Source organism: Candidatus Protochlamydia sp. W-9, assembly GCF_001950615.1.
GTDB lineage: Bacteria > Chlamydiota > Chlamydiia > Chlamydiales > Parachlamydiaceae > Protochlamydia > Protochlamydia amoebophila.
Genome location: NZ_BCPZ01000159.1, coordinates 1 through 57,671 on the forward strand (window position 1 = coordinate 1; position 57,671 = coordinate 57,671).

The 57,671-nt window shown below is 34.3% G+C and carries 47 protein-coding genes and 3 tRNA genes (1 of these 50 running past the window's edge); 28 read left to right on the plus strand and 22 right to left on the minus strand.

Annotated elements, in window-relative coordinates:
• Positions 1-498 precede the first annotated feature (498 nt).
• From BU804_RS05200 to BU804_RS05210, 3 genes are all read right to left on the minus strand, one after another.
• On the minus strand, positions 499-867 hold the full coding sequence (locus BU804_RS05200; RefSeq protein ID WP_075883260.1) for a VOC family protein: 369 nt from the start codon (positions 865-867) through the stop codon (positions 499-501).
• Positions 868-937: 70 nt separating this feature from the next.
• Positions 938-1,020, minus strand: a tRNA-Leu gene (locus BU804_RS05205).
• A gap of 49 nt (positions 1,021-1,069) precedes the next feature.
• Positions 1,070-1,930: a hypothetical protein gene (locus BU804_RS05210; protein WP_075883261.1), complete on the minus strand. Its 861-nt coding sequence runs from the start codon at positions 1,928-1,930 to the stop codon at positions 1,070-1,072.
• Positions 1,931-2,018: 88 nt separating this feature from the next.
• Between BU804_RS05210 and BU804_RS05215 the strand changes: the two genes are divergently transcribed.
• A complete protein-coding gene (locus BU804_RS05215; RefSeq protein ID WP_075883262.1) occupies positions 2,019-2,702 on the plus strand; it encodes an HAD family hydrolase in 684 nt (227 codons plus the stop codon).
• Positions 2,703-2,713: 11 nt separating this feature from the next.
• On the opposite strand, the gene truA is transcribed toward BU804_RS05215, so the two are convergent.
• The 4 genes from truA to BU804_RS05235 form a co-directional block, all read right to left on the minus strand.
• Entirely contained in the window at positions 2,714-3,484 is a 771-nt protein-coding gene (gene truA / locus BU804_RS05220) for a tRNA pseudouridine(38-40) synthase TruA (protein WP_011174878.1), read from the minus strand.
• Positions 3,471-4,163 carry a 2-C-methyl-D-erythritol 4-phosphate cytidylyltransferase gene (gene ispD, locus BU804_RS05225; RefSeq protein ID WP_075883263.1) on the minus strand — a complete coding sequence of 231 codons (693 nt, stop codon included), beginning with the start codon at positions 4,161-4,163 and terminating at the stop codon, positions 3,471-3,473. Before ispD ends, truA begins: the two co-directional genes overlap by 14 nt.
• 1 nt (position 4,164) lies before the next feature.
• The gene (lpxG, locus tag BU804_RS05230) at positions 4,165-5,136 is read right to left on the minus strand and encodes a UDP-2,3-diacylglucosamine diphosphatase LpxG (RefSeq protein WP_079988618.1); all 972 of its coding nucleotides are present in this window, start codon (positions 5,134-5,136) and stop codon (positions 4,165-4,167) included.
• Positions 5,137-5,322: 186 nt separating this feature from the next.
• Positions 5,323-5,619, minus strand: a complete 297-nt coding sequence (locus BU804_RS05235) for an SWIB/MDM2 domain-containing protein (protein ID WP_011174875.1) — start codon at positions 5,617-5,619, stop codon at positions 5,323-5,325.
• A 357-nt stretch (positions 5,620-5,976) separates the two neighbouring features.
• On the opposite strand from BU804_RS05235, the gene BU804_RS05240 reads away from it, so the two are divergent.
• Positions 5,977-8,172, plus strand: coding sequence for a UTP--glucose-1-phosphate uridylyltransferase (locus BU804_RS05240; RefSeq protein WP_079988619.1), 2,196 nt, complete (start codon positions 5,977-5,979; stop codon positions 8,170-8,172).
• Between the two features lie 4 nt (positions 8,173-8,176).
• On the opposite strand, the gene BU804_RS05245 is transcribed toward BU804_RS05240, so the two are convergent.
• Positions 8,177-9,232 carry a RhoGEF domain-containing protein gene (locus BU804_RS05245; protein WP_075883265.1) on the minus strand — a complete coding sequence of 352 codons (1,056 nt, stop codon included), beginning with the start codon at positions 9,230-9,232 and terminating at the stop codon, positions 8,177-8,179.
• Between the two features lie 167 nt (positions 9,233-9,399).
• Between BU804_RS05245 and BU804_RS05250 the strand changes: the two genes are divergently transcribed.
• The 6 genes from BU804_RS05250 to BU804_RS05275 all read left to right on the plus strand — a co-directional run bounded on the left by BU804_RS05250 (position 9,400) and on the right by BU804_RS05275 (position 14,495).
• A tRNA-Leu gene (locus BU804_RS05250) sits at positions 9,400-9,483 on the plus strand.
• A gap of 115 nt (positions 9,484-9,598) precedes the next feature.
• The gene (gene lepA, locus BU804_RS05255; RefSeq protein WP_075883266.1) at positions 9,599-11,407 is read left to right on the plus strand and encodes a translation elongation factor 4; all 1,809 of its coding nucleotides are present in this window, start codon (positions 9,599-9,601) and stop codon (positions 11,405-11,407) included.
• Positions 11,408-11,485: 78 nt separating this feature from the next.
• Positions 11,486-12,265, plus strand: a complete 780-nt coding sequence (gene uppS, locus BU804_RS05260; RefSeq protein WP_075883267.1) for a polyprenyl diphosphate synthase — start codon at positions 11,486-11,488, stop codon at positions 12,263-12,265.
• A 1-nt stretch (position 12,266) separates the two neighbouring features.
• Entirely contained in the window at positions 12,267-13,109 is an 843-nt protein-coding gene (locus BU804_RS05265; protein WP_075883268.1) for a phosphatidate cytidylyltransferase, read from the plus strand.
• A gap of 52 nt (positions 13,110-13,161) precedes the next feature.
• Positions 13,162-13,848: a (d)CMP kinase gene (gene cmk / locus BU804_RS05270; protein WP_075883269.1), complete on the plus strand. Its 687-nt coding sequence runs from the start codon at positions 13,162-13,164 to the stop codon at positions 13,846-13,848.
• Positions 13,849-13,862: 14 nt separating this feature from the next.
• Positions 13,863-14,495 carry a lysophospholipid acyltransferase family protein gene (locus BU804_RS05275; protein ID WP_075883270.1) on the plus strand — a complete coding sequence of 211 codons (633 nt, stop codon included), beginning with the start codon at positions 13,863-13,865 and terminating at the stop codon, positions 14,493-14,495.
• Positions 14,496-14,506: 11 nt separating this feature from the next.
• Here BU804_RS05275 and gnd read toward each other — a convergent pair whose 3' ends face one another.
• The gene (gene gnd / locus BU804_RS05280; protein WP_075883271.1) at positions 14,507-15,955 is read right to left on the minus strand and encodes a decarboxylating NADP(+)-dependent phosphogluconate dehydrogenase; all 1,449 of its coding nucleotides are present in this window, start codon (positions 15,953-15,955) and stop codon (positions 14,507-14,509) included.
• 468 nt (positions 15,956-16,423) lie between these two features.
• Between gnd and BU804_RS05285 the strand changes: the two genes are divergently transcribed.
• Positions 16,424-16,497 (plus strand) — tRNA-Arg (locus tag BU804_RS05285).
• Between the two features lie 15 nt (positions 16,498-16,512).
• Here the strand turns inward: BU804_RS05285 and BU804_RS05290 are convergent.
• The 6 genes from BU804_RS05290 to rsmH all read right to left on the minus strand — a co-directional run bounded on the left by BU804_RS05290 (position 16,513) and on the right by rsmH (position 23,181).
• The gene (locus BU804_RS05290; RefSeq protein ID WP_079988621.1) at positions 16,513-17,403 is read right to left on the minus strand and encodes a tetratricopeptide repeat protein; all 891 of its coding nucleotides are present in this window, start codon (positions 17,401-17,403) and stop codon (positions 16,513-16,515) included.
• Positions 17,404-17,528: 125 nt separating this feature from the next.
• Positions 17,529-18,371: an N-acetylmuramoyl-L-alanine amidase family protein gene (locus tag BU804_RS05295; RefSeq protein ID WP_075883273.1), complete on the minus strand. Its 843-nt coding sequence runs from the start codon at positions 18,369-18,371 to the stop codon at positions 17,529-17,531.
• 28 nt (positions 18,372-18,399) lie between these two features.
• Positions 18,400-19,878, minus strand: a complete 1,479-nt coding sequence (locus BU804_RS05300; protein ID WP_075883274.1) for a UDP-N-acetylmuramoyl-L-alanyl-D-glutamate--2,6-diaminopimelate ligase — start codon at positions 19,876-19,878, stop codon at positions 18,400-18,402.
• A gap of 15 nt (positions 19,879-19,893) precedes the next feature.
• The gene (locus BU804_RS05305; RefSeq protein WP_075883275.1) at positions 19,894-21,924 is read right to left on the minus strand and encodes a peptidoglycan D,D-transpeptidase FtsI family protein; all 2,031 of its coding nucleotides are present in this window, start codon (positions 21,922-21,924) and stop codon (positions 19,894-19,896) included.
• A 4-nt stretch (positions 21,925-21,928) separates the two neighbouring features.
• On the minus strand, positions 21,929-22,222 hold the full coding sequence (locus BU804_RS05310; RefSeq protein WP_039356515.1) for a hypothetical protein: 294 nt from the start codon (positions 22,220-22,222) through the stop codon (positions 21,929-21,931).
• An 8-nt stretch (positions 22,223-22,230) separates the two neighbouring features.
• A complete protein-coding gene (gene rsmH / locus BU804_RS05315) occupies positions 22,231-23,181 on the minus strand; it encodes a 16S rRNA (cytosine(1402)-N(4))-methyltransferase RsmH (protein WP_075883276.1) in 951 nt (316 codons plus the stop codon).
• Between the two features lie 214 nt (positions 23,182-23,395).
• Between rsmH and BU804_RS05320 the strand changes: the two genes are divergently transcribed.
• Both BU804_RS05320 and BU804_RS05325 read left to right on the plus strand, forming a co-directional pair.
• The gene (locus tag BU804_RS05320; RefSeq protein ID WP_011174860.1) at positions 23,396-23,845 is read left to right on the plus strand and encodes a DUF5399 domain-containing protein; all 450 of its coding nucleotides are present in this window, start codon (positions 23,396-23,398) and stop codon (positions 23,843-23,845) included.
• A 2-nt stretch (positions 23,846-23,847) separates the two neighbouring features.
• Entirely contained in the window at positions 23,848-24,243 is a 396-nt protein-coding gene (locus tag BU804_RS05325) for a CDC27 family protein (protein WP_075883277.1), read from the plus strand.
• A gap of 136 nt (positions 24,244-24,379) precedes the next feature.
• Here BU804_RS05325 and BU804_RS05330 read toward each other — a convergent pair whose 3' ends face one another.
• Positions 24,380-25,573 carry a DegT/DnrJ/EryC1/StrS family aminotransferase gene (locus tag BU804_RS05330; RefSeq protein ID WP_075883278.1) on the minus strand — a complete coding sequence of 398 codons (1,194 nt, stop codon included), beginning with the start codon at positions 25,571-25,573 and terminating at the stop codon, positions 24,380-24,382.
• A gap of 443 nt (positions 25,574-26,016) precedes the next feature.
• On the opposite strand from BU804_RS05330, the gene dnaA reads away from it, so the two are divergent.
• Positions 26,017-27,363, plus strand: a complete 1,347-nt coding sequence (dnaA, locus tag BU804_RS05335; protein WP_075883279.1) for a chromosomal replication initiator protein DnaA — start codon at positions 26,017-26,019, stop codon at positions 27,361-27,363.
• Positions 27,364-27,598: 235 nt separating this feature from the next.
• A complete protein-coding gene (gene corA / locus BU804_RS05340; RefSeq protein WP_075883280.1) occupies positions 27,599-28,663 on the plus strand; it encodes a magnesium/cobalt transporter CorA in 1,065 nt (354 codons plus the stop codon).
• Here the strand turns inward: corA and BU804_RS05345 are convergent.
• The 3 genes from BU804_RS05345 to BU804_RS05355 form a co-directional block, all read right to left on the minus strand.
• Positions 28,660-29,385 carry a ComF family protein gene (locus BU804_RS05345; protein WP_075883281.1) on the minus strand — a complete coding sequence of 242 codons (726 nt, stop codon included), beginning with the start codon at positions 29,383-29,385 and terminating at the stop codon, positions 28,660-28,662. The two genes, corA and BU804_RS05345, sit on opposite strands and share 4 nt — an antisense overlap.
• A gap of 2 nt (positions 29,386-29,387) precedes the next feature.
• A complete protein-coding gene (locus BU804_RS05350; protein ID WP_075883282.1) occupies positions 29,388-30,365 on the minus strand; it encodes a hypothetical protein in 978 nt (325 codons plus the stop codon).
• 72 nt (positions 30,366-30,437) lie between these two features.
• A complete protein-coding gene (locus BU804_RS05355; RefSeq protein WP_075883283.1) occupies positions 30,438-35,552 on the minus strand; it encodes a hypothetical protein in 5,115 nt (1,704 codons plus the stop codon).
• A 215-nt stretch (positions 35,553-35,767) separates the two neighbouring features.
• Between BU804_RS05355 and BU804_RS05360 the strand changes: the two genes are divergently transcribed.
• The 9 genes from BU804_RS05360 (at position 35,768) to BU804_RS05400 (ending at position 44,170) form a co-directional block, all read left to right on the plus strand.
• Positions 35,768-36,244, plus strand: coding sequence for a hypothetical protein (locus BU804_RS05360; protein WP_075883284.1), 477 nt, complete (start codon positions 35,768-35,770; stop codon positions 36,242-36,244).
• 263 nt (positions 36,245-36,507) lie between these two features.
• Positions 36,508-38,037 (plus strand): Na(+)-transporting NADH-quinone reductase subunit B, encoded by a 1,530-nt coding sequence (locus BU804_RS05365; RefSeq protein WP_075883285.1) that lies wholly within the window; start codon positions 36,508-36,510, stop codon positions 38,035-38,037.
• Positions 38,024-38,956 carry a Na(+)-translocating NADH-quinone reductase subunit C gene (locus BU804_RS05370; RefSeq protein WP_079988622.1) on the plus strand — a complete coding sequence of 311 codons (933 nt, stop codon included), beginning with the start codon at positions 38,024-38,026 and terminating at the stop codon, positions 38,954-38,956. Before BU804_RS05365 ends, BU804_RS05370 begins: the two co-directional genes overlap by 14 nt.
• 9 nt (positions 38,957-38,965) lie before the next feature.
• The gene (locus tag BU804_RS05375) at positions 38,966-39,601 is read left to right on the plus strand and encodes an NADH:ubiquinone reductase (Na(+)-transporting) subunit D (RefSeq protein WP_011174849.1); all 636 of its coding nucleotides are present in this window, start codon (positions 38,966-38,968) and stop codon (positions 39,599-39,601) included.
• A 30-nt stretch (positions 39,602-39,631) separates the two neighbouring features.
• Positions 39,632-40,378, plus strand: a complete 747-nt coding sequence (gene nqrE / locus BU804_RS05380) for an NADH:ubiquinone reductase (Na(+)-transporting) subunit E (protein ID WP_075883287.1) — start codon at positions 39,632-39,634, stop codon at positions 40,376-40,378.
• A gap of 577 nt (positions 40,379-40,955) precedes the next feature.
• Positions 40,956-41,717: a hypothetical protein gene (locus BU804_RS05385; RefSeq protein WP_075883288.1), complete on the plus strand. Its 762-nt coding sequence runs from the start codon at positions 40,956-40,958 to the stop codon at positions 41,715-41,717.
• Positions 41,714-42,100, plus strand: a complete 387-nt coding sequence (locus BU804_RS05390; RefSeq protein WP_075883289.1) for a hypothetical protein — start codon at positions 41,714-41,716, stop codon at positions 42,098-42,100. Before BU804_RS05385 ends, BU804_RS05390 begins: the two co-directional genes overlap by 4 nt.
• Positions 42,101-42,954: 854 nt before the next feature.
• Entirely contained in the window at positions 42,955-43,758 is an 804-nt protein-coding gene (locus tag BU804_RS05395; RefSeq protein ID WP_075883290.1) for a hypothetical protein, read from the plus strand.
• Positions 43,736-44,170, plus strand: coding sequence for a hypothetical protein (locus BU804_RS05400; RefSeq protein ID WP_075883291.1), 435 nt, complete (start codon positions 43,736-43,738; stop codon positions 44,168-44,170). The genes BU804_RS05395 and BU804_RS05400 overlap by 23 nt, the downstream gene beginning before the upstream one ends.
• Before the next feature lie 331 nt (positions 44,171-44,501).
• Here the strand turns inward: BU804_RS05400 and BU804_RS05405 are convergent, their stop codons facing one another.
• Positions 44,502-45,020: an IS982 family transposase gene (locus BU804_RS05405; protein WP_075883292.1), complete on the minus strand. Its 519-nt coding sequence runs from the start codon at positions 45,018-45,020 to the stop codon at positions 44,502-44,504.
• Between the two features lie 420 nt (positions 45,021-45,440).
• Here BU804_RS05405 and BU804_RS05410 point away from each other — a divergent pair, with 420 nt between their 5' ends.
• A complete protein-coding gene (locus BU804_RS05410; protein ID WP_075883293.1) occupies positions 45,441-47,861 on the plus strand; it encodes an ankyrin repeat domain-containing protein in 2,421 nt (806 codons plus the stop codon).
• A gap of 349 nt (positions 47,862-48,210) precedes the next feature.
• Here the strand turns inward: BU804_RS05410 and BU804_RS05415 are convergent, their stop codons facing one another.
• Positions 48,211-48,444 carry a type IV secretion system DNA-binding domain-containing protein gene (locus tag BU804_RS05415; RefSeq protein WP_075883294.1) on the minus strand — a complete coding sequence of 78 codons (234 nt, stop codon included), beginning with the start codon at positions 48,442-48,444 and terminating at the stop codon, positions 48,211-48,213.
• A gap of 598 nt (positions 48,445-49,042) precedes the next feature.
• Between BU804_RS05415 and BU804_RS05420 the strand changes: the two genes are divergently transcribed.
• From BU804_RS05420 to BU804_RS05435, 4 genes are read left to right on the plus strand one after another with little or no spacing between them, the layout of a single operon-like run.
• Positions 49,043-50,338: a TolC family protein gene (locus BU804_RS05420; RefSeq protein WP_079988624.1), complete on the plus strand. Its 1,296-nt coding sequence runs from the start codon at positions 49,043-49,045 to the stop codon at positions 50,336-50,338.
• Positions 50,339-50,342: 4 nt separating this feature from the next.
• Positions 50,343-51,485 carry an efflux RND transporter periplasmic adaptor subunit gene (locus BU804_RS05425; protein WP_075883295.1) on the plus strand — a complete coding sequence of 381 codons (1,143 nt, stop codon included), beginning with the start codon at positions 50,343-50,345 and terminating at the stop codon, positions 51,483-51,485.
• A gap of 2 nt (positions 51,486-51,487) precedes the next feature.
• Entirely contained in the window at positions 51,488-54,703 is a 3,216-nt protein-coding gene (locus BU804_RS05430) for an efflux RND transporter permease subunit (protein ID WP_075883296.1), read from the plus strand.
• A complete protein-coding gene (locus tag BU804_RS05435) occupies positions 54,693-56,585 on the plus strand; it encodes a heavy metal translocating P-type ATPase (protein ID WP_075883297.1) in 1,893 nt (630 codons plus the stop codon). Before BU804_RS05430 ends, BU804_RS05435 begins: the two co-directional genes overlap by 11 nt.
• Positions 56,586-56,936: 351 nt before the next feature.
• On the opposite strand, the gene alkB is transcribed toward BU804_RS05435, so the two are convergent.
• Complete coding sequence (gene alkB / locus BU804_RS05440; protein ID WP_075883320.1) at positions 56,937-57,584, minus strand: DNA oxidative demethylase AlkB; 648 nt, start codon at positions 57,582-57,584, stop codon at positions 56,937-56,939.
• Positions 57,585-57,605: 21 nt separating this feature from the next.
• On the opposite strand from alkB, the gene BU804_RS05445 reads away from it, so the two are divergent.
• A protein-coding gene (locus BU804_RS05445; RefSeq protein ID WP_075883298.1) for a hypothetical protein crosses the window boundary here: on the plus strand, positions 57,606-57,671 show its beginning. 321 nt of this gene lie beyond the right edge of the window; only the first 66 of its 387 coding nucleotides appear in the window; it begins with the start codon at positions 57,606-57,608; its stop codon lies off the right edge, out of view.

Consider the following 57,671-nt stretch of genomic DNA (forward strand, 5'->3'; position numbering starts at 1 on the left):
GAAATGCCCTGCTCTATAGATATCTATAAAAATTCTCTGATGTGCTTTAATTATTAAAAAAAGGCTTGTATATAATAGGGTAAGGTTGGCTTTTATTAAGTATTCCCGAGATGGCGTTCCTTAGCAAAAATTTTTTATCATTCTGGCTTTCAAAAAATTCTCGGATTTGAAGAATACGGGTAACTAAGTTTATGAAGTACTAGTGTTTGTTATAAAGTGTCTTTCTTGTCTATCACTTAAATTTCTATATTCTGCACAGCTTCGTAATTTATTAACGCGACTAGCATGGATTAATCTCTATCAAAAAATGAAAAAAAGGCATCCATCAATGATGTGCATAGCTTTTAAAAACCGCCCTCATTTGTTAGAAGAACGTTTTAAATCGATTCAATCTAAAATGAATTCACACATTAAAGTTTGCCTTGTTAGAATGAAGAATTAACTGAAGGCTTAGACTATCTCTAACCTTGGTAAAAAACTTCTTGTTTTCAGGTATAGTTATTTTAATCGCTGGCATAGCTGAAAAATGTTACCGTCAACATCTGTAAATGTTTGCAACTTAACCTCACCTGGTATTTCAATAATTCCATCAATCAGGTTGATTTGTTTGCGTTCTAATTCTTCACACGCTTTTTCAATATTATCCACTGTAATTGTTACAATTGCATTAGTTCCAGGCTTATAGCCAAAATCAGCATTAGCCTGAGCTAGGCCTAAACGCGCCCCTTCCTTGCCTGAAAGCTCGGCCCATCCAAAATGTTCATTAAACTCACGAAGTTCGAAGCCCATAATCTCTGTGTAAAATTTAATAGCACTATTAATATTCGAGACAGTAATCCACACGAGCTGCATACCAATAGGGTTCATAATATTTCCTTTAAAATTTTTTGAGCTTAAAAAAACCGAATGTTTCTTAAGAAACATTCGGTTAGGAATTTGCCGATGACCGGACTCGAACCAGCACTCTATTGCTAGAAGTAGATTTTGAGTCTACCGCGTCTACCATTCCGCCACATCGGCAAATATTGATGTTAATATCATACATATCTGCTCAATTTTGTCAAAAGAATTACCATCGATGAAAATTACCGAATGCTTGACTCCATGAATAGTGCACTTTTTGTTTAGTTTCCCAGTCGTAGCGAACTTGTACAGAGAGATAAGGGTAAGAATGACGATTATCGAAGTCTCTTCCTTCACTTTTTTTTATCAACTTTAAAAAAATCTCTTGATTGTACCATGGTTTAGTAGAAACCTTACTGTCTCCTTTTTCATAACGTTTAAATTCTTGAAAATCTTTTAACCCCTTATATTTAGGCATCTCTTGATAATAATTCAAAATCAATTCAACAATCTTTTCAGGTTGGTACTCCAGCCCTTGAACGTAAAAATCGACTTCTGCACCAATGAGATGTTTATTAAGTTGATACGATGGGGAAGGATCCACATACACATTATGATCAGGGCAGCAATGGCCACAGGTAATTACGACTCGTTTATTTGTTTTAATCTGAATGTAATTTAATAAATCAATTAAGATAGAATAAATAAATTCTTTTTGATTTTTAAGAGGAAGACTATGTTTTTGTGGACCCCCACAATCATAATAACGGACTAGTTCTTTTTCTTTTTGAACTAGACGTACAGGATTTAAACTCGTTCCTTTACAACGAAAAAAATCTTTAGTAATTTTTGGATAAGCACCAGATTGTTTTTCTTCCCAAGGATAGGTTTTACGTTTAACAAAAATCATTGGTTCAACTTGAATCTGAGAATCTTCGTGGTGACGATAAATATATTCTCCAGTTAATGAAGAAGGAGTAGCTGTGGATTTAGAGGAAGAAGAACAACTAGTAAGAAAAATAAAAAAAATAACCAGAAATTTTAAGGGTAATAGATTTAACTCATTAGCTATGATAACTTGAAACATATGACAATTTGCCCATTTATTTTTGGAATTTGTTATTATATCATTTTTAAAATAAACATTTCTCAAGAAGGTAAATTTCAGTAGATTTATGAATTGGATTCAACATTATCAACTTTTTTTATTTGATTTCGATGGACTTCTGGTCAATACCGAAATTTTACACTTTCAAGCCTATCAAAAAATGTGTGAACAAAGGGGATTTAAAATTAATTGGAGTTTTGAGCAATATTCAGGATTCGCACACCACCATGCCAATGGCTTAAGGGATGCTATATACGCTCAATTTCCAGCCCTTTATCAGCAAGAATCTGAATGGAATATCTTATATGAAGAAAAGAAAAAAGCTTTTATGAAACTTTTACAAGAAGGCCATGTACAATTAATGCCAGGTGTTAGCGATCTTTTACTGGCATTAAAAGAAGCTAATATTAATCGGTGTGTCGTTACTCATTCTGCTTTTCAACTTATTAAAACTATTCGAGAACAAAACCCTATTTTAAACTCCATTCCTTATTGGATAACAAGAGAAGATTATACTCACCCCAAACCTGACCCACAGTGTTATTTAACCGCTATCGAAAGATATGCTGAAAAAGAAGATAAAGTAATCGGTTTTGAAGACAGCCCAAGAGGATTAAATGCTCTTTTACAAACTCAAGCAAAAGCTGTTTTAGTTTGCCCTCCTAATTCCCCTTACTTAAATGAAATATTAGCTCCTGAATTAAGCTATTACCCAAATTTCAATAAGATTACAGAAAATAATCATCCTTAAAAAAATTAAAATTAATCCAAACATCCATTTTCATTTTCGTAAAAAACTTGAATAAGAAAAAGTCCTTCAGGTGGAGCAGCAAGGCTTGCCTGACGACGATTTTTAGCAGCAAAAATCTGATTAATTTCTTCTATAGCTCTTTTATGCGAAGCAACATCCATTAAAGTTCCAACGATGTTTCTTACCATCTTATACAAAAATCCATCCCCTTCAAATTCTAATCGAAGACCTCCTTCGTTTGGTTTGATATCTAAACGATAAAGAGTTCTTACTGGATTTTTAGCTGCAGTTCCTCTGTGAGCTTCATTAGCAAATGAGGTGAAATCATGAGTGCCCGTAAATAAAATAGCCGCTTTTTTTAATATATTTACATCTATTTTTCTTTGGAAATGCCAGCTATATAAACGTTGAAAGGGGTCCATCACTTTATTTAAATGCAAATAATAATGATATTCTTTTCGAATGGCACTGTACTGCGAATGAAACCGAGGTGAAACAGGCTCCACTGCTTTAATACGAATATCGCGCGGCAATAATCCATTTAAGGAAACATGAAGGCGTGATAGATCGATATAGTCTTGAAAATGAAAATGAGCTACTTGCCCTTTGGCATGAACTCCAGCATCCGTGCGCCCTGAACCTACCAAAACAACTTTTTCTTTTTTTAAAAGAATGCAAAGAGCTTCTTGAATTTTTTGTTGGATGGAAGAAGCATTGGGTTGGATTTGCCATCCGCTATAGTTCGTTCCATCGTAAGCAATCGTTAATTTATAGCAATGCATGATTTTTTAAAATACTTTGAGCGATCAGAAGATCTTCTGGTGTTGTAATTTTAATATTAAGATAAGATCCCTCAACCACTTTGACTGGTTTATCTATTAATTCCACTAAGGAAACATCATCACTTACAGTTAATTCATTTTTTTGAGCAACAGAAAAACCGTCATAAAGAAGTTTTAGCCTCACAATTTGGGGTGTTTGCATTTCCCAAAGAAATGCGCGATTTGGAGTATTGACGATAAATTGCTTTTCTTCACAAATCTTAATCGTCGCTTTTACTCGTACACCCAATACAGCAGCCCCCCATTTTTCCGCTTCCACAACAGTTTGTCTAATCCGATCGATTTCAATAAAAGGACGGGCAGAATCATGGATACAAACCAAGGGATTGCCAGCTATTAATTTAATTCCATTCCATAAAGAATCTTGTCTACGCAATCCTGGCCTCGCAAAAATAAGAGGCTTATTCAACTTATAGACTGTAAAAAGTTGTTCGTATTGAGGTTCGCAAACAACAATCATTTGCTCAATTTCAGGCATTGAAGCCAATTTTTCAAAGCTATGTAAAGCAATAGGTTTTTCTTGAATAGTTAGATATTGTTTGGGAATAAGATTTTTCATTCTGGTTCCCATTCCACCAGCTAAAAGAACAACTGTAAAAGGAATTAGTTGATGTTCCATCTTATCCTTGTTTTAAAGTCATCAAGGTCAACTCAGGCGTAGCAAACCAACGAAAATGGATAACACTACCAATCCCACGATTAATGTAAGCCCATTTTTTATCCAAGATTTTAAGCCCTCGCTTATATTTTTTGTTCTCAAGCTGAGTAAATTTACTCCAAAAAAATGGAAGGTTAACCTGCCCTCCATGCGTATGACCTACTAATATAAGATCTCCGGGATATTTTTTAAGGATTTCAATTGTATCTGGATGATGAGAGAGAATAACACCTGGATACGCCTTATTGTATTCCCGAAAAGCTTTTTCAGGATCAAAGCGACCCAAAGAATACTCGCCGAGGCCACAAATATTCAATTGCTTATTCTTGTGAGAAATAGTTATTGTTTCATTATCAAGCGTTTGAAAAGGAGTTTCTTTCAGCAGCTCGCAAAGCTCTGCATGAATTAGGGCTGATTTTGCAGCGTCAGTCACCTTTCCTGTTAAGCGAATAGAACTCAATAAACGTCTAAACCCTTTTCCGATATTTGAAGAAGAAGAAGAAGAAGGATATTCCACATCATAATCCCCTTTTTCATTTATGGTCACAAAGCGGTCATAATCATGATTACCAAAAATGGTAAAGCAACCCAGGGGAGCCTGTAATTGATTTAAAAAAAATTTTAATTGTTCTTTCTTTTCGATTTTTGAACGGCATATCCAGTCTCCCGTAAAAACAATAATATCGGGTTTCAATCGTTTAATTTTATTAATTAACTTTTTTTCTAATCTTTTTGAAAATAAGTTGTTCCAGTGTAGATCACTAAATTGAAGAATAGTCAGCCCACTTAAAGACAAAGGAAGATTAGCAATAGGCAATGTTAACTTTGAAACACCTAATAATTGTGGTTCAATAAAACGAGGCCAAATTCCTATAATAGACACGATACACCAGAAATCCCAAAGCCATTCACTCCATGTCTTTTTAGTATTCATAACCATTCCATAAACATCGCTTAAAATTATTCTATGATTTTGCCTAATTGAAATTTCGATATTATAGCGGGGAAGGGAAAATAAATAAAAGGTAGACTAAGTAAAAAATGCGTCTGTAAATTTATGTTTACAGACGCATAATTAATTTAATTAAAGCTAAAAAGAATAACCGGAGCCAAACAAATTTTATTGTTTAGTACTAGACATCTCAGGTTCTTTTAAATGCTTGGCAATTTTGCTAGTCATTTTAAACATATCAATTGATTGATCTGATCCCAATACTTTACCAAGTTTGGCATCGGGATTGATATTACGTTTATTGGTTTGATCTTGTAATTTATTTTTTTTGATATAATCCCATACACGTTTGGTCACTTCAGTTCTTGGCATAGGGCCATTTCCAACGATTTCAGCAAGAACTTCGCTAACTTGCACGGGTCTCATAAACGCAGAATTTTTTTTGTCTTTAGTATCTTTTGTCATCCTAAATCTCCTTTGATATTGATGAACACTATTAAATGAGACACTGAGTCATCTTATTCGAATTCTTTTATTATCTCTGTTGGATTTTCTAGTCAAAACATTTTGTTTAGCAAGAATAAAAATCCAAAATGCAGATTAAAAAAGTACTTTAACAGAAAACAAAGATCCTTAGATACTCAAAACAAAAGAATTTTACTGTTAAATGGCAAGTCTCTCTTCTATTTTGATTTATAGGCCTCTTCTAATCAATAAATAATTTTTAACATGGTATAAAATTTATAATTAGGGCATCCTTTCACGTTTCATTGTTAAGATCTAATCGGAATAGGGTTTTAGAATGTCTATTGTTGGAGCAAAATGAGTGTAAATTTAGAGCAGCAAATTCGAGATTTGCGATATTTGGTAACCAAATTGCAAAAAACGCAATCGACATTTGAAAAAAATCTTATCCTCAATAACCTTTCAATTGTCATTGATTTTCTTCAAACAAACCCTGCCCTAAAAAAAATGATAAGTACCTTAAGTCCTGAGGGAGAATGCGCACTCAAATCTTTGATCGCGATTGGTCAAGGCTCTATTATTCTCCGCGATTTCATTGACCAAGATGAAAAATGTCTTAATCTATTGAAAAAATTGATGCACCAACTTGTTAGAATTGATGAATTTTATGCTTATATGGGAGGAATTGCTGGTTATCATTTAACAATCTTATCCATGATATCTTCTCAAAAAACAAAAAAAAATCCCATTCTCAACAACGTTAATTATATCAAGCCAGAAGGACTTTATTTAGGTAAAGAAACACCCCTAGTTAAACAAATGATTACAACAGGGATAGAAAATCTAGATAAAATTGCTGAAATTTACCCAGTGGGTGGAGCGGGAGATCGGCTTAATCTTATTGACGAAACTACTTCAACCCCACTTCCCGCAGCTGTTTTACCTTTTTTAGGGAAAACACTACTAGAAGGATTAATCAGAGATTTACAAGCAAGAGAATATCTTTACTTTAAACTTTACAATCGGCAAATCCAAACACCTATCGCCATGATGACCTCAATGGAAAAAAACAATCATGCGCATATTTTAGACATTTGCCAACATTCAAACTGGTTCGGTAGGTCTGCAGAACTCTTTCATTTTTTTATTCAACCCCTTGTTCCTGTTGTTACAGAAGAAGGAAATTGGTCTTTATCTGCTCTCTTAACTTTAAACTTGAAACCTGGAGGACACGGAGTCATCTGGAAGTTAGCTGAAGAACAAGGAGTGTTTGCTTGGCTACATGAAATCGGAATTCATCAAGCATTAGTCAGGCAAATCAATAATCCTCTAGCTAGTGTAGATAACTCAATCTTTGGTTTAATCGGCATTGGCTGTAAAAAGAAAAAAGCTTTTGGTTTTCTTTCTTGCGAGCGCTTACTTAATAGTGCCGAAGGCACAAACGTTGTTATTGAAACCTACTACCCAGACTATTTTGAATATCGCTTAACGAATATAGAATATACAGATTTTAATTTACGTGGCATCGGGGAAGAACCTGCTAAAAAAGGAAGTTCTTTTTCGATCTACCCCACAAATACCAATATTTTATTTGTCCATATTCCCGCTATACAAGATGCGTTAAGACTCTGCCCCATTCCCGGACAATTAATTAATATGAAAGCTAAGGTTCCTTATATAGATGCACAGGGAGCTATTTCTCAAATTTCTGGTGGAAGACTTGAATCGACCATGCAAAATATTGCCGATTACATGATGGATCGCTTTCCGAACCCATTATCAAAAGAAAGCTTAAAAAAAGAATTAAAGACTTTTATCGTATTTAACGATCGTTGTAAAACCATTTCTACAACAAAAAACTCTTATAAACCTGCAGAATCGCCTATTTCCACTCCTGAAAATGCCTACTATGATGTTTTATTAAATAATCAAAGATTATTAGCATCCTATTGTCAAATCACAGTCCCCCCTGAGCAATTTTTTGAAGATCAACTTCAAAATGGACCTTCATGCCTATTTCTCTTTCATCCTGCATTAGGTCCTCTTTATTCTATTATTCAACAAAAAATAAGCTTTGGGCGCCTCTCAAAAGGTTCAGAGCTCCAAGTCGAATTAGCAGAAGTAGATTTAAAACAAATTGATCTTGAAGGAAGTTTAATTCTTGAATCTTCTACACCACTTGGACAGTATAATGAACAAGGTATTCTCCATTACGGTAAAGAACCTCGCTGCTCCCTTCATCATGTGACAATTAGAAATCGAGGAATTGATTTTCAAAACACGCAACAATTTTGGAAAAACGATCTGGTTAGGCATGAATGTATGAAAGTGGTTTTGAAAGAAGGGGCAGAGTTTTATGCTGAGCATCTTACAATAGTTGGGAATCAATATTTTGAAGTTCCCGCTCATCATCGTTTAACTTTGAAAGCGACTTCTGGAAATAATTGGATCGAAGAATTGACTCCAATCCAACAACCAACTTGGGCATGGCTTTACCAAATCGATTCGAACAATACCATCCAACTCACTAAAAAATTTAACTCAAATTTTTAAATTTTCAGCTTGGACTTGGGCTTGGTAAAGCGATGGAGTAGGTCACGTTTTGGTTCATCTTGCTTACTGCTAATTGAACATTTTCTAAAGCTTTTTTTAAATCAGTATATTCTTTTTGATAAGTGTTTAAATCTTGTTCTGTTTTCTCGATTAAACTTTTAATAAATAATTCATATCTAGGAAGCCTTTGAACCATTGTAACGGCTATCGATTCGAAATGATTATTCAACTCTTCTTTTAGTTTATCGTTCAATTTTTCTTTCAATTTATTCGAGGGAAGCTTTCTTAAACAACTCAAATAGCGATTATAATAATGAGGAACGTTAATAAATGTTTGATAATTTAACCCCATCAAAATTCCTATAATCGTTTGGAAATTTGATTTGGTTTGAGATTTGTGTTGTAAAGCTTGAATGAAAAATTCAGAATAAAGCTTCAGTTTGTGAGCTTCCCCTAATAAATTCTCTAAAACTTGTTTGATTTGCGGTTCTGATTTATCAAGAAATTTAAAAAATTTTCCTTGGTGTATAATCATTTCTCTTAAATTTTCTAGTTTTTCTAAATTTCCAAAAAAGGTTTGTTCTGTCTCTATGATTTCTAAAAGAATTGAAGCGATTGCTTCATTCTTCTCTTCGATGGCAATGATGGGGCTAGTTTTTTCAACCTCAGATTTTTTTATTGGTATTATTTGTAAACAGTTAGAGGAGGGAGTGTTTTTTATATTTTTTTCTTTCTTTATACTTGATCCAAAAAAAATAGGCAGAGAATCAGATCTTGCCTTCCTTGTATGAATGGGCGAACTATCATTTTCCAATTCACTTTTGGAAATTTGCTCTATGACAGGCTCTTTATTTGAATCTTTCTTAATAAGACCCGGCATAATTTTGTCACCAATTTGTTCTTGCACAAGTTTGACTCGACTCTGTTGCAAACTCGGTGATGAGTGAGTAGGAGAAGAAGAAACTGATCTTCCTTGTAATTCGCCTATTGGGTTCGATGCTCTGTCAAAATTGACATTCTCAACGAGATTTAATCTTTTGACTTCTTGTGATGGATGCATTTTTAGCCTATTATTTTATTAAAAATAATTTAAATTAATTTTATATTTTAAATTAAAAAAAATAAATTTTTCAATATAAAACAATCAATAAAAATAATAGTTTATTCATTATAAATATTTTTGTTTTTAGAAAATTCAAAAAAAGATATGCTTATTATTTTTTAAATGCGGCCATGGCGGAATTGGTAGACGCGCTAGATTCAGGTTCTAGTCGGGGTAACTCGGTGGATGTTCGAGTCATCTTGGCCGCAATTTTTTATTCATTCAGATATCTATTGTTCTTTTACTCCATGCAATTCGCTTGAAATGTTTCCTTAAATCCATTAAATTTGATTCTCTCCCAACCATTTTGGAAATCAATCATCTATGCATCGTCACAATTTAAATAATATCCGCAATTTCTCAATCATTGCTCATATAGATCACGGAAAATCTACGCTTGCTGATCGTCTACTAGAGTTAACTAATACAGTTGCTGCCCGTGATATGCAAGAGCAATTGTTAGATGATATGGATCTGGAAAGAGAAAGAGGCATTACGATCAAAGCCCACCCTGTCACAATGTATTATAAAGGAAATGATGGGCAAACTTATCAAATTAACCTCATTGACACTCCAGGCCACGTTGACTTTACTTATGAAGTTTCGCGTTCTTTAGCGGCTTGTGAAGGAGCCATCCTTGTTGTTGATGCAGGTCAAGGCGTGCAAGCACAGAGCCTAGCCAACGTGCATTTAGCTTTGGAAAGAAATCTAGAAATTGTTCCGGTTATCAACAAAATTGATCTTCCAGCAGCCGATGTGGAAGGAGTGCGTAAACAAATCGAAGATCTGATTGGATTAGATGCCTCAGATGCAATCGGTTGTTCTGCAAAATCTGGTTTAGGTGTCAAAGATGTTCTTGAGAGAATTCTCACAGCAGTACCTCCTCCTCAAGAGCCAAAAGACGATTTATTAAGAGCTCTTGTTTTTGACTCTCACTATGATGTTTATCGAGGTGTCATGGTTTATATTCGTGTCATGAGTGGAGAAATCAAGCGGGGCTCACTCATTAAAATGATGGCCACCAACAAAAACTTTGAAGTATTAGAAGTGGGAATGTTTACCCCTAAAGAAAGACCTGTTGATCAACTCCGACCCGGAGAAGTCGGTTATATGATTGCCAATATCAAAACCCCTTCTGATGTCAAAATTGGCGATACCATTACTCTGCAAAAATATCCTGCTCCTGAAGCACTTCCAGGTTTTAAAATTATTTCCCCCGTAGTCTTTGCAGGAATCTATCCCATTGACGCAACGGATTTTGAAGGGCTCAGAGATGCATTAGGTAAGCTTCAATTGAATGATTCTGCTTTGCATATTGAGCAAGAAAGTAGTACAGCACTTGGTTTTGGTTTTCGATGTGGATTCCTTGGGTTGCTACACTTAGAGATAGTTTTTGAGCGAATTCAAAGAGAATTTAACATTGATATTATTTCTACAGCTCCTAGTGTTATTTATCGTTTTACACTTGATGATGGAGTAGTCAAAACTGTTGACAACCCCGCTCATTACCCAGATCCCACATTTATTCGAATGGTCGAAGAACCGTGGGTAAAATGTCACATCATGATTCCATCTGAATATTTGGGAGCTATCATGAACCTAGGAATGGATAAACGAGGAGTCTGTACGAAAACAGAAACCATGGATGCTCGTAGATTATTATTAACATATCGTCTTCCTCTCAATGAAATCATTACAGACTTTAATGACAAGTTAAAATCGATTACGAAAGGTTATGGATCGTTTGATTATGAATTTGATTGCTATGAACCAAGTGAAATAATCAAACTTGAAATTCGTGTTAATGAAGAACCTGTTGATGCCTTTTCTTGCTTAGTACACAGAACTAAAGCAGAGAGTAAAGGACGAGCTATCTGTGCTAAATTAGTTGAAGTTATTCCCATGCAGCTCTTTAAGGTTCCTATTCAAGCAGCTATTGGCGGAAAAGTTGTGGCACGAGAAACAATTCGAGCAATCACCAAAAATGTCACAGCAAAATGCTATGGGGGAGACATTTCTCGTAAACGTAAATTATGGGAAAAGCAAAAAAAGGGTAAAAAACGGATGAAGGAAATCGGAAAAGTAAACATTCCTCAAAGTGCCTTTATGGAAGTATTAAAAGCTGGAGATTAATTTTGGATAATTGGCAAAAGATAAATCTATTCGATCAAATCCATTTACGTTATTCTTTTGCAAATTTCTAGAGGGTTTATGTTGATTGATCACGCTGTTATACCATTGCAAGAAAGTTCTAGCCATTTCTTACCATCCCAACTAGAGAGTTTAAATTTTTCTCGCATTCCACAACACATTGCCATTATTCCTGACGGCAATCGACGTTGGGCAAGAAAACGATTATCCAGCTCAAATGAAGGACACCGAGAAGGAGCTGATATTTTAATGGAAACCGTTAAAGCAGCAAAGGAACTTGGAATTAAAGCAATTACATTCTATACATTTTCTACTGAAAACTGGTCTCGTTCATTTGATGAAATTTCTGCTCTCATGCTTTTATTTGCCTCTTATCTAAGCGAACAATGTGATTCGATGATTCAAAATGGAATTAAATTAGAAACCATCGGTGAGCTTGATCCTCTTCCTGAATTTTTAAAAGACACTTTGAAGGAAACAAAAAAAGCTACTTGTGCATGTGATCAAATTGATTTAATTCTTGCTATGAACTACGGTTCTCGCAATGAACTACAACGGGCTTTTACGAGGATATTGAATGAAGTCGAACAAGGAAATTTGAAAAAAGAAGAAGTGAATGAAACAACTATCGCTCAATATTTAGACACTCATCAATGGCCAGATCCCGAGCTATTAATTCGAACAAGTGGTGAAATGAGAATTAGTAATTTTCTTCTTTGGCAAATTTCTTATACAGAAATTTATATTGCACCTGTTCTTTGGCCAGATTTTACTCCTAACCATCTTCTGGAAGCCATTGTCGATTATCAGAAAAGAGAAAGAAGATGGGGAGGCGTATAAATTGGCAAATCAGTTTAAACAACGAGTTGTCACAAGCAGCGTGACTATTTTCTTAGTCATTATCTCGATTTATTTTTCTCATGTTCCTTACTTTAAACCTATTTTTGTATTACTTAATGCAGCAATTATTTCATTGGCTCTTCTCGAGTATTATCAATTGGCACATTATAAAGGATTTCAACCTTTAAATTTATTAGGGGTGGGAACAACAACAGCTTATGTCATCAGCAGTTTTTACGCTGGACAAGAATCTCATTTATCTGAACTTCCTCTTTTTGTTTTATTAGGCTGTCTTCTACTATTTTTTTTAGCCTATTTTAATAAACAGTTAGAACCTTTAGGTAATATTGCTGTCAACCTATTCGGAATTGGCTATGTCGTCATCCCTTTGACATGTGCTTTGCAAATCAATTATTTTTCATCTCCTCATATATCTGATGGACGTTTGTGGCTCGCCTATGCACTTGCTGTTACCAAAATGACAGATGTTGGTGGATATATAAGCGGAAAAATTTTCGGAAAAATCAAATTAGCTTCTCATATTAGCCCCAAAAAAACTATCGAAGGTTCCATTGGAGGTTTAATATTGTCTCTTTTGACTAGCCTAGCTTTTTATTATTTTGTATTCCCTTTTAAACATCCAATCCCTTTTTGGCAAAGTATATGGCTAGGATTAGCCATCAGTGTACTTTCTCAATTCGGAGACTTATCTGAATCCATCTTAAAGAGAGACGCTGGGGTCAAAGATAGCAGTCAACTACCTGGTTTAGGTGGTATCCTTGATATGACAGATTCTCTTGTTTTTACCTTGCCTTTAGTGTATCTTTGGCTAAAAGTTTCATGACATGAGTAAAATCTTTCCTCTATAATATGAGGATATTAAATATGAGAAATTTATGATCATTACTATTGATGGCCCTGTTGCAACAGGAAAAAGTACAATTGCAAAAAAACTTGCGGAATCTATTGGCTTTATTTTTTTTGATACAGGCGCTATGTACCGCGCTCTTACATTTGGAATTTTAAAAAATCAAATTGATCTTTTCGACCCCGACACTCTTCAAAATTATCTTGACCAATTTCAATTTGATATCAAAGTGTTTCATCATGACAGGCATTATTTTGTTGATAAAGAAGATGTCTCCAAGCTTATTCGCGGAAAAGATGTCACTTCATCTGTTTCTAAAGTCTCTGCCATTAAAGCTGTTCGAGAAAAACTCATGGCAATTCAACGCGAGCTTGCGGAGGGGGTAAATGCTGTGTTTGAAGGTCGCGATATGGGAACTGTTGTTTTTCCTAGTGCGAACATCAAAATTTTTCTGACTGGACGCAATGATGTGCGTGCGAAAAGACGGTATGATGAATTAACCTCAAAATTCCCCGAGGAAACAAAAGAACTTACTTTAGAAAAATGTTTGGAAGAAATCACTAAACGAGATAACTATGATTCTACTCGTGAATATTCTCCTTTATGCCAAGCAGAAGACGCTTTTGTTATCGATACTTCTGATTTAAGCATCGATGAGGTTGTTTATAAAATATTAGAATATAAAGACACCATTAAGACGAAACGGCCAAGTTAGACTTTTAACACAAAATGAACCCATTATATAGATTTTCCACTTTTATCCTTCGGTTAGGCTTTCGCTTTTTTTATCATTTTCGATTATTTGGAAAAGAAAATTTACCGACTGGCAAATCCATTTTAGCTCCTAATCACACCTCTCTTATGGATCCTCCTTTGATGATGCGAACAGCTTGGCCCGAAGAGGTTCATTTTTTAGCTCATACCCATTTATTTACATTTTTTTCGAAAACGTTTTTAAAAGCATTTAATGCTCACCCGACTAAAGACCTACATTCCTTTCGAGTCTTACAACAACTTCTTTGCCAAGACAAAAAAGTTGTTATTTTTCCCGAAGGGGGGATTTCTAGAACAGGAGAGTTGATCCCTTTTCATACAGGACTTGCTAGACTTGCTCTTCGTACGCGCTCTCCCATTATACCCACATACATTTCAGGAACATTCCAAGCTTGGCCAAGAACACATTCTTTTCCTAGGTTTGGACACCCCATTGTTTGTGTATTTGGAAAGCCGATTGCTATAGAGCCTTTTCTTAAATCGAATGCTAAAGAAGCTAGCCAAGAATTGACAACAATCGTCAGACACAAAATTGAAGCTCTCAAACAATGGTCTGACAATGGCTGTATAGGAAACATTCCTAGCTAAAATTCATAGGATTAAGCGTTGTACGAACCTGAACTCACCTTTCCACCGGTGCCTGACCAATCTGTATGGAAATATTGCCCTCGAGCCCGATCTCCTCGTTCATAGGTATGAGCCCCAAAGAAATCTCTTTGAGCTTGTAAGAGATTGGCAGGTAATTTTGCTGTGCGATAACCATCGTAAAACACCAAGGCAGTATTAAAACAAGGAGTGGCGATTCCAAGCTCAACTGATTTAGAAACGACTTTTCTCCACCCTTTTTGCCGCTTTTGAATTTCTTGAAGAAAGTATTTATCGAGAAGTAAACTCTTGAGGTTTGGATTTAGTTTAAATGCTTCTTTAATTTTGCCCAAAAATTGACTGCGGATAATGCACCCACCACGCCACATTAAGGCAATTGCCCCATAATTAAGTTGCCATTTATATTCTGCTGCCGCTTGTTGCATTAACATAAAACCTTGAGTATAACTAATGATTTTTGAGGAATAAAGAGCTTCTCGAATTGCTTGAATAAACTCTTCTCTATTTCCTTCAAATTTGGCATCAGGCCCTTTCAATAACTCGCTAGCAGCTACCCGTTCATCTTTTAAAGCAGACAAACATCTTGCAAAAACTGCCTCTCCAATTAATGTTAAAGGCATTCCTAAATCCAAAGCATTAATTACTGTCCATTTTCCTGTGCCTTTTTGGCCTGCAACGTCTAAAATTTTATCTACAAGTGGTTTTCCGTCTTCATCATTCACTTTAAATATTTTCGAAGTGATTTCGATTAAATAGCTATCCAAATCTCCTTTATTCCAATCTGCAAACACCTGATATAATTCGTTTTGATTAAGTTGAAGAGCTTCTTTCAACAAATAATAAGCTTCTGAAATCAGCTGCATGTCGCCATACTCGATCCCATTATGAACCATTTTAACGTAATGCCCAGCTCCTTGATCGCCTACCCAATCACAACAAGGTTCCCCTTCAACTTTAGCACTGATGGATTGAAAAATTTCTTTAATATGTGGCCATCCCTCAGGGTTTCCTCCAGGCATAATAGAAGGGCCATGACGAGCTCCCTCCTCTCCTCCAGAAATTCCTGTTCCAATAAAAATAATTCCTTTTTCTTTTAAACTATTACAACGGCGATTTGTGTCTGTAAATAAGCTATTTCCTCCATCGATAAGTATGTCACCTTTTTCAAGGTAAGGAAGACATTGCTCAATAAAATTATCGACAGGTTCACCCGCTTTAACCATTAGCATCACACGGCGTGGCCGTTTCAACTGACTAATCAAATCTTTTAATGAATGAGCCCCAATGACTTTTGTGCCTTTTGCTGGCCCATCTAAAAATTCATCTACCTTGGAAGTTGTCCTATTATAAACAGCAACCGTGTATCCATGATCGTTCATATTAAGAACGAGATTTTGTCCCATTACGGCTAGACCGATTAAACCAATATCTGCTTGCGTCATGTGCATGTCCTTCGTTAAGAGGTTATTAATGCGGATTTTGAATAATAAAAGATTAAAAAGATAATGTTTTTTGCCATCAAATTCTATTTAATAAAAGTGATAGAGGCTTAAGCAATTAATAAAAAGGTACAACCAAATCCTATTTGCTTCAAAATAATTTAAAATCTTAACACCTATTTTGACAACATACGCAAGATAAAATTACCCATCGAAGGAAAAATTGCTTTTTTTGGTTTTTTTTTGATTAAAAACCTTTATTAAATTTTTGAATATACTTTTCACAAGCTTTTTATTTACAATCAATTAAAAAAATATACTGCTGTTCCTTAATTCTATTAGCAAGGATATTTATCTTAATTTATGAAAAATGATAAACTGCTTTGACATTCGCTAATGTGAAGAACATTCAGAGCTGAGTAATTTTTTTGACTTTTACATTTGAATATTGGATTAAATGTTTTCCATTATGTTCTCGTAGCTCAGGTGGATAGAGCGGTTGCCTCCTAAGCAACAGGCCGCGCGTTCGAGTCGCGCCGAGGACAATTCATCAAGGAGAATTACTTCAGTTTGATCAAATCTGCTTCACACAAACTTTTTAACCATTTATGCTTGGTTTTATCGTCAATATACGAATTTTTTCTTGAATAAGCAATCCGATACAAACCTCGTGGAGTTCTAATAAGTCTGACAATTTCATTTTCAAATTGATTCGTTTTATTAAGAGGGATAAAAGACTCATAAATTACATCATTATCTGTCACCTGTATAGGAGTTAATTTAGCCTTGCCCCCATAATTTTTTCTCATCAATTCTTTAACAGCATTCATACTGCTCAAGGCTGTTTTAAAATCTCGATTTAATATTTTTTTGGACATAAACGAAATAGTAAAAATTTGCGACCAATGAGTAACAGTTTCATTTAATGGGACAGACTCAATAATATACTCGTCAATACTCACCTGATGATTATCTATTTTCCAATAATTCCTCTCTTCTTTTGGTAAATGAATACTGTATAACTCTTGAAAAGTCGAAAATAAGTTTTTTAAGGATTGAATAGCTTTTTCATTTCCTTGCAATGCCGCTTGTGAAATCCAGTATAGAGAAGTAAGAGAATTTATTTCGACTTTCAAGCCTATTTGATACATCTTTCCTAAAGTCAGTTGAGCCTCAACCTGGCCTTGCTCCGCCGCTATTTCAAGCCATTCAACGCCTTTAAGACAATCCTCTTTTTCGCCATTCATTAATAACATGCCAAGCTTGAACTGGGCGTTCATATCCCCTTCAAGAGCTAAAGAAGTTAATTTTTCTTGAAGTGTTTCCCGAATGGGCAAACTAACCGTTTTATTCAAATTTTTTTCTTCTAAAAACCCTTGTGAAGCATTAACTAGCCAGCTGTAAGACAATGTAGATAAAATAAGTAACTTATTGAAAGAAAATGACATCATTGACTCCTTTAATTAGGATAAAATGAGAATCTAATTATTAATCGATTAAAATTTAGAGAATTAAAAATAACAATGATTCACTTGCAATGAATAATTCCTCAACTAAAAAAGCAATTTTAATCCGGTCAAAAGAGATCAATTGTATTACTTAAATTTGAGATAGGGGTCTCTAAAGTTAAACGCTTAGCTAATTTTTTAAATTTTTTTGGTGCACTGATCTCTTTTTTATTTTCAGTTTTGCCTATTCTTCTGACATATTCGTCAATTCCCTTGGCGATGCCCAAAGCAATTTTTTTTAGATAGGCCGGATCTTTTAATTTTTTTAATTCTTCTTCATTTGTAACAAAGCCTCCCTCAATTAGCACTGCAGGCATATTCGTCTCACGAATGACAGCGAAATTTCCATGCTTAACTCCACGAGATTTAGCTTCTGTTTCTGTTAAAACAGTTTGTAAAATGAGTTGAGCTAACCGTTTAGATTTACGTGCGCGTTCTTTATCATCAGATTGATAAAAAAAGACTTCTACCCCTTGAGCTTCGCTACTAGGAGCTGAATTATAATGGACGCTGACAAACAAAGTAGGTTTCCGTTTATTAGCTATTTGCGCTCGTTTATCTAATGAAATAAATTTATCGTTCTCGCGCGTCATAAATATCTGATATCCAAGTTGCTGCAAATAACTACAAACAAATTTCGCAGTGACTAAATTCAACGATTTTTCTTGATACCGAGGTTTAGAAATAGATTGAGTTCCCACATCATGCCCTCCATGACCCGGATCAATCACAATAAAAGCTTTTTTTATGAGAAGTGGCTTATTAATGCATTCTAGCACTTCTTTAGAATAAAGTTGCTTAATAGGATTAGTCTTAGGCAAAGGAAAATTAGCTTTATAAGGTGGTTGAGAGTATAATGTATGACCAATTAATATTAGACTAAAATTCAACCATTGTATAATACGAAACATGCATGTCTCTTAAAAAAAATTAAGTAAATCATTTATTTTGCTGCAGACATATCTCAGCAGCAACTTTTGCATCATCAAACTCAATAATTTGATGAGATAAAATTTGATAAGTTTCATGCCCTTTCCCAGCAATCAAAATCATATCACCTGGTGAGGCGATTTCAATGGCTTTTTGAATAGCCGCTCTTCTGTCTATTTCTACAATAAAAGAATTTGGATTAACAAAACCTGTTACAATTTCCTGGCAAATACTTATGGGGTTCTCTGAGCGAGGATTATCTGAAGTGACGATGCTTAAATCAGAATATTGTTCTGAGGCTATTGCCATTTTAGGCCTTTTACTGGGATCTCTATCGCCTCCACAACCAAATATTGTTAAAAGACGTCCCTTTTTAATTTCGGAAAGTGTTTTTAAAACATTACTTAACGCATCGTCGGTATGAGCAAAGTCAATGTAAATATCTAGCTCTAAATTATTTAATACTTTTTCTAAACGCCCTTTCACATTGGGAATAAATGCCATTTTTTCTACTATTCCTTTCAAAGAAATATTTTGAGTCAGCAATACACCTATCGCGGCTAAGCAGTTATAAATATTAAATCGACCTAAAAGAGGCCAAAAACATTCAGTTGTTTGTCCTTGATAAGTCAAATTAATAGATGTTCCTTGCGAACTTAATTTAATATGACTTGCTTGTAAATCAGCCGGTTTATCTATTCCGTAAGTCAGGCGATGAGCTTGACATCCTTGGATTATTTGTTCGCACCATGGATCGTCAATATTCACAATTGCCCATTTTTCATTTCTTTTCTTGGTTGGTTGCTTACCCAGTCCCTCAAATAAACAATTTTTAGCTGCACAATAATTTTCCATTGTCAAATGGTAATCCAAATGATCGAGAGTTAAATTGGAAAACACTGCAACATCAAAATCAATATATTCTACTCTTTTTTGAATAAGGGCATGTGAAGTCACCTCCATTACAGCGGATTTTGTACCTGACAAAGACATTTCATAAAGCATTTTATGATTTTCAATAACGTCAGGGGTTGTTCGTGTTGCCTGGTATCGATGAGATCCAACGATATATTCAATTGTTCCAATCAAACCACAAGGACCGTGAAAAAGATCTAAAAGATATTTAATAATAAAAGATATGGTTGTTTTACCATTTGTCCCTGTTATTCCTACCATAAATAACTCTTCAGAGGTATTTTGATAGTAATCGCGCGCTAAAACAGATTCGATTTCGTTAGGATTGGGATGAATAATTTGCACAACTTTTTTTAGGGAAGGATTAAAAAGATCTGTTAAAATCGCACATGCTCCTGATTGAATAGCTTCTTTTATATAGGAGTTGCCATCAAACATTTTTCCTTTTTTAGCAATAAATAGATTTCCTGGACTAAGGGATTTGGAGTTAGCTGTCAATCCAGTCAACAACACTTCTTGGGAGCCTTTAAACTGGCAGGATTCAATGTTTCTAAACAATTCTTTCAACTTCATTTTAAATGCTATGCCCTAATTTTCGGAAATGTTATTCCATTTCTTATATATTTCTTGCAATCTTCTCGTTTCATTCATCCAACTGGCCTTTTCCGGATTGCTTCTTGGATCTCCATAAGGATAGCCGTAAGGATCATCTGGAGGAATTCCAAGATAAGCAAGAGAACGCGTTGCAATTTCTCGGAAAACATTTGCTGTGCAATTACCTCCATTATGATTTTTTCCCACTCCTGGAATGTAACCATATTCTGGTTCATCCATCGTCACAACTAAAACAAAAGCAGGGTGTACAGCAGGAGTAAAACCAGCAAGAGTAGGGCAATATAAACGTTCCGAATAAACACCATCAATGATTTTCTTGGCAGTACTAGTTTTACATACTTCCGTATAACCAGGCACATCTGCTTTGATAGCTGTCCCTCCAGGCTTCGTCACATAACGCATAGATTGGACAACTCGTTTAACAATATCCTCTTCTAATACTCGCGGAAATTGTGCAATTCGTTCTTTCGTTGTGTGATCGACTAAAATTTGCGTTTGAGCATTACGATCTTTTTTAACAATTTGTCGAATGATCGTAGGTTTAACTAGAAATCCCCCATTTGCCAACACAGAATAAGCTCGAAGAATTTGAATGCTATTGACTTGAATATTATGCCCTATTGCTAATGAAAAAGGAGTAGGTAAAGACCATTCCAAAGCTCCACTTGGATGATACTTCCCCGGTGTAGGTAAAATCCCAGGACTCTCCGCAGGTAGCTCGATAAAAGTTTTTTGACCAAATCCAAATAATTGTTGAAGTTGTCTGCGGTACCACTCATTGCCAAGTCTACCCACGATCTTTTCTGCTAATCGACCCATATAAATGTTTGACGATTTTTGCATTCCCATATCCATATTCAAAAAGTAATGTACTCGCGTGTCTGAAATAGGCTTAGATCGCCCAGGAAAACGACCGTTACTGGTTGCTATTTTTTCTTCGGGAAAAAAAAGCTCTTTTTCTCCTTTTTGTTTTAATACTTGATTGGCTTTTAAAGCTAAAGCGATTGTAAAAGGTTTGAAGATTGATCCAGGCTCATTTGCATCTGTTACAGCTTTCACTTTCGTATGTTCAATGAGTTGAGGATCATTAAAAAACTGTTGGTAATCAGGAGGATTAAAAAACGGATATTGAGCTAAAGCAAGAATTTCCCCGGTGCGAGGATCCATCATTGCAGCCCAGCCCCCTTTGGCTTTACATCTTTTGACACCTTTTTCCACTTCTTCTTCTGCAATAGCTTGTAAGCAAGAATTAATCGTTAAGTAAATATCCGCACCATGTTCCGGATAATCAATAACTTCCCCTGTTTCTAAAGAATTTCGAGGAGAACGCATTAAACGCCTTTTTCCTTGTTTTCCCTGCAGGTAGGAATTAAAAAAAAGTTCTAAACCTCCTGTTGGAAGCGCTTGGCGAGTTTTTTCATCTTTTTGGTTTTGGATAGTATGTAAAACATTACCTAAAACTTTCCCATAAGGATACGAACGTTGATAATCTTTAATGAAAAAAAGAGCATTCCGAGGAATTTTATGTATTTTAGCGTATCCTTGCCACCACTTAAGCAAATTTTGATGCGTTTCTTTATCGAGCCACATAGCCAATTTTCGACTCCGACTTGATTTATCTAACTGCTTTTGTAAATGGAGTTTTTCAGAAATTGAAATATCAAGAAAAGCCATTAAATGGTCGATGATTTCCTCTTTTAGTGGAATCGGAATTGATTCTGGATCAGCATATAAATGAAATTTTGGAACATCGATCACAAAGGGTTGTGGAATAGCGGGGTGATTTTTTTTAATAAAGGGATTAGAATAAAAACTTCCTCTAATAAAAGGTTCTTTAACAATAAAAAAATGCTGTTTTTGAGCCTGAATAGCCCACTTTTTTCCTTCTAAAATTTGAATATAGTAAAATTGAATAATTAGAAAAGAAAACAAAATAAAAATAAATAGCGCCACATAAAGAAGACGCCTTTTTTCAGAAGAGTTGGGAATTTTTGTTAAAGTCATGATATTAATGAATTTCTATAATACTTTCTTCAGGGATCAATAGAACATCGGTTAAGGGAGGGTATTTCAGATGTCCAAATTCCGGTTTATTGGCCAACTCCATTAAATGAACAGGGCTTTCAAATCTTTCAATAGCGTAATAAAGTTCTGCATTTTTTTCCTGAATCTCTTTTAGCTCTTTCGTAACTATAGGAATTGATAATCGCAATTCAGTCAACTCATTCAATTTATCGATATATTTATAAAGAGTTAATCCAGCAAAGAAAATACAAATCCATAACCTAATTAGAAGACCCATTTGTTATCCTACCCTTCCAATTTTTCAGCAATTCGAAATTTAGCACTCCGACTACGCGGATTTTCTTTAATTTCTTTTTCATGGGGGCAAATTGGTTTTCGATTCACAAGTTTCGCTACAGGTTTTTTATCACGAAATAAACCACTTCCCAAACCTGTCGTTTCCCATTTATCACTAGCCGCCAATCGCAATTCATTTTTGACAATACGATCTTCTAAACTATGAAAGCTAATCACAGCGACTCGTCCACCAGGTTTTAAATAGTCAAATGTTTTCGAAACTAACTGCTCTAATACATCTAATTCTCTATTCACACAAATACGCAAAGCTTGAAAAATGAGAGTAAGCGGATTAATCCCTTTTTTTGGATTCCAAGCAAAAGCAGGTTTGAGAAGATTAGCTAAATCTGATGTCGTCAAAATCTGTTTTATCTGCCTTGCCTGCACAATTGTACGAGCTGCTAAACGCCATTTTTTTTCTTCTCCGTAATCACGAAAAATTTTTCCTAAATCATGTTCTGACCAGGTATTGACAATATCAGCGGCAGTTAGCTTACCTTCAGGATTCATACGCATATCTAAAGGGCCATCTTTAGAAAAACTAAACCCCCTTTCTGGCTGATCAAGCTGCATTGAAGAAACACCTAAATCAACCAAAAGCCCATCCATGGAAGAAAAACCATTTTCTTTTAAAAAAATATCAAACTGAGAAAAATTTCCTTGTTTTAAGAGAATTTTCTGTTTCCATTTCTCAAGTCTTTTATTTGCAATATTTAAAGCATTGGGATCTTGATCAATCCCTAGATAGAGCTCAATTTCTGGATGATGTTCAAGAATTGCTTCTGCATGTCCACCAGCTCCTAACGTTCCATCTATAAATACTTTCAATTGAACAGGTTGAAATGCTTCAATCACCTCTTCTAATAAAACGGATCGGTGGGGATAAAAAGGAATAGGCATAGTTACACTTGTAAATTTAACATAAACATTATAATTAAGGTTCTATTAGAAGATCAACGAAACCCCTTAACTTTTTCAAATTTATTTGCTAATAATTTACTTTTAAGGACAAAAACTCAGCAAATGGTACTCTGAATTTATACCATTTTACTAATAAATATTAGTATTGTTAAAATAAAATTAACGATTAATTCATATTTAAGGACTGGTACTCATGACAACTATCGACCAATTAGATATTGGAATTTATGTCCAATATGCTAGACGCACGCAGTTGATTGAGCAAATTAATCAGCAATATCATTTAGATGAAGCATCATCTATTCCCCCACAAATTTTACTCGTCGATATTTATCCTAAACTATCTGAAATGGATTTGTTATTAGGAATTGTACCTATCCAAACTCCTTGGGCTTACTTTTTTCCCCCACCTCGCTTTCGCTTTCAACGTCGCTCTCCTTTTGGTTTTTTTCGAGTAGCGCCTAGCCTAGGCTCTTTTGAAAAAGAAGATGAGGACGAACGCAAGCTAGAAGAAGTCGAATGCGAAACCGAAGAAGATTTAAAAGAAAAAAAAGCGATTAAGAGTTGCTTTGATCAAATTGATAAGATTAATAATTGGTTAAGTTTTATTGTTGGTCGAGTTGGACAGTTCTTACAAGGATAAACATGGGCAAAATTAATTGGCTAAATAAACTCGGCTGGAATGAAGAACACATTGAAGATTTACGTTATACGGGTTACTCTTATGTGAGACAGGGCAAGTACAATATTGCCTTAGCTTTTTTTGAAGCATTAAATGCCTTGGATCCCGAAAGTGCTTATGATGCACAAACACTTGGTGCCATTTTTTTAGAACTGAATGAACCTGCCAAGGCTCTTAAATCTCTAGATAGAGCCCTCAAATTAGAAACTGATCACGGCCCTACTCTCCTCAATTTAGCTAAAGCTTTTTTTATGCTAGGAAAAATAGAAGAAGCTTTAAAGCTCTCTCATATTTTAAAAAATGAACCTGATCCCTCTATCTCTAATGTTGCTAAAGCTCTTATTTTAGCCTATAGCTAAAATGACAAATAGCAAGACAAAATAACATATATTAACGACTAGATTTTTTTTAAGTCATTAACTTCACAATATTTAAAAATAAAAATTTTAAGTAAGCTCACTCGTCAATTAGAAATAAAACCAAATTTTAAATAATTTATTTTAAAATTGATTTGAGTGTCTCGCAGATTCGATCTACATCCTTCGTTGTTAGCTCTGGATAAAGAGGTAGTGTTAAAGTTTGTTTATAATAAGCTTCCATATTTGGAAAAAGGCTTTGCCAATCTTGATTGCGACTTTTAAAAACTTGATTGCGACTTTTAAAAATAGGATGTCTATATAAAGGAATATAATGAACCTGCGTTCCAATTCCCTGCTGTTTCAACTTTTCCATTACACTTTCACGTGTTGTCTGATAGGCTTCAAAATCGATTTGAATGACAAATAAATGAAACGCCGTTATGTCATCCTGAGAATCTGTGAATAGCTTAAAATGAAGGAATTCTTTTAGAGCTTGGCGGTAATGCTGAATGAGAAGGCGACGTTTTTCCACAAAAGCTTTCAACCTTTTTAATTGGCTAAGACCTAAAGCCCCTTGCAAGCTTGTTACATTAAAATTCCCTGTAATCGCATGAACTTCATAATAGCCGGGCATTTGCGCATTTAAAAGATAAGGGTTCTCTCGCTCAATTCCATTATCTCGAAATAAAAGTAAACGATGATAAAGGCCAGGGTCATTAGTTGTCACCATTCCCCCTTCTCCTGTTGTGATTGTTTTAGTTGGATGAAAACTAAAAATAGTCATATTACTGTAAACACAACTTCCCACTTTTTCTCCACTGGGATAAAAAGACCCAATGGCATGAGCAGCATCTTCAATCACAACGGCATTAGGTTGGCAAATCAAATAATCCAAAGCCTGCATATCGACTGCAAGGCCTGAAAAATGAACGGGAACAATAATAAAACGACCACGACTGAGTTGGATACTAGACATTTTTTTGATTTGAGAAAGATCTAAATTTCCTGTTTCTCTGTCAATGTCGGTAAAATGAATTGGTAATTTTTGCTGTAAAGGAATTCCAACAGTTGCAATAAATGTATTGGGCGAAGAAATCACATAATCATAAGGTTGTAATTCGGCTGCAAAATAAGCAGCCATAAGCGCAGCTGTTCCATTAGTGAAGGCAACTGCATAACGCACATTACAATCATTTGCTATCGCTTCTTCAAAAGCTTTAACAGGAGGGCCTCGAGTAATTGCATCTTCTTTCAAGGCATTCATTACACTCTCAATATCTTCTTGCTCAATAGTCTGTTTTGCATAAGGAATAAATGAAAATTTCGCCATAGTCGTCGTTTCCTAGCTGAACTGGTTTGATGATTTGCTTGAATTTTAAGTTTTTTTCTTTATTGCATCTGCTTTTTAAACTCTTAATCCAAAATTCATAGAATCAAGATGCCAAAAGAAGAATTGTGGAAAAAGCAAAAATTGATCGTTAAAATTTTATTTTAATCTCTTCTATACTACTCATTAGCCCCTCATTTTCCCTTTAACGTTCTAGTTGTGGAAAAACTAAAAAAATATTTTACACTCCAATTTTTAGATTTATCAAAGAGATTTTTTTCTTTCCTGCCTGTCATTTTGATAATCAACGGTTTACTTATAAAATGGAATAGACCGTCAAGAAAATTACTTGCCAGCTAAGATTAGCTCATGGTAAATTCTTTCATGAAATCACCCCAGAATGTGCTGTGGAAACGTTGTTCATAACTTTTTTAAGGAACAAAAATATGCTAACTAGCGAAACACAAAATGTCTGGACACAGTTTTTACAATTTGTAAAAACACGCTGTTCACCAGCCGCTTTTGGAAACTGGTTAGCTCCTATTCGAGTGATTGATTGTTCGACGGAAGAAGTCACTCTAGAAATTCCAAATATTTTTGTACAAGAATATTTGCTCTCGAATTATAAAAAGGATTTATGTGCGTTTTTGCCAGTCGATATGTCAGGTGAACCTGCCATTCGATTTATTATTGCTCCACCGCAAAAAAAAATCATCCCACCCAACCATTTTTCTATTTCTTCTTCTCAAAAAGAAGAGCCGTCTCCCCATTCTGATGTTAAACTCAATAATAATTACCGTTTTGAAAATTTTATTGAAGGTCCAACTAATCAATTTGTCAAATCTGCTGCAATGGGAGTTGCTTTACGTCCAGGCCAATCATATAATCCTCTTTTTATTCACGGAGGAGTGGGATTAGGTAAAACACATATTTTACATAGTATTGGACATTATATTAAAGAAAATCACAAGAAGTTGCGCGTACAATGCATTACGACAGAAGCTTTTATCAATGATTTAGTAGATAGTTTAAGAAATAAATCTGTCGATCGAATGAAAAAATTTTATCGATCAGAAATTGATGTATTGCTTGTGGACGATATTCAATTTTTACAAAACCGTTTAAATTTTGAAGAAGAGTTATCCTATACTTTTGAAGCTTTAAAAAATAAAGGAGCTCAAATTGTTATCACAAGTGATAAACCTCCTTCTCTTTTAAAGCTTTCAGAACGAACAATTGGAAAAATGGAAGGAGGCCTTGTAGCTCATATGGGAATTCCCGAACTCGAAACTCGGGTAGCCATTTTACAGTATAAGGCTGAGCAAAAAGGTCTACATATTCCTCATAAAGTAGCTTTTTTTATTGCTGAACATATTCATAATAACGTTCGGCAATTAGAAGGAGCAATTAACCGATTAAGCGCACATTGTCGTCTTCTCGATTTAAATATTACAGAAGAACTTGTTTCGCGAACTCTACGTGAAATGTTGCAACAAGCTCCCAGAGAAAAAATCTCTGTTGAACAAATTCTTAAAAGTGTCGCTGCTGTATTTCAGGTTCGCGTCAGTGATTTAAGAGGATCAACTCGGACAAAAGATATCGCTCTTCCTCGTCAAGTCGCTATGTATTTAGCTAAAGAAATGATCAACGAATCCTTAATCATGTTAGGAGCGTCTTTTGGCAAAACTCACTCAACAATTCTACATGCTTGCAAAAACATTGAGAAAAAAGTCGCTAGTGATGAAACTTTACGACGCCAAATTGGCATGGTACGTCGAAATATTGAATCTTAATTATTAGTTAGTTTTAATAATTTCTTAGAATATTCATACACTCGTATAAGCGAACTAAAGATAGACATTAAATGTGTTATCTCTAAAATAAAAGCTACATTTGTTGTCATCAATCAATTTAGTGAATGTTTGATCATCCATTAAAGATAAGCTAATCATATAGATTTTGGATTTATATATTCGAAATCATTTAAGTTTTTGATCACTTGAATTTTTAGTCTTTAGCGAGTACATTATGTATCGACTTTTAAAAAATAGAATTAAAAAAACTGGCCTCTCCCCTGGGTCTTTAATTCCAATAGGAGAAAAACCTCCTCACGAAATTAAACTTTCCATCATTGAATATTCTGAATCAGAGTTTATTGAAAAAGAAAACGTATCTATAGAGGAATGTTTAGATCATCTTACGACTCCTAACATGACTTGGATTCAAGTGTTTGGCGTTTATGATCCTGCCAGCATTGCGTCGATTGGCAAACGTTTTGATTTACACGCACTTATCCAAGAAGATATTCTTAATACTTCTCAACGTCCAAAACTCGATGTCTACCAAGAACAAGTTTTCATTGTCGCAAGATTTTTAAAATATAATCAACAAAAGCATCAAATCCAAGACGAGCAAGTCAGTCTTATTTTTGGACAAAATTTACTCATTTCTTTTTTAGAGCAAGATAAAGATGTTTTTATTTCTGTTAAAGAAAGACTTCGACAAGGTAACATTCGCATACGCAAGCAAAAAGCAGATTATTTGGCTTATGCTTTGTTAGATACTATTGTGGACCATTATTTCATCGTTTTAGAAAAAATTGATACCAATTTAGATCATTTAGAAGAAGAACTTGTCCGTTCTCCAAAACCCGGTACTTTACAAAGCATTCAACGAGCTAAACAAGAAATAGCTGTTTTGAAAAGATCTATTTGGCCCATGCGGGAGGTAGTTAATCGTTTTCAACGTATTGAACCTCCTTTAGTTAATACGCATACACAAATTTTCTTAAAAGATCTCTATGATCATATTATTCAAAATAATGATATCATTGATGGGTTTCGCGATGTAGTCTCAGGAATGTTAGATATTTATTTATCTAACATCAATATTCGCTCAAACGAAATCATGAAAGTTTTGACAATTGTTTCCACAATTTTCGTTCCTTTAACATTTATTTCAAGCATCTATGGAATGAATTTTGATAGCATGCCAGAATTACATTATCCATTTGGATATCCGTTGATCATGTTGTTCATGCTAACTTTGAGCTTATTGATGTTGCATTACTTCCGACAAAAAAAATGGATTTAATCATGAACAGTTGTACGACAAAAAGTTAGAGCATAAAGAGTGCCAGGAAAGCCTTCACTTAAAGCCTCCGCACATTTATGAAGAGTTGTTCCTGTTGTCATGACATCATCGATGAGTAGCACCCTCTTATCCTGAATTTGAAACGTTTTTTTCAACTTGAACACTTGTTTAAGCTGTTTTCTTTGTCCTAAATTCAAAGAGGCTTGTCCGTAATTACCCGAAGTACATTTAAGACAATTTAAAAGAGGGATGTGAAGAATTTTTGCCATTTCTTCAGCTAATAAAAAACTTTGATTATATCCTCTTTTTAACCAATGAGAAAAAGACATAGGAACAGGGATTACGATATCAGGCAATGGCCACTTTAATCGATCAAATTGAGTCATTAAAAATGCTGCCATCCCCTTCGCCAAATGAGGTTGATTTCCATATTTTAATTGTTTGACAAGCGCTTGAGCTGGACCAAAATAATCAAAAGCTGAAGCTTGACGTAAAAAAAGTGAAGGAAAAGCCTTACATCTTTCACATTTATGCATGAAGGCATTATTTTTTAAATCAAAACAAATGGGGCATCTTTCTTGGGGATTAATCAATTCTAATAAAGAAGCACAAGCGTAACAAAAAACAGCTTGGCTAGGTTGTAAACTTTCTTTACAATATAAACAGGTAGCGGGAAAAACAAAATGGATCCAGGATTTTTTAATCTCCTGCCACCAATACATTTTTATTCCTCCGCCTGATTCAAAACATGACGATTTTTTCGATAATGATTTAAATCAATTTTTGCAGGATCAAATATTTCTCCTATCCACTCATTATAATTGTTTGCGAGGTAAGAAGAAATAGAATAATAATAGTTTGGGTACTTTTTTTTGATCCATTGATCGATCTTCCAAGCGACCTGCTCTAAATCTTTTTTATAAAATTTTCGTTGCTTAATCAGATCATCCCGTGTCAATTTGCCGGCATCTAAATGAAAAGGGTTTTCTCCAATAAATCCTGTGTTATCGATCACAGAATGATCTCGATCATAAATCCCTTTTTGATATTCTTGCATATACATAGTAAAAATTTTCGAGATAGCTTGTTTTGCTTTTTCTTGGTTTCCTCGTTCTAATAAACTCGTTAGATGATTACCAAGTGTTTCTCCTTTACGTTGAATTAAAAAAGCGACAGAATCTAAATCTACTTTATGAATAATCCCCATTTTATTCTCGAGAGTTACCTTATAATTCAAAAAATTTGTCGGTAATAAATGGAGATAAATTAAACCTGATTCAAGTTTGTTTTGTTGATATGCAATATCATAACCATTAAACACACTCATCAATTTTTTTTGCTTGCGCTGAAGATAAAGCTGTTTGTAGTGATTAAAAGGTGGTAAGGAAGGAAGAAGTTTTACTAAAAAATGTGGTTTAAAGTTTTTAAATTTAAAAAATTTCAGAACATATTGGTGATCTGCACTAACAAAGGCATAAGACTGAGCTCCTTTGCCAAGATAAGTATATTTTTGATCTAATATAGCTTTCAAAGACTTTTTTTCATGTTCCGATAAATTGGATGTCTTCCAGAAAGGTGTAAAATCTAACTGATAAGTGATATGAGCAATTCGAAAACCATCAGTTAAAGAATTGTAAAAGTAGATCCCAAGAAAGCTGAGAAGAAAAAATAAAAAGACAACAAACCATTTATTTAAAAACATTTATTTTCTCTATTAAATTTTATTTACTTTTGTTTTGTAAAATTATAAACGAAATTTAATTTTATTAAATATTTATTTACCAAACAAAGCTGCAGCTCCTTTTCTTGAAGTTTTTGCTTGCTTTTGCAAAGTATAGGTCGGCTTTTTTAAATTCCCTTGAACAGAGACAGTAAATAATTCAGCAATTTTAAAAATGAGATTATACTGTTTCATTCGAATCAAAATAGATAATTTTCCATCCAAATCTATCCAGGAAGGCTTTTCATGATTAACCAAGTAAAATTTAGATCCTCTTCCTTCGCTATAAACATCTTTAAGTCGAGTCAAATAAAGGCGATTGCCGTACATCTTAAAGAAAATTGTTCCGTTCACTGGGTTTAACACCTGGGGATCTAAACCGAGTCTTAAGATGATCTCAGCTGGAATTGCTAAAAGAGGAGTATGAATAACATTTTTAGGTGATGAATTCAGAAAATGACAACGTCCTTCAACTTGCCAAGTTGAAGCATCACCTAAGTAACCTTGAAATCCTTCTAAATCTAATCTTTTGACTAACAAAGATTTAAATTTATGTGCAAATGTCACTGTTTGTACTTCTTCTTTTAACAAAGCCGGTTTGAAATTTTTTACAGACAGTTGAGGAAGGCAAAATTGCCACACATTATTTTTATTTTGAAATACTGTTAACTTAGAGCATTGAAAAATACCTGCAGGATCTTCTATGCGAAATTGACTGATTTCTAATTTTTTAGGTTGATAATTAATGATGGCTTCAACTTGCTTAAAAATAAATCCTTTTAAAATCGCTTCATCAGCAGTTAGTTTCCCTTGAAAATAAAATGACTCTAATAAAGAGGGGCCTCCTTTTTTATTTAACCAATAATAACCAACCATTTTATACTGAGGGCCCAGCATAAGTTTTTGGATTTTTTTAGATATATCATAAGTTAGTAAAGGATCGATTAAGTTAAAATTTAAGCCAATCGTTCCTTTTAGAGCAAACCATTGCGAAGAAGACTCTTCGCAAACTTCTACAAGGTTTACATCTAATCCACAAAAATGTCCCTTTATTTTTTGAATATGAAATTCTTTCTTTTTATTTCGATTCCAAGAAATTTTTAAAGGGAAACAAGTTACTTTTTCATCAACGAAAAAACATTCTCCTTGATTAAGCTTTGGCCAAACTGACGTCCCTTTAATTTGAAATGCACATCTCTCTTGGTGGGTGTCTGCGGAAAATGTCAACGAGCTATTATCAATTGTAAACTGAGTATTTTTTAAATTATATAGCTGGCTATTTAAGAAATAAGCCCCATTTTCTAGATTCAATTGAATTTTTTGGCGAGAAGGGCTCATTTTAAAAGCACATTTCCCAACTAAATTGCCTTCTTGCTTACAATTTGATAGCAGTTCTAAACTATTTTCCTCGATAAAATCAGGAAAATGACGATATAAAATGGCAGAAAGTTCTTTCAAAGTCTGAGAAGGAAAAAGAAAATCACACTGTTCGCATGTCCAACCTTTTTTCATTGGATTGAAATAAAGCATTTTAAAATTACATTCAGCCAATTGTCGAAATTGTCGATTCAAGTTGATAGGAAGTTCGTGAATGAGAATTTCATTTTCTTCTAAAAAATCGATCTGAATCGGTCGATTAATTTCAAAAGAACAATTACGAACAGAAAGTGCTCTCGCCGTTCCTTTTAAATATCCCATCATCGAATGACAATATGAATCAGATAGAAGATCGAACTTAAGCTTTCCTTTTAGCTGTAACTGTCCTCGAGGGTTCCAATTAATAGCAAAATTTTTACAAATAGACCATTGCTCTATTCGTTCTAAATTAAGCTCTAATAAGTTCACTTGAAGATTTAACAACCCTTTATCAGGAATAAATTCTCCTTCTAAACCTAAAACAGTGGATTCAGAATCATTTAATCCAAAAAAATTAATTTTCCATCTGTCCTCTAATTGTAGAAAATCAACAGATAAATGGATATTATCCCATTGAATTTGATCAATGATCCATCGCCGGTTAGCTAACTTTCCTGCCAAAAAAGCTTTATGCATTGGACGAGAGTTAGAATGTATAGAATTACTTTCCAGTTGATAAGAAAAGCTATTTTCTGACTTATCATAATGCCAACTAAAATCTGCTACTCCTTCGACAGGTTCTAATTGATCTATTTTAGCAATGAAAGAAGCTGGTAAAAAAAACAATCCTGATTTTTTAAATAAACATAAATTTTTTATAAGGGGATAAATTTTAAAATGAGATGCAAACTCAAAAGAAGATAGATGTCCCTCTGCTGAAAATTCACATTGAAATTTTTCTGGGTAAATATGACTCAAATGCGATAAATCAGGATTGATAACAATCTGTTTACCTCCCCCTATTGTTTCTCGCGTGATGGCAACTAAACGGGCTAGTTCATCTTGCTCTTTTTTCACACAAATGTCTAAATCAATATCAATATAGGGTTTATTTAAATTTTTTAGAGAGAGGTGATGCCCGTTTAAAGCGCATTCTTGAACTACTTTTGGCTTTCCAATCAGTAATGTCCCTTGAATATCAGAGAGAGTTAAACAAGATTCAGAATGCAAATAATCTACATCAGCATAAAGACCTTTTAAAGATAAATTTTCTTTTTCAAAAGGAAAATACCCATCTAGTAAAGCTCCATTAGCTCTTGCGAATAGATGATAATTATTTGGGAAAAATTCAAATTTTAAAAATAATCCTTCCCCTTTCCCTACTAATTCTCCATCAATTCTCATTTTTGTAACAGGGGAAGAAATATGAAGCATTTCTAAGACATGCTGTATTTGAGAAATTTTACCACTGAAAATCGGACAATGAATTTTTAAATTGAATACTTCGGGAGCTGGATCTTCATAATCTAATGCCAAACAGCCAGCGAATTGAATATCCTGACACTCTCCTTCTAAAGAATGAATATGAATTGTTTGATTTTTAAATAAGACCTTACCTTGGATATTGTCAAAATGTAGCCCAGTATTTTTGTCTAAATAGGTAGCGCATCGAATAGGAATCATTCCTCGATGATGTAACGACCTGAAATTGAGTTCATGGAAACCTAAAAGTTTTCCAGGGACCGATGAATGTAATTGCTTAGATTCAATTAATAAATTTTCATTTTCAATCACTAATTGATCGATATCATAATTAATTGTCAGGAATTCTTGATCAATAGAACCTTTGACTTCAGCATTTCCTCTTACTTCTACAGAAGCTGGCTTGAATATAAAAGGCGCAACATATTCTTCAAGATTGACATTATGAGCATAAAACCAACCAAGCGGAGCAAATTTCCGTTCGGGATCATCAGCAATTTTTTTTAATTCTCCTCCAAAATGAATAAGCTGCGCATTTTCAGGGTTTTTCTGCCAAATGTTAGCAATGCCTGTTAAATCGACATTTGAAGCTTGTTTCTTGATATCAGCTACAATAGCTAACTGATGATGACTTAAATGATTGTGAATTCCTTGTTTCAAATGTTGAGGAAAAAATTTTGCTAGATCTTGCATTTCTCCATTTAACTTGATTTTAATAAGGTTCTCCTCCTCTCCCCACTCAATATCCATGTCTCCTTGAAGACCTGCAAATTGCAGGGATGCCAAAGCATGAGGAATAAGCCCTTTGACTACTTTTAAATGTGTCTGAATAGACGTTAAAGAAGGAACTTGATCTAGATCTAATAATTGAATATTTCCATTATCAATATGCAATTCAGTATTAATGGTTCGCCATATTTCTGGGACCAAGGGCTGAATAGATCCATTACCTTTTGCCTGTTTCAGAGAAAATTCAGCATTAAAATTAGAAAGTTTAAACTTCAAATCATCTACTTGAAGATGGTTAAATTGAATGTTTTCTAAATTTTTTTTAATGAGATGTGCTTCAAGAGAAGCCTGAAAAATCCCACTTTTTAATTCAATATTTGAAAGTTTAGGCCAGTACATACTCAAAATTCTTTGTATGAAACCAAACTCCACATGCGAAAGATTTGTTAACTTAATTTCAATTTTTTTAGGATCTTGAGATAATTCATCTAAAAAAAAATAGACATGGCCTTCTTGTTGGCTGGGAGAACGACAAAATAAATCCAGATTGAAATTTGGATGGCGTCGGGAATTTAAATTCGCTTCACCAATGAGATTGAAATCACATTGTTCTTGTTGATAAAGACCATTCGCTTTTAAATCAACCACCATTTTTTTTAAACTATCGATAGAGATACGCCCTAGAATATGGTTTATAGACCAACTGTCAATCTGCTTTGACTGGTAATTTAAGTGAGCGGGCTTTAAAAACTCAACATGACCAACAGTTGTTAAGGCGTCTTCCTCTTTATGAGAATGACTACTTTTTTCTAGATGTAACCAGGCTCGTTGAATATTTCCTTTTAAATTAGCTAAAATGTCTGTAAACGCTAATTGTTCAATATACAGATCCCCTGTTAAGTAAGGACGTGAATAAGGAACAAAAATCGCTTCTATTTTTCCATCTAAAATTCCTGAGCAGACTTGCCAATGATTCAATCCTTTCCATACCGTCTTAGCTAAAGAAAATAAACTAGTCACCTCAATTTCATGACATTGCAAGTTAATTTGCATGAAATTTGAGTGATTTACAGATTCTAAAATTAAATAGTTATTATTTTTTTCTGAACCTTGAAAATAAGCTTTAACATATCCACCGTTTTTTTGATTGAATGCTAAATCAAATTGCATTTGATGCGTTAATTGAGAAGAATTCCAAATCAAAGCTCCTTGATTAATCTTCAAATCTGCTTGAAGATTAATCCAGGTTGTTTTTTCAGTCCATGAACGCAATCGAGATAATTGGTTATCTTGTTTTTCTTTTAACCTATAATTTGGTTGATCCAGAGTGATAAAAAAATTAACTTGTCTATTCCAAAGATCTAAATTGTAATCTAAGACCATTTTATCAGCTGAAAACTGATCGTCTTCTGTATGTAACTCAAGCAAAACAATTTGATTTTTATGTAAAATAAATTTTTTAAACTGAAGTGGGGTTTCAAAATAACGCGCAGAATAATTTTGAATCATCCATTTTAAAATGGATGATTCAATCGCTTGATAAAACAAAACTATCCCTACCACACAAGCGACGAATGTAATAAGGTAAACTTTTTTAAACATACTTTAAAACTCAAAAACTTAGGATTTTCCAAAAAGGAAAACTTGCGTTCAAGTGACTGAAAAAAAAGTTTATTGTAACTTATTTATCACTAACACTCAATAGAGGTTGAGCAAATGCAGGAAACAATTTTTTACAAAAGATAAAAAAATTGAAGGGAAAGTTCACATTCCATATTGTTGAATGTAATAGCAAATAGCAACAGCAAAGAAAGCATATGAATTTACCACCAAAAAATCTGATCATTGGTCCTCACACAGTTTGTCTAAGTTGGAATGAAAATTTACCCGTTGTTAAACATCAGGATCAACTTTATCCTCACATCTGGCTTTTAGTGGAAGCATTACCTGAACTCTCAGATCCTCTCCATTTAGTTTCTTTTGCACAACTTTCAAACTTTTTGTGGAAAGGAGGAGAATTTGAATATATTGAATGTATTAAAACATATCAAAATAGTTACAAAGAGCGCATTGAACTCGAACGCGCTCAACCTACTATTTTTTTTGAACATCGTTTAACAGATTATAAAATCTTTGATGTTTCTATCATGCACAAACCTAAAATTGAATCGAATCAAGTTGTTTATTTTACTTATCAAGTTTCAACAGGGCTTCCGTATAGAGTCGTTTGCCCTTTTCCTTATAAATCTACCACCGCAACTATCCACTATCAAATTTTGCCTATTATTGAATAAATTCATCCCAAAAATAAATTTCCCTCATTCAAAAATTTTAACAAATAAGAATTTTTAAAGATTTTTTACGATCTAATATAACATGAAAAACAAACGTTACAATTTTCGTATTGCTGTTCATTATTTTTTTATTTGCAAGATCCGGCTAATTTGATAGCCTGACACAAAATACAATAGAAGTTTTGAAACTCAAAACACACCAATGTATGCAATCTAAAAACAATTTTTATACTTATATTGTTAAAGATTAGAAGGATGCGCGAATGCTAAGACGACTGTTAGATTATCAACTTTCTTTGACCGAAAAAGGAAAACCCCTACATAAGTTACGTCCCTTAATTGAAGCGACAGATACCTTTTTATACGAAGCTCCTTTAAATACGAAGAAAGGACCTCATATCCGCGATGCAGTAGATATTAAGCGTTGGATGATGATCGTCATTTTTTCTCTCATGCCTTGTCTCTTAGTGGCAATTTGGAATACAGGTTTGCAAAATTTCATTTATACAAGTGGTGATTTTAAACTGATGAATGAATATTTATCAGGATCCAATTCTTTACAAGGCTACATAGACTTCGCTTTGAAAGATAATCGTTTTTTAACCATTATCAAAATAGGGCTGACAACATTACTTCCCATTATTTTTATTTCATATGCAGTGGGTGGATTATGTGAAGCTTTGTTTGCTATTCTAAGAGGTCATGAAATCACAGAAGGACTTCTAGTCACGGGTATTCTATACGCATTAATTCTTCCTCCTACAATCCCTTATTGGATGGTGGCAGTCGGGGTAGCAGCAGGAGTCATTTTAGGAAAAGAAGTCTTTGGTGGTTCGGGTATGAATATCGTAAATCCCGCTCTTGCTTGCCGAGCTTTTTTATTCTTCACCTTTCCTGGAAAAATGTCAGGTGATGTTTGGGTTGGAACAAATCCTACATTGGTACGTGAAAGTTTACTTAAAATGAATCAAGATGCTCACACAGGAAGTTTAGATGGCTATAGTCAAGCGACCCATCTTGCTCGATTTAATGTAACTCCAGAGATCAAACGCATTCATGTAGACGCCATTGCTTCCAATGATTTAGGAAATCAAGTTCATTCCTTCCCTACCATTGAAAAACAATTTAATCAATGGAAAGAAGTTGGACAACATCAAGCCACTTTAACACAACTCGAATCTGATCAACTTAGGCAATTTGTCACATCCCCTCTTCAGGATGGAGGATTAGGATTAGCAGCAGGAAATTATGAAGATGCCTATCATTTTGCCTCCTTAAATTATGGTCTTGGACATAATAGTGACTGGCATTGCTTTTTAGGTGATAAATTAGGTTGCATGGGAGAAACCTCTGTTTTCGCCTGCATTTTAGGAGCTATTCTCCTAATTTGGACAGGAGTAGGTTCTTGGCGTACTATGGTAGGTATGACATTGGGAGCTTTTATGACAGCATTACTCTTTGAATTTGGTACACGTCTATTAGGAGCTGAGGGAGGAGCATGGAATCCAGCTGCTTTTACATTTCCGGCCTATAAACATTTGCTTTTAGGTGGATTAGCTTTTGGGATCGTTTTCATGGCTACAGACCCTGTATCTTCGCCTTCTAGAAAGTTAGCTAAATGGATTTATGGAGCATTTGCGGGAATGATTGCCATTGTCATTCGAACTATTAATCCCGCTTATCCTGAAGGAGTTATGCTAGCGATCTTAATGGCTAACGTATTTGCTCCCCTAATCGATTATTATGTAGTCCAATATGAAAGGAACAGGAGTTTACGACGTGTCAGAGCCTAATCAAAAACCTCGAATGAGCCAAAATCAATATACGCTCATTTTCATGGTTATCTTAAGTTTGGTCTGTGCATTGATCTTGTCAGTACTGGCTAGTTCTTTAAAAGGCCCTCAAGAACTTTCTAAAGAATTAGATCGAAGCAAACAAATGCTTATTGCTGCTCGAATCATTAGCCCTTATGGATATTTTTTAATACAAAACGAGAAAGGTGAATTTCTTCCTGCTAAATTCGTAACAGGAGGAAGTTTAGAACAAATTGATCGCGAAATCATCCCTACTGGAGAACAGATTTTAGAAATTTATAAAAATCGCATTCAACCGTTTTTAACTAATTCTAAAGGGGAAATAACAACTTTCCAAGAAGCTAAAATTGACGAATCTCAATATGTGGCTCAATACCGTAAAACAGGATACTATAGACAACCATGGAAATTGATTTACAAAATTTTCCCGAACAAAAAAAATTCTAAAGACATAGATGAAAACTCTCCGATTGAAGGTTATGTAATTCCCGTGAACGGAATGGGACTTTGGGATGCAATTTATGGGTATTTAGCCATTAAGCCAGACGGAAATACAGTCATTGGAATTTCTTGGTATGATCAAAAAGAAACTCCTGGTTTAGGAGCAAATATTGCGGATGCTCCTTGGCAAAGCCAATTTCCAGGTAAGCACATTTTTCAAGAAAGTGCTGATGGAAAAACAGATTTTCAAACCGCAACACTTGGAATTACTGTTGTTAAAGGAAAAGTCAGCGAAGTCCTGGGAAATTCGCCCAAAGCTTTAAGTGCAGTAGATGGCATGGCTGGAGCCACACTAACCGGTAATGGAGTTACAAACGCATATAAAAATGTCTTAGCAGCTTACAGGCCTTTTTTAATTAAATCTCAGGATAAATTTGCTAAAATTCAATCACAATAAAGGGAATTCATGAGTCAGCCCGAACCTCCAGTTTCGAGTTATTTTACCTCACAAATTTGGTCTAGTAACCAAGTTTTAGTAGCTGTTTTGGGAATTTGTTCTGCCTTAGCGATTACCAACCGATTAAGTGTTGCCATTACGATGGGGCTTTCAGTATCATTTGTCACAGCTTTTTCCTCTCTGTTTGTTTCCTTACTGAGAAAAATTACTCCAGACAGTGTTCGCATGATCGTTCAATTAGCAATTATTTCCGTTTTTGTCATTATTATTGATCAGTTTTTACAAGCTTATTTTTTTGGTATTTCTAAAGTTTTAAGTGTATTTGTTGGATTAATTATTACAAATTGCATTGTGATGGGAAGAACAGAAGGAATGGCGAAAAATGTAGGGCCTTTAGCAGCTTTTTTAGACGGGTTAGGTGCTGGAACGGGTTATGCCATTGTCTTATTCATTATTGCTTTTATTAGAGAGTTATTTGGATTTGGCCAACTATTTGGTTATCAAGTTATTCCCCAATCATGGTATGCCACAGCAGCAAATCCTGACGGCTATGAAAACTTTGTTCTGATGGTTAGTCCTCCGGCAGCTTTTTTTCTAATCGGTGGTCTCATTTACGTATCTAAAAAAATGCAAGGTAATGCTTAATACCATTTATTGAAAAGAGGAGACTTTATCATGTGGATGGGACCCTACAGCCTGCTAAACCTTTTTGGTCTGTTATTACAAGCTGTATTTATTGAGAACTTTTTACTTGTCAATTTCTTAGGAATGTGTACCTATTTAGCCTGCTCTAATAAGCTAAAAACAGCTAATGGATTGGGTATCGCTGTTGTTTTTGTATTGACAGTTTCTGGAGTTTTAAATTGGTTTGTGCATCGTTTTGTGACAGGCCCGGGAGCTTTAACCTGGTTAAGTGCATTTGGAATAGATAGTTCTCAAATCAATCTCGGTTTTTTGGAGTTTCTACTATTTATCTCTGTGATTGCAGGTTTTACACAAATCCTCGAAATTATTATCGAAAAAGTTTCTCCCGCTCTTTATATGTCGCTTGGACTCTATCTTCCTCTCATTGCAGTCAATTGTGCAATTTTAGGAGCTTGCCTATTTGCAGTGACTCGAGATTATCCTTTTTTTCCTAACCTTATTTACGTCTTTGGTTCAGCTGTAGGCTGGTGGCTTGCCATTGCTTTGATTGCAGCTATTCGAGAAAAAATAGCGATATCTAATGTGGTTCCCGAATTAAAAGGAATGGGGATTACTTTTATCATGTCAGGATTAATGTCTATGGCATTTATGGGGTTTACTGGTATCAAGCTTGCTGATCCTTTGCCACCAGAAGCTACTCCTGAACAAGTTTCCTTAAAAGATTCAATTATGCCTATGGATTCCTCCCCTCATGGAGCATCGACGTTAAGCAAATAAGAATTATCTTAAAAAGAGTTCAAAGGGTTAATTTGTAATTTTTACAAAAAATTGCCTAAATATCCTTTCAAATTATGTCGAAGGCAAAAGTTTTCATCATAAAAGCTACTTTGTAAGTAACGCTTTTTTTAAAGCTTTTTTTAAATAAATTTAGTTCCTTGCTCCGTAATAGACGGATTGCCGGGAACGCTATGAGATCCAGCCAGAAGCAATTAATAATGCTGCTAGAGGAATCATCAATTTATCGTAAGCTTTTTTATAACAAGCATATCATTCTTCATAAAACCAAAACATCTTGCCAAAGTACCAATTAAATTGATCTTCTGCAGAACCGTCAAAGAAATGAATTTTATATAAAAATTATGATTTTAATAAAAAATGCACATCAAATTTTTGTTATTAAAAAATATTTAATTAATTTAATCTGTTTTTTGCAGGTTTTGACTTTATTCCGCCTAAAAGTAAAATGCTTCTTAAGTTAGCTATAAGTTAGCTAATTGTTAAACTTAAAAACATTTAAGCTTGACTACAAAAAATGGCCAATTTTTACAATGTCCAAAATTAATTGGAGGAAATTATGATAAATAATGTTTTTAACTCTTTTATAGAGCTTTGTAAAGATTTTCAGGTTAGTGAACAAAGTCTTTCTTCTGTTTCCGATTCAGTTGCAGAAGAAGCAGGACAAAAATTTTTTAAAAGCATTGGTTCTCCTTCTTGTCATTATCAAGCAAAATTTCTGAGCGAAATATCAGCTCAAATTCCTACCCACCTTAGCTTAAGCCTTTATAAATTTTATTTTTATCAAGTTAAAGATATTTCTGATCCAACAGATCCTACGATATTAATACAACTTAATCAAATTACTCAACTTGCCGATAAAGCAATCCACGATTATCAAGAATGCATTAAATTAATGGAAAAGGGCATGGGTCGAGAAATGTTTAAATTTTTACCAATGTCAATGTTAAATTATTTGTATGGGCTTGAATTTGTGAAAATAACGGTTGAATCAGACCTAAATTGTCAATTGGAAGAATTGATAGATCTCTTTATAAGTCATATGCCTGAAACGAAGTTGGAAAATTTTCGTTTAGTCATCCAAAAAATGCGTAACATTGATTTACCATTTGATTTATATGCTATAGATGATTGTGAGCAGAAAGCGCGAACGATAATACCCGTTGAAATTTTTGCGAGAGTTCATCATCGCGCAATAGAAGACATAAAGCGTTTATTTCAACACCATACTGATAATTTCTTAGAAAAAGTTTTAATTGCCAGAGATTTAGAGACAATCGAGCTTTTCCAAAAAAATACAGAAAGAGTTAAAAGCTTATGAATAATATCAATTCTTGTGATTCTAGCACTATTGTTGAGCCTTGCTATACTTGTAAACGTTTTGAATTTGATAATCCAAATGATTATCAAAAACATTTGATCCGAACAATTATCCGGGTACTCGTACCTATTGATAGAATAGGTAAATGGAGTTGGTATTTGGTCAAAATATATAACATTGCCCAGCCTATTTTTAAAATCTTATTTCAAATATTTGAGTTTATCAACCGGTGTGCTTGTTTGTTAGCAAAAGGGCTTATTTCAATAAAAACTAAATTAGTCGGAATCGATCTCCATATACATTTATTTACAGTTGTTAACGTTCAACAACCTCGTTGTTCACACATGGCACATCGTTATACCGAAAATGCTTTATCAGTTTAGATAAAAAAATGATATCTATTCTAATCTAAGGTAAAATATTGTTTCCCCTATTTTCATCTTTTTGATGATAAAAAGTGTGTACTAATAAAATTTAACCAAGCTAAAAACTGCTTTGACATTTGTCAAAAAAGCCTTTGAATTTTATAAGTATTTTTTTCTTTCCCGTAGTCGGTACGATAAAATTCATTCCTTCATTTTTTCCATTTCATCCAAGCCTCTCTTTTGAAAAATACCGTAAAAAGCTTTGCAGCTAATAAATTAATCGACTTCTTATTTAGCCACTAAGATTTTTCAAACTTTACTGCTTTTAATTTAAATTATTCTCTTTTTTATGCAATTTCTGGCTAATTTTGAACCACAATTTTCGTTTTTAGCATTTGTGCTTCATTACAAAATTGCAGTAAATGAAATGACTGAGCATTTATTCAAAATAGTTTTCATTCAAGATTCGTTTAGATTTAATCGTAGTGAATCAACTTCTTTCTAGTTTTTAATGATTTATTCTTTTGAATAATTTTTTTCTGAGCTGTTACGTTTTGTTTGATTAAATAGCATGGATTTTTTCATTATATTATTTTTTTTATAATGCAATACTATAGAGAAAAAAATCCTTTTTAGAATATTTGAAAGATGCTTTTTATATTAAAATGGTAATTTAAATAAAAAAATGCGCATCAATTTTTTTGTTATTAAAAAATATTTGATTAATCTAATCTGTTTTCTGCAGGTTTTGATTTTACTGCGGATAAAAGTAAAATGCTTTTTAAATTTGATAACAGTTAAAATAAAAAAGACATTTAAGCTTAGCTCAAAAAAAACGTTGAATTTTAAATTAGTAAATAGAGGAGGTAATTATGACAATCAATCTTTGTATCGATTTTTGTAACTCGTATATAGAGCTTTGTAAAGATGTTCAAATCGATGAATCAGGCTTTCCTTCCTCCCCTCCTTCTACGGTCGACGCTGCCGCACAGAAATTTTTCAATAAAATAGGTTCCCCACCCTCTTCTTTTTCTAAAATGAAATTTTTGTCTGATATGTCGACGCAACTTCCCATCTACCTTAGTTTTGGCCTTTACAAATTTTATTTTTATCAATGCAAAGAAATTTCCTACTTAAAAGATGTTAACGCATTATCAATACAACTTGACAAAACTAAACAAATTGCAGATAAAGCTATTAAAGAGTATCAAGAATGTATTAAATTAGTGGAAATAGGCGTGTATAGAGAGCTACTCAATTTTTTTCCAGCTTTTATGTTAGATTGTTTTTATGGAAAGGAATTTGTAAACCTAACAACAATAATCGAAGCAGATTTACTTCCTTCGCCAAAGGAATATGCGAATTACTTTCTTAATCAACTACCTAAAACAAAGCTAGAAAATTTTCGTTTAGTCTCCGAAAAAGAACGTAATATTGGTTTAACATATGATTCATGGACTATCATTGATAGTGAACAAAAGAGCGAAATAACAATACCAGCTGAAATTTTTGCGAAAGTTCATTATCGTGCGATGAAAGATATACCTGATCTCTTTCGTCAATATGCTGATATTCCCTTTTATCAAAATTTAGTTGACAATCATTTTAAAACATGGGAAATTTTGAAAATTCATCGTAAAAGGGTAGAAGCGTATGAACAACATCAATCCATATAGTTCTAACATTGGGTACCCCGATACTTTATCACCCCAGCCGTCAAATTTTACAGCTTTGAATGAAATTCCTCGTCTAGATCAGGAAATTGCTAAAGAAAATTCTTTTTTGCTAAAGATAGTCGCTGCTTCCCAGCCTATCTTCGAAATTTGTCGCGCTAATCCGGAAATTGCTCAAGAAAAACCTTTTTGGTTAAAGATAATCGCTATTGCCCAGCCTATCTGTAAAATTTTATTTCAAATATTTGAATTTATCAACCGATGTGCTTGTTTGTTAGCAAAAGGGCTTATCTCAATAAAAACTAAATTAGTCGGAATTGATCTCCATATACATTTATTTACAATCGTTAACGTTCAGCAACCTTATTGTTCACACATGGCACATCGTTATTCCGAAAATACTTTGTCAGTTTAGGCAAAAAAATTATATCTATTCTTCGGAATTGATCTCTATATATATTTATTTACAATCGTTAACGTTCAGCAACCTTATTGTTCACACATGGCACATCGTTATTCCGAAAATACTTTGTCAGTTTAGGCAAAAAAATTATATTTATTCTAAAATAAAATATTGTTTCCTCTATTTTCATCTTTTTGAGGATGGGAAAAAGCATATTATTAGACTGTAATCATTTAACCTTTTTGGCGCGCATGAGAATAGCGCTTAAATCTTATAAGCATTTATTTCTTTATTTTATTAACGCCAGTTTAACGTAAGAAACCCTCAAAAATATTCTAGGAGCTTAAGCTACTTCGATTTCTGTTTTTGAAAAGAACAGTCGAGACTTGGATGGATTCAAGCAATAATTAGCAAGGCCTGCCATCAGATGGCTAAGAAACTTCCATCGACTTCGGTGCCGATGATGTTCTATCTGACAGCTACTTTTCAACAGATGATTCACACTTTCAATCATAGCCCTCTTTTTTAGCATGAGTTTATCCATTAATGGGATCCATTGATTTTTCATCTTCTTCTTTACTTTTGTGAAAAGATGAATTCCTTTTTGCATTATAGTATGAGCTAGTTTTTCTGAAATATCCCCTCTATCTGCGAACGCTTTTCCTTTCATTCCTTCTATCATTTCTGGAACGGGTTTGCGATTATCAATATTGCCAGTTGTCAACTTAAATGCGACAATTTCTGCATGATGATTAATCACAAGATGGAGCTTAAACCCAAAGCACCAACCAATGGTTGTTTTTCCCCACTTAGCTTGGCTCTTTAAAGACACGATGGGAAGAGGCACGTTTGACGCGGGCAAACCGTTAATCCTGTAGAATCTATCAATAAACTCCCTTTACAGATCCCTTAGTGTTCTTGGGTAAAGCAAAACATAGGAAAAAATGCTTGATGTTTAGTTAAAAAAATCTTGAGTACCCAACAAGATGAGGGAATAAATATTTTAAAGTTGTTTTTACATGGTTTAAGTAGAAGTATTTAAATGTTCTGTAATTAGAACGATGAAAGAGAAAAAAAATATATAAGCTTTCAATCCATCATCTAATCAATTTTCAGGAAAAATTAAGTTTATTAAACACTCTACAAGCATTCCGTTTAATCTTTTCATGAACCATATATATCATTGATTTGAAATCTGAATTGCCCTGATTTGATTTTTTTTATCTAACATTGTAGAGTTTGGGGTAAAAAATTTTTATTAAAAGCTACCTAGGGAATAAAAATGATTCGGAACGAACCAATTCGCTTTCAAGCTCAGAATGCCCAAGCAACAGTCATTGACACATCTGATAAACTCTGTGGGGTATCAGTGCCAGTTGAAATTGTTACTCATATTTTTACTTTTTTAACGGAAAATTCAAAAAATTTGCTTAATCTAAGGTCAGTTTGTTCGCGGTTTAAAGCAATCATCGAAACAGATGGCAATTGTAAACGATTCTTCAAAATGAGCACTTCTAGGGATCCGCTATTTCAAAACAGTACAAAAATTCCAAACTATCTCAGCAAATTCCTCTTACATCTAACCCCACTCTTAAGCTCTCAAGAAGGCTTTAATAGGTTATTAGTCCGCCCATCTTTTAAAGATCGTTTTGCTATAACTATTCTTAATCTATTCTTGCAAAAAGTTTTAAAAAATCCTGTTAGTTCAGCTGATAAACAAGCTTTACTAAAAAAAATCGATTACCTAAAAACCCGACTTTTTATTCTCATAGAAATCGGCTCGACTTCCACAAATTTTGAGTTGCAAGAAAAGCAAAACCAGGAAATCATCAATCCTCTTTTAAAATTATTTATCAAACTCGGAGTTGATCCAACAGCAATTAATTACCAAACCAATCGGTCTTTGTTAAGACAAGTGGCAGACTTACAAAATGCTGAAGGCATAGAGATCATTCTAAAAGCTCTTAAAAACGAGAAAGCAACTGACGAAGAGCTAACCAAAAAGCTAAATACACATAATGCTGAAGGCATAGAGATCATTGTAAAAGCTCTTAAAAACAAGAAAGTAACTGACGAAGAGTTAATCAAAAAGTTAAATACACATAATACTGAAGGCATAAATATCATTTTAAAAGCTCTTAAAAACAAGAAAGTAACTGACGAAGAGTTAATCAAAAAGCTAAATACACAAAATGCAAAAGGCATAAATATCATTTTGGAAGCTCTGAAAAACAAGAAAATAACTGACGAAGAGCTAATCAAAAAGCTAAATACACAAAATATAAAAGGCATAAATATCGTTTTGGAAGCTCTTAAAAAAAAGAAATTAGCTGACAAAGAGCTAATCAAAAAACTAAACATGCAAGATACTCGGGGAGAAACTATTCTTCATCATTTAGCAAATAGTGTTGATACGTCTTATTTTAATCAAAATAAAATGGAAAAAACCTTGAGGTTATTGCTTGATCATGGTGCTGACTTATATGTGAAAAATTGGAACGGAGAGACGGCTCTTCGTAATTTTCAAACTGTAAAAGAATTTAAAAGAATCCTTAAAAATATTTCTCCTGATTATGAGATTCAAAAAAAATCAGAAAAACCTTCTAGCCAAAGTAAAGAATTGCACGCAGCGATAAAACAAGGCAATAAGGATAAAATCAAAGAGCTCCTTGAAAAGGATGAACAACTTGTAGATGATTGGGACTTCTACGAGATAACACCTTTAAAGCGTGCTTTAGATTGCGGAGATTTAGAAATTATTGAGCTCATCCTTTCTTATAATCCTAATTTCTATGATAACGATAGACGCACTATTTTTGATTATTGCGTAACCACTAGTAGACTTAAAGCAAAAGCTAAAGCTAATATTTTTAAAGAATTAATCCGTAGTGCTTCAATAATGGAGTATGACGATATTCCGCTTTCAAAAGGGGAAGCTCGGGGGCATTACACCCTTCTTAGTATAGCAATTACAGATAATAGCGATCCTTTAGAGCTCGTGCAAGTGCTTTTGCCCTATTATCGTGGTAAAATAAATGAAAAACCCTACTTATCCATGGCAGCTTGTGAAAATCAGATTGAAGTTGTTCGTTTATTAATGGAAGAAGGAGCTGAAATTAATTCTGAACAGCTCTATCGTAGCCTTTCTCCCTTGTATTGGGCAGTCTTTAACAGAAATGTAGAGATGACAAGACTGCTTCTTGAGTTTAACAAAGATCCCCATGAAGTGAATGCAAATCACAAGGACGGAAGGACTATCTTGCATGTTGCTACCACAAATATGCATCTGGAAATGATGGAATTTTTACTTTCTCAGGAAGGAATTAATCTTCATGCCCAAGATGATCAAGGTCATACGCCTTTGGATATCGCTATAGAGTCAGAATATTATGAGGGTGCCAAGCTCCTGATTGAGCGTGGAGCTCAAATAAAGTTGGACGAGACATCAAAGATTTTAAGTGAAGAGGGGCCTTATCTCGATGAGCTTAGACATTATTTATTATATGTATTCATCAAGAATAAAGATTTGGATTCCCTTCAATTACTTCTTAATAGCCCTTTCGATCTTCAGATCACAACAATAAATAAAAAATTTGGTAAATCTCCTATTATGTACGCAAAAGAAATCGATCCTAAGATAGTGCAAATGATTTACAGACTAATTTTGAATAAATCAAATAAGAGTGGAAATTATTCGAGTTAAGAAACTGTAATTGCATGAGATGCATTTGCTTATTTTGCTTGAGCATTGCTTTAATCATTACAAAAGGGCAGATAGCTTCAATGAAGCTATCAGTTCTGCATATATTTTTGAGCTGACTTAATCCTTTTATAGTTGGTTAAAAAATTTTAAACATTAAATGGTAAAAGTTTAAATTAAGCTATGTAAGTTTGTTAAGCGTGGAATATTTCTGAAGCGTGGCTATCAAAACTCTTAAAATGACCAGTTTATAAAAGGCCTTGGTAAGTAAATCTCTTGTTGTTCAAACCGTCTCTGTACTTACATTTAAAATTTTAAGCATACGACTTCTTAAAAACAAATCAGCAAAAACTCAGCAAGGTAAAATAGGCACTTTGAGACGCACAATCGGGCAGTTATCAGGTAAGCGCACAAAGGCTTGGTTGCGAGACAGAAATTGAATATCAGTCTTAGTAATCAATTGTTGATAACGCGTTTGTTGATTTAAACTTACCCCATTTCGAATGTCGTTAACTCCATAAGACAGTCTTTTTTTGATACTCTCTAATTTCTTGCTCCTAAAACATGTCGGCAAGGCGGCCAGCATGGAGGGGATTTTGCTCAGCAAAGACAATTTTGGTGGCACAATTGCCGATCAACTTTTGCGTCACAGATGGCGGCCCATAAAATGCCTCTAATTAAAACGCCAGTTTAATGTAAGCTATCTTTGGACTATATTCTGAGGGATCTTTGTTGAAAAAAGACCTCTTTTCTGTTAGAAGATTTTGTTTTCCAGAACAAAAACTAAGGAAAGAGGCCAAAATAAATGAGATAGAGATGATCAAACTGTTTTGTCTTGTGGATGATTTTTCTAATAGATTTCACCAAATGTGTTTCCAACAACAAATCGAGTAGACGAAAAGAAAAATACACAAAAAATTTTCTTTTAGATTCAAAAAAAATTATTTACAAACCGGTTTTTTAATAAATAAGCTTTAATCAACAGAATCTCACTCCAAATCCTTAAACTTTGAAAGGTTTTGATGAGCAATTAAATCTTCAACAGAGCAAAAATGGTAAAATTCTCTGTCGAATAAATTCTTAGTCTCAATCTATTTTGTTGAAGAAATTAATTAACAAGAGTATGCCTTTCTTATTTGGAATGACGCGCTTGAAAACTCGGATTGAACAAATAGAGAGGATAAATGTTCTCCAAATTCGTTAAAATTTTAGCATCATATCCTTTTTTTTTACTCTTCGTGCTGAGAACTTTTGTATTTTCCACTCTTTCATTTTTACACGCCGAAATAGACGAAAATAGGGAAAGCAATCTCCCCATTTTAGACTTGAATCAGGCCGTATACCGCGTTTTAACCGCTTCACCTTCTCTACAAATTGCCAAAGAAGAATTCTCTGCTAAATACTCTTTAGTTAAACAAGCACAACTCGCTCCTAATCCCGTTCTAAGCTATGAAGTCGAAAACTTCTCTGGTCGACGCAACTGGAAAGGTTGGAATCATCGAGAAGAGAGCTATATTTGGTCTCAATTGTTTGAAACTGGGGATAAACGGCAAATACGAACGCAAGCTGCATCTTATCGCTATTACGCAGCTATGGTGGGTTATGATATTTCAAAACTTATCCTGCTAAATCGTCTTCATCGCGCTTTCATACAAGTAGCTGCCAACCAGGAACTTTTAAAAAACGCAATTCAACAATCACAAATTGCTAAAGAAATGCTAGACATTGCCACAAAAAAAGTGGAGGCTGGTAAAGTTTCTTTAATCCAACAAAATAAAGCACAAGTGGCTTATTCTCTAACATTAATTAACTCTGAAAAAGCTCAAATAGATTTAAAAAATGCCAAACGAAGATTATCTTTGCTTTGGGCTGAAACGTGTCCTGACTTTAAAACCGTCTTATTTCCCTTTTTTGACCTCGAAATGCCGAAAGAACTTCAAACTTACATTGAAGATCTTTGCAATCAACCAGAAATTACTCAACTCCTCTATCAATTGCAAAATGCAAAACATCATTGGCGATTGGAAAAAGCGAATCGCATTCCCGATGTGACTATGCAAGTAGGATATAAAATCAATTATGAAGAAAAAAATCAGGGATTAATTGCCGGAGTATCCATCCCTATTCCCATTTTTAACCAAAATCAAGGCAACATCTCAGAAGCCTATTTTGAAATGTTAAAAGTTGATGATCAGAAAAGATTGCTAGCCCTTACTCTCCAGTCTAAACTGTCTATTATTCATGAAGAATTTAATCGCTCTTACTTAGAAGCCCAAGAAATACAAAGCAAAACTCTTCCTTTAGCGAAACAAGCCTTTGAACTAGCTCATAAAGGATATTTAGAAGGAAAATTCGAATATTTGGACGTATTAGATGCTCAAAGAACATTGTTTGAAATCACAGAAAACTATATTCAAACATTAATCCATTACCACACCAAACGTGCCGATATGGACTATTTAAACAGTCAACTGGATTAACTTTATGAACAGAAACTCCTTCCGTTATTTTATTCTGTGTATGTTATTTTCATCAGTTCAGTTATTTTCTCATTCTCAAGAAGAGCACGAAGAAAATTCTGTTTATTTGACAACAGATCAAATTAAACAACTAGGTATCAGGATAAAAAAAGCAGGAGCTGGGACCCTCTTTTTGTCAATTTCTACACCCGGAAAAATTATTCTTCCACCTGATCAATTAGCTCATATCGTTCCAAAAGTTTCTGGGATCACTCGTGAGGCTAGTTATAACCTTGGTCATTTAGTCAAACGTGGAGACATAATGGCCATCTTAGAAAGTAGTGACATGGCAGATTATAAAGCGGCTTTTCTGGCTGCTTTAAGTCGCGAGAAATTAGCTCAATCGATTTTAAAAAGAGAAAAAAAGCTTTTTCAAGAAAAAGTTTCTTCAGAGCAAGATTATCTCAATGCTAAGAATGGATATGAAGAATCTTTCATTAATCTTCAGTTGGTTAAACAGAAACTGCAAGCATTTGGTTTACTTTCAAGCGAAATAGAGGAATTAGCCGTCCAAAGCGATCCTAATTTGAGACTCTATTCTATACGCTCTCCTATCGATGGAACAGTAATCATGAGGCATATTACAATAGGAGAATTTATAGAAAATACAAATATCATTTATGAAGTAGCTGATCTTTCTAAAGTATGGGTTGAAATTGGCATTTATCCTAAAGATTTGTATAAAGTGAAAGCTGGACAACTGGTTAACGTTACAATACCTAGCGAAAATAAATTGGGGCAAGCTAGACTCATTTATGTCAGTCCTATTGTGGCAGATGAAACAATTGCGGCTAAAGCGATTGCTGAACTTGATAATCAAACGGGAGATTGGCGTCCGGGAGTTTTTGTCAAAGCTTTAATCGAAACGGAACAACTGCCCTGTCCTCTCGTAGTTCCCAATGATGCGATTCAAATGATTGATGATCAACCAATCTTATTTGTCGGTTCTAAAAACAAATTTGAAAAGCGAGTTGTTCAGCTTGGTCAAAGTGATGGAAAAAATACAGAAATTCTTTCTGGCTTAAAACCTGGGGAATCCTATGTTGTAAACAAGACATTTCTATTAAAAGCTGAATTAGGAAAAAACTCAGCTGAACATGAGGATTAGGGATGATTGAAAATATCCTTCGCTATTCCTTATATCATCCACTTAAAGTTATCCTTTTCACTTCTTTAGTAGCTTGCTATGGAATTTTTTCTTTTTTTAAATTACCCATCGATGCTGTACCTGATATTACTAATAATCAAGTTCAAATCAATACCATTTTAGGTGGTTTATCTCCTATTCAAATAGAAAAGCAAGTTTCTTATGTGATTGAAACAGCTTTAGCAGGTATTCCTGGTCTTCAAATGACAAGATCTTTATCACGAAATGGTTTTTCTCAAGTTACAGCTATTTTTGATGATAACGTCGATATTTATTTTGCTAGGCAACAGATTAATGAAAGATTAAATGAAGCGATTAAAAATCTCCCCGAAGGTGCTGAAATTCACATGGGTCCTCTTTCTACAGGACTTGGCGAAATTTATATGTGGACAGTTGATTTTATCCCTCATTCTGAAAAAAATGAGAATAGAAAACTTGCAGGATGGATGGTTGATGGTTCTTATCGAACCCAAGAAGGACAAATTTTAAAAAATGAAGAAGAAAAAGCTTCTTATCTTTGCACTATACAAGACTGGATCATTAAACCTCAACTGAAGAGCATCCCGGGATTAGCTGAAATTGATTCGATTGGAGGGTATGTTCTGCAATATCACATTGAGCCCAACATCGAAAAAATGATTGCGTTGGGATTAAGTTTTGATAACCTGATTCAAGCCGTACAAAAAAATAATTTAAGTATTAGTCCTGGCTATATTGAAAAATTAGGAGAAGGGTTACTCGTTAAATCAGATGAAAGATTAAATAACCCTAAAGAAATAGAGACAATTGTTGTTGCCACACGAGAAGGTATCCCCATTCGCATTCGAGATATTGCTGAGGTAAAAATTGGGAAAGAAATGCGCACAGGAAGTGCAACTCACAATGGCAAAGAATCAGTTATTGGAACCGCTCTCATGTTAATAGGTTCTAATAGTCGCACTGTATCTCAAGCTGTTGAACAAAAGCTTTCTGAAATCACTCACACGCTTCCTCCAGATATCACCATTACTCCTGTGCTCAATCGGACAAAGCTTGTTAATGCCACCATTGATACAGTTGCGAAAAACTTAAGTGAAGGAGCTATTCTTGTTATTGCGATTTTATTTGCTTTTTTAGGACATTTTCGAGCTTCATTAATTACTGCCTTGGTCATTCCTTTATCTATGTTGATGACAGCGATTGGAATGGTACACACACAAATCAGTGGCAATCTAATGAGCCTTGGTGCCATTGATTTTGGACTTATTATTGATGGAGCTGTTATTATTACGGAAAATTGTTTAAGAAGACTTTCTCTTACGAGAAAGGCCCTTCGTAGAGATTTAACTAAACAAGAACGAATTGAAGAGGTTTTAGCTGCAAGCCAGGAAATGATTCAACCGACCGTGATTGGACAAGCTATTATTATCACTGTTTATGTTCCTATTTTAACATTATCAGGGGTAGAAGGAAAAATGTTTTATCCGATGGCTATGACAGTAATTATGGCTTTAATTTCGGCATTTATCCTTTCCCTCACATTTGTGCCGACAATGATTTCTCTTTTTGTGAAAGGAAATATGCAAGAAAATGAAAAGGGGTTTGTTCATTTCATAAAAAAAATATATCAATCCGTTCTCGAAAAAGTGTTGCGTTTTCCCTTAGCCACAACTTTGTCATCGTTAATAGTTGTTCTTATCTCACTCATTCTTTTTTTCAGGCTTGGCGAAGAGTTTATTCCTACTTTAGATGAGAGAGATCTAGCCATGCATGTTATGCGTATTCCAAGCACCTCATTATCCCAGTCAACAGAAATGCAAAAGGACGTAGAAAAAACACTTCTTACACTGCCAGAAGTTTCATTCGTATTTTCTAAAACAGGGACAGCTGAAATGGCTTCTGATCCCATGCCTCCCAATGTTTCAGATACTTTTATTATTTTAAAAAAGCGAGAAGAATGGCCTAACCCGGAACTGACTAAAGAAGATTTAATTCATAAAATTGAACAATCTGTTCAATTCGTTCCTGGCAATAATTATGAATTTACACAGCCTATTGAAATGCGTTTCAATGAGTTAATTTCAGGGGTTCGCAGTGACTTAGCTGTGAAGGTATATGGAGATAATTTTTCTTTGTTGGAAAAAACGGCTGAGAGTATTTCCCAAGTCTTAAAAGGAATTCCAGGAGCCGCTGACGTAAAAGTGTCTCAAATGAGTGGTCTTCCGGTTTTAGATATTAAAATTGATCGAGAGACAACAAGTCGATTAGGATTAAATGTTTCAGATATTTTGGAAGTCATTTCTATTGCTTTAGGAGGAGGAAAAGCGGGTCAGTTATTTGAAGGAGATCGCCGATTTGATATTATTGTAAAACTTCCTGATTCATCACGAGAAGACCTTACTACAATTAGTCAACTACCTATTCCCCTAAAAATAGAATCTAAAAAAGCTTATTTTTCAAATATTCCACTTGGTGAAGTTGCTTCTTTAAATATTCAAAATAACCTCAATGAAGTCAGACGTGAAAATGGAAAACGATTTATTACCATTCAAGCCAATGTTCGAGGATCGGATCTAGGAACATTTGTAGAACAAGCGAAGCAGGAAATTCGAGACAAAGTCAAAATTCCAAGTAGTTATTGGTTAGATTGGGGCGGACAGTTTGAAAACCTCCTTTCAGCTCGCAATCGTTTATTTATAGTCATTCCAATTGCTTTAATGTTAATTTTTATTTTTCTTTATTCTGCATTTAACTCTGCCCGTTATGCTTTACTTGTTTTTACAAGCATTCCTTTAGCATTAACAGGAGGGATTTTGTCTCTATGGATAAGAAACATGCCCTTTTCTATTTCTGCTGCAGTTGGGTTTATCGCTCTTTCTGGCATCGCTGTTTTAAATGGGCTTGTTTTAGTTACCTCAATTAATCAACTCCGCGATGCTGAAAGCCACATTGAAAAAGCTATTAAAAAAGGGGCTCTTCAACGCATCCGCCCCGTTTTAATGACAGCCTTAGTCGCTTCATTTGGATTTATTCCGATGGCGTTAGCATCAGGAACGGGAGCAGAAGTGCAAAAACCTTTGGCAACTGTTGTGATTGGAGGAATCATTAGCGCTACCATTTTGACACTTTTAGTTCTTCCAGCATTATATAAACTTTTTGCAGCTAAACAACGATATAGAGATATCAATTATGTGGAATGAACCCAAAATTTTATGGCTAATAGCAGGCACCTTATTTATTGCTGTCTTTGAATTTCTTTCATTAGGGGGCATTCACCTTCCTAAAGAAATTGCCTTACCTTTTTTTCTTACTTTCACTCTTTTTTTTGGGCGAGAAACCCTTTGGCATGGTTTAAAAGCATTATTTAATTTGAATTTTAAAAGTATTAACTTATTGATGTTCATCGCTGTTGTAGGAGCTTTCTATTTAGGCGAATATCCTGAAGGAACCATTGTTATTATTTTATTTACATTAGCAGAAAGATTAGAAGATGTGGGCATTGCAAAAAGTCAGTCTGCTATCGACTCCTTTCTCAATAAAATACCAAAAACGGTCTTAATCAAAGATCAAGAACTCGCTGTAGATATTTCTCAAATCAAAATTGGAACAGTTGTTTTAATTAAGCCAGGTCAAATGATCCCTCTAGATGGAATCGTTAAATCAGGAAGTTCCTTTGTAGATGAATCAGCGATTACAGGGGAGCCTTTGGCTAAAGATAAACGAACAGGAGATGAACTATTTGCAGGAAGTTTGAACAAACAAGGTTTTATTGAAATGGAAGTTTCTAAAACCGCATCGGATTCAACCATTGAAAAAATTCGAGAATTAACTTTTCATGCCACCAAGCACAAAGCTAAAACGCAACAATTTATTGAAATTTTTTCTCAATTTTATACCCCTTTTGTGATTTTATTAGCGACTTTTTGGACATTCTTTAACTGGCAAGTTTTGCATCAACCCTTTAATCAAGGGCTAGCAGATGCTTTAGCTCTTCTCGTTATCGCTTGTCCTTGTGCACTCGTCATTTCAACACCTATTTCTATCTTTTCTGCAATCGGACATGCCTCTTCAAAAGGAGCTCTAATCAAGGGAGGAAAATATCTCGAAGCTATGGGGCAAGTGAATGCCATGGCAATTGATAAAACCCGAACCCTCACAAAAGGTCAGCCTATCGTCACTCATGTGATTCCTTTTGGAAATCATTCTAAAGAATTACTTTTAAGTTGTGCAGCTGGCATCGAAAAATTATCTGAACATCCTCTCGCTCAAAGTATAGTTCAAGCCGCTCAAATAGAAAATCTTACCCCACATCCTGTCGAAAACTTTGAAAGTTTTATTGGGAAAGGTGCCAAAGCGGACTGCTTGATTTGCGATGATAAACATCATTGTATCGGAAAATTGGAATTCATTTTAGAAGAACATCATCTGCCTCAAGACATTATAGATCTCATCGATGCCTATCAAAAAAAAGGAAAAACGGTTGTTGCAGTCAGTACTCATAAAAAAGTCGAAGGGATAATTGTTCTGGAAGACGAAATCAGATCAGATAGTGCGCAATTTATTGCTGATTTAAAACAATTACAAGTTTACCCCATTATGTTAACTGGAGATCATTTAAATGTTGCTCATTCTATCGCTCAACAAGTGGGGATCCAAGTTGTTAAAGCAAATCTTCTTCCTCAGGACAAATCAAAAGCTATCGAAGAATTATTAAAAGAGTATCGCACAGTTGCCATGTTTGGGGATGGAGTCAATGATGCACCTGCACTAGCGCTTTCAAGTGTTGGTATTTCAATGAGTTCGCTTGGCAGTGATACAGCATTAGAAGCTGCCTCTATCGTCATTTTAAATGATAATTTATCTCTCATCCCTTATCTGATTAAACTTGGTCGAAAAACCCTTTCTACAATTAAAATAAATATTACTTTTGCTTTGTCCGTGAAAATTCTTTTTATTATTCTTGCTCTCTTAAGTATATCTAACTTAGCTTTAGCTATTTTTGCAGATGTTGGGGTAACATTACTTGTCATTCTGAATAGCTTGAAATTAATGAACTTTAAACCAAAATTTAGCCAGGGCTGAATGCATTCAGTTTACTAAGCCTAGATAAGGGCAAAGCAATGAAAATGCACTGGTGCTCTTAAAAATTCATTTATTATTAAAACGCTCTAGACAGAGGTTGATAGCGAGTATAACAAACAGAGTGATTGACTAAGAAAAAAGCAATTTTCCAATGTTAACAAACCCTAAAGTTTAGCGAGCCTCTGCTACTGAACCAAATTGCTAAAGTTATTGAAATCACTCCCATGATCGCGGAACTGTTGTCATTATGATGGGCCTAAAGCGAACAAGACAGGCATTAAAAATAGATTCTTTGTGAGATTGATGAATACTTAAAAAATCGTCGAAATAATTTACACGGAAACTAAAAAATTAAAAAACTTTGCGAAATGTTAAATTAATACGCGTCGATCCCGTTAAATGATGATGCCCACTTTTTAAAGGAAGAATACCATGGTAAGCCAACCGTAGTTTACCTCCCCAAACAACTACATCTCCATGTATAAGTAATAATTTTTGGAGAGGATCGGTACGATTGAATCCTCCAAATTGAAAAGTAGCAGGCAAGCCGAGTGAAACAGAAACAATAGGTGAATCCAAATCGTCTTCATCTTTGTCCTGATGAAGAGACATTTTCGCTCCGGGAACATAGCGATTAATCAAACAAGCGCTAGGAACAAAAGAAGAATAACCAGCCCTTTCAGCGGCCTCTAAAGCAAGTTCTAAAAAATGAGATGGAATCTTTGGCCATACAAGCCCGCTTAAAGGATCAAAGGATTGATAGCGGTAACCCGCTTCATCTGTCACCCATCCTAGCAAACCACAATTTGTCATAGCGACAGATAGATCAAAACCTCTAGATGTTTTCATACGACGAAACGGAGCTAATTGAGCAATTTCCTGTACTGAAGTTAACAAAGATTTGTCTATTTTTTTGGCCAACCCAGCAAACAAAATAGCACCTTGACCTAAAATCATATCTTTTCTTTGATTTTCAAATAAATCTTCTTTCATAATCATAAAAAATACATAGGGATTCAAATGTCTTTAAATATGGGTCAATGGATAGGCGTTTTATTAGGGCTTATTGTCATTGCACTGATGAGT

Coding starts and splice junctions, on each gene's coding strand:
- BU804_RS05200 (WP_075883260.1), bottom strand. CDS start 867: ATGAACCCTATTGGTATGCAGCTCGTGTGGATTACTGTCTCGAATATT.
- BU804_RS05210 (WP_075883261.1), bottom strand. CDS start 1,930: ATGTTTCAAGTTATCATAGCTAATGAGTTAAATCTATTACCCTTAAAA.
- BU804_RS05215 (WP_075883262.1), top strand. CDS start 2,019: ATGAATTGGATTCAACATTATCAACTTTTTTTATTTGATTTCGATGGA.
- truA (WP_011174878.1), bottom strand. CDS start 3,484: ATGCATTGCTATAAATTAACGATTGCTTACGATGGAACGAACTATAGC.
- ispD (WP_075883263.1), bottom strand. CDS start 4,163: ATGGAACATCAACTAATTCCTTTTACAGTTGTTCTTTTAGCTGGTGGA.
- lpxG (WP_079988618.1), bottom strand. CDS start 5,136: ATGAATACTAAAAAGACATGGAGTGAATGGCTTTGGGATTTCTGGTGT.
- BU804_RS05235 (WP_011174875.1), bottom strand. CDS start 5,619: ATGACAAAAGATACTAAAGACAAAAAAAATTCTGCGTTTATGAGACCC.
- BU804_RS05240 (WP_079988619.1), top strand. CDS start 5,977: ATGAGTGTAAATTTAGAGCAGCAAATTCGAGATTTGCGATATTTGGTA.
- BU804_RS05245 (WP_075883265.1), bottom strand. CDS start 9,232: ATGCATCCATCACAAGAAGTCAAAAGATTAAATCTCGTTGAGAATGTC.
- lepA (WP_075883266.1), top strand. CDS start 9,599: ATGCATCGTCACAATTTAAATAATATCCGCAATTTCTCAATCATTGCT.
- uppS (WP_075883267.1), top strand. CDS start 11,486: ATGTTGATTGATCACGCTGTTATACCATTGCAAGAAAGTTCTAGCCAT.
- cmk (WP_075883269.1), top strand. CDS start 13,162: ATGATCATTACTATTGATGGCCCTGTTGCAACAGGAAAAAGTACAATT.
- BU804_RS05275 (WP_075883270.1), top strand. CDS start 13,863: ATGAACCCATTATATAGATTTTCCACTTTTATCCTTCGGTTAGGCTTT.
- gnd (WP_075883271.1), bottom strand. CDS start 15,955: ATGACGCAAGCAGATATTGGTTTAATCGGTCTAGCCGTAATGGGACAA.
- BU804_RS05290 (WP_079988621.1), bottom strand. CDS start 17,403: ATGATGTCATTTTCTTTCAATAAGTTACTTATTTTATCTACATTGTCT.
- BU804_RS05295 (WP_075883273.1), bottom strand. CDS start 18,371: ATGTTTCGTATTATACAATGGTTGAATTTTAGTCTAATATTAATTGGT.
- BU804_RS05300 (WP_075883274.1), bottom strand. CDS start 19,878: ATGAAGTTGAAAGAATTGTTTAGAAACATTGAATCCTGCCAGTTTAAA.
- BU804_RS05305 (WP_075883275.1), bottom strand. CDS start 21,924: ATGACTTTAACAAAAATTCCCAACTCTTCTGAAAAAAGGCGTCTTCTT.
- BU804_RS05310 (WP_039356515.1), bottom strand. CDS start 22,222: ATGGGTCTTCTAATTAGGTTATGGATTTGTATTTTCTTTGCTGGATTA.
- rsmH (WP_075883276.1), bottom strand. CDS start 23,181: ATGCCTATTCCTTTTTATCCCCACCGATCCGTTTTATTAGAAGAGGTG.
- BU804_RS05320 (WP_011174860.1), top strand. CDS start 23,396: ATGACAACTATCGACCAATTAGATATTGGAATTTATGTCCAATATGCT.
- BU804_RS05325 (WP_075883277.1), top strand. CDS start 23,848: ATGGGCAAAATTAATTGGCTAAATAAACTCGGCTGGAATGAAGAACAC.
- BU804_RS05330 (WP_075883278.1), bottom strand. CDS start 25,573: ATGGCGAAATTTTCATTTATTCCTTATGCAAAACAGACTATTGAGCAA.
- dnaA (WP_075883279.1), top strand. CDS start 26,017: ATGCTAACTAGCGAAACACAAAATGTCTGGACACAGTTTTTACAATTT.
- corA (WP_075883280.1), top strand. CDS start 27,599: ATGTATCGACTTTTAAAAAATAGAATTAAAAAAACTGGCCTCTCCCCT.
- BU804_RS05345 (WP_075883281.1), bottom strand. CDS start 29,385: ATGTATTGGTGGCAGGAGATTAAAAAATCCTGGATCCATTTTGTTTTT.
- BU804_RS05350 (WP_075883282.1), bottom strand. CDS start 30,365: ATGTTTTTAAATAAATGGTTTGTTGTCTTTTTATTTTTTCTTCTCAGC.
- BU804_RS05355 (WP_075883283.1), bottom strand. CDS start 35,552: ATGTTTAAAAAAGTTTACCTTATTACATTCGTCGCTTGTGTGGTAGGG.
- BU804_RS05360 (WP_075883284.1), top strand. CDS start 35,768: ATGAATTTACCACCAAAAAATCTGATCATTGGTCCTCACACAGTTTGT.
- BU804_RS05365 (WP_075883285.1), top strand. CDS start 36,508: ATGCTAAGACGACTGTTAGATTATCAACTTTCTTTGACCGAAAAAGGA.
- BU804_RS05375 (WP_011174849.1), top strand. CDS start 38,966: ATGAGTCAGCCCGAACCTCCAGTTTCGAGTTATTTTACCTCACAAATT.
- nqrE (WP_075883287.1), top strand. CDS start 39,632: ATGTGGATGGGACCCTACAGCCTGCTAAACCTTTTTGGTCTGTTATTA.
- BU804_RS05385 (WP_075883288.1), top strand. CDS start 40,956: ATGATAAATAATGTTTTTAACTCTTTTATAGAGCTTTGTAAAGATTTT.
- BU804_RS05390 (WP_075883289.1), top strand. CDS start 41,714: ATGAATAATATCAATTCTTGTGATTCTAGCACTATTGTTGAGCCTTGC.
- BU804_RS05395 (WP_075883290.1), top strand. CDS start 42,955: ATGACAATCAATCTTTGTATCGATTTTTGTAACTCGTATATAGAGCTT.
- BU804_RS05400 (WP_075883291.1), top strand. CDS start 43,736: ATGAACAACATCAATCCATATAGTTCTAACATTGGGTACCCCGATACT.
- BU804_RS05410 (WP_075883293.1), top strand. CDS start 45,441: ATGATTCGGAACGAACCAATTCGCTTTCAAGCTCAGAATGCCCAAGCA.
- BU804_RS05415 (WP_075883294.1), bottom strand. CDS start 48,444: ATGCTGGCCGCCTTGCCGACATGTTTTAGGAGCAAGAAATTAGAGAGT.
- BU804_RS05420 (WP_079988624.1), top strand. CDS start 49,043: ATGTTCTCCAAATTCGTTAAAATTTTAGCATCATATCCTTTTTTTTTA.
- BU804_RS05425 (WP_075883295.1), top strand. CDS start 50,343: ATGAACAGAAACTCCTTCCGTTATTTTATTCTGTGTATGTTATTTTCA.
- BU804_RS05430 (WP_075883296.1), top strand. CDS start 51,488: ATGATTGAAAATATCCTTCGCTATTCCTTATATCATCCACTTAAAGTT.
- BU804_RS05435 (WP_075883297.1), top strand. CDS start 54,693: ATGTGGAATGAACCCAAAATTTTATGGCTAATAGCAGGCACCTTATTT.
- alkB (WP_075883320.1), bottom strand. CDS start 57,584: ATGATTATGAAAGAAGATTTATTTGAAAATCAAAGAAAAGATATGATT.